Source organism: bacterium 336/3, assembly GCA_001281695.1.
GTDB lineage: Bacteria > Bacteroidota > Bacteroidia > Cytophagales > Thermonemataceae > Raineya.
This window is the reverse complement of record LJIE01000001.1, coordinates 755837-813507: the sequence shown is the minus strand read 5'-3', so window position 1 is coordinate 813507 and position 57671 is coordinate 755837. Positions and strand designations below refer to the sequence as shown.

General features: G+C 32.7%; 45 protein-coding genes and 3 pseudogenes (2 of these 48 running past the window's edge). 23 read left to right on the top strand and 25 right to left on the bottom strand.

From position 1 onward, the window contains the following. From AD998_03820 to AD998_03810, 3 genes are all read right to left on the bottom strand, one after another. Window positions 1-3489, bottom strand: partial view of a hypothetical protein gene (locus AD998_03820; protein KOY88042.1) — the 5' portion only. Its footprint begins 168 nt before the window's first position; 3489 of the gene's 3657 nt are visible here — the first part of the coding sequence; the start codon lies at window positions 3487-3489; its stop codon lies beyond the left edge, outside the window. 51 nt (window positions 3490-3540) lie between these two features. Beyond that, complete coding sequence (locus tag AD998_03815; GenBank protein KOY85393.1) at window positions 3541-4374, bottom strand: hypothetical protein; 834 nt, start codon at window positions 4372-4374, stop codon at window positions 3541-3543. A 166-nt stretch (window positions 4375-4540) separates the two neighbouring features. Then, window positions 4541-5929, bottom strand: a complete 1389-nt coding sequence (locus AD998_03810) for a decarboxylase (GenBank protein ID KOY85392.1) — start codon at window positions 5927-5929, stop codon at window positions 4541-4543. A gap of 201 nt (window positions 5930-6130) precedes the next feature. Here AD998_03810 and AD998_03805 point away from each other — a divergent pair, with 201 nt between their 5' ends. Next, complete coding sequence (locus tag AD998_03805; protein ID KOY85391.1) at window positions 6131-7105, top strand: arginase; 975 nt, start codon at window positions 6131-6133, stop codon at window positions 7103-7105. Window positions 7106-10167: 3062 nt separating this feature from the next. Here AD998_03805 and AD998_03800 read toward each other — a convergent pair. Further along, window positions 10168-10413, bottom strand: a pseudogene (locus AD998_03800) (hypothetical protein). A 1248-nt stretch (window positions 10414-11661) separates the two neighbouring features. On the opposite strand from AD998_03800, the gene AD998_03795 reads away from it, so the two are divergent. The 6 genes and pseudogenes from AD998_03795 to AD998_03770 all read left to right on the top strand — a co-directional run bounded on the left by AD998_03795 (window position 11662) and on the right by AD998_03770 (window position 18132). Beyond that, window positions 11662-12618 (top strand): polyphosphate--nucleotide phosphotransferase, encoded by a 957-nt coding sequence (locus tag AD998_03795; protein ID KOY85390.1) that lies wholly within the window; start codon window positions 11662-11664, stop codon window positions 12616-12618. Between the two features lie 51 nt (window positions 12619-12669). After that, complete coding sequence (locus AD998_03790) at window positions 12670-13764, top strand: hypothetical protein (GenBank protein KOY85389.1); 1095 nt, start codon at window positions 12670-12672, stop codon at window positions 13762-13764. 33 nt (window positions 13765-13797) lie between these two features. Next, on the top strand, window positions 13798-14607 hold the full coding sequence (locus tag AD998_03785; GenBank protein ID KOY85388.1) for a purine nucleoside phosphorylase: 810 nt from the start codon (window positions 13798-13800) through the stop codon (window positions 14605-14607). A 27-nt stretch (window positions 14608-14634) separates the two neighbouring features. Then, the gene (locus AD998_03780; protein KOY85387.1) at window positions 14635-15231 is read left to right on the top strand and encodes a hypothetical protein; all 597 of its coding nucleotides are present in this window, start codon (window positions 14635-14637) and stop codon (window positions 15229-15231) included. Window positions 15232-15277: 46 nt separating this feature from the next. Beyond that, a complete protein-coding gene (locus AD998_03775) occupies window positions 15278-16162 on the top strand; it encodes a short-chain dehydrogenase (protein ID KOY88041.1) in 885 nt (294 codons plus the stop codon). Window positions 16163-17430: 1268 nt separating this feature from the next. Then, window positions 17431-18132, top strand: a pseudogene (locus tag AD998_03770) (hypothetical protein). A gap of 57 nt (window positions 18133-18189) precedes the next feature. Here the strand turns inward: AD998_03770 and AD998_03765 are convergent. From AD998_03765 to AD998_03735, 7 genes are all read right to left on the bottom strand, one after another. Continuing rightward, the gene (locus tag AD998_03765) at window positions 18190-19752 is read right to left on the bottom strand and encodes a ribonuclease (GenBank protein ID KOY85386.1); all 1563 of its coding nucleotides are present in this window, start codon (window positions 19750-19752) and stop codon (window positions 18190-18192) included. A 67-nt stretch (window positions 19753-19819) separates the two neighbouring features. Next, window positions 19820-20107 carry a hypothetical protein gene (locus tag AD998_03760; protein ID KOY85385.1) on the bottom strand — a complete coding sequence of 96 codons (288 nt, stop codon included), beginning with the start codon at window positions 20105-20107 and terminating at the stop codon, window positions 19820-19822. Between the two features lie 5 nt (window positions 20108-20112). Then, window positions 20113-20412 (bottom strand): hypothetical protein, encoded by a 300-nt coding sequence (locus tag AD998_03755; GenBank protein ID KOY85384.1) that lies wholly within the window; start codon window positions 20410-20412, stop codon window positions 20113-20115. 56 nt (window positions 20413-20468) lie between these two features. Next, window positions 20469-21137, bottom strand: coding sequence for a transcriptional regulator (locus AD998_03750; protein KOY85383.1), 669 nt, complete (start codon window positions 21135-21137; stop codon window positions 20469-20471). A 23-nt stretch (window positions 21138-21160) separates the two neighbouring features. Continuing rightward, on the bottom strand, window positions 21161-22177 hold the full coding sequence (locus AD998_03745; protein KOY85382.1) for a hypothetical protein: 1017 nt from the start codon (window positions 22175-22177) through the stop codon (window positions 21161-21163). A 39-nt stretch (window positions 22178-22216) separates the two neighbouring features. Continuing rightward, a complete protein-coding gene (locus AD998_03740; GenBank protein KOY88040.1) occupies window positions 22217-23593 on the bottom strand; it encodes a hypothetical protein in 1377 nt (458 codons plus the stop codon). Window positions 23594-23728: 135 nt separating this feature from the next. Beyond that, the gene (locus tag AD998_03735; protein KOY85381.1) at window positions 23729-24328 is read right to left on the bottom strand and encodes a 50S ribosomal protein L25; all 600 of its coding nucleotides are present in this window, start codon (window positions 24326-24328) and stop codon (window positions 23729-23731) included. Between the two features lie 149 nt (window positions 24329-24477). On the opposite strand from AD998_03735, the gene AD998_03730 reads away from it, so the two are divergent. Further along, complete coding sequence (locus AD998_03730; GenBank protein KOY85380.1) at window positions 24478-27102, top strand: DNA mismatch repair protein MutS; 2625 nt, start codon at window positions 24478-24480, stop codon at window positions 27100-27102. Window positions 27103-27107: 5 nt separating this feature from the next. On the opposite strand, the gene AD998_03725 is transcribed toward AD998_03730, so the two are convergent. Then, on the bottom strand, window positions 27108-27347 hold the full coding sequence (locus tag AD998_03725) for a hypothetical protein (protein ID KOY85379.1): 240 nt from the start codon (window positions 27345-27347) through the stop codon (window positions 27108-27110). Between the two features lie 212 nt (window positions 27348-27559). On the opposite strand from AD998_03725, the gene AD998_03720 reads away from it, so the two are divergent. The 6 genes from AD998_03720 to AD998_03695 all read left to right on the top strand — a co-directional run bounded on the left by AD998_03720 (window position 27560) and on the right by AD998_03695 (window position 32861). Continuing rightward, entirely contained in the window at window positions 27560-28363 is an 804-nt protein-coding gene (locus tag AD998_03720) for a flagellar motor protein MotA (GenBank protein KOY85378.1), read from the top strand. A gap of 88 nt (window positions 28364-28451) precedes the next feature. Beyond that, complete coding sequence (locus AD998_03715; GenBank protein ID KOY85377.1) at window positions 28452-29219, top strand: hypothetical protein; 768 nt, start codon at window positions 28452-28454, stop codon at window positions 29217-29219. 27 nt (window positions 29220-29246) lie between these two features. Continuing rightward, entirely contained in the window at window positions 29247-29795 is a 549-nt protein-coding gene (locus AD998_03710; GenBank protein KOY85376.1) for a hypothetical protein, read from the top strand. Between the two features lie 43 nt (window positions 29796-29838). Further along, a complete protein-coding gene (locus AD998_03705; GenBank protein ID KOY85375.1) occupies window positions 29839-30375 on the top strand; it encodes a hypothetical protein in 537 nt (178 codons plus the stop codon). A 28-nt stretch (window positions 30376-30403) separates the two neighbouring features. Next, on the top strand, window positions 30404-31255 hold the full coding sequence (locus tag AD998_03700; protein KOY85374.1) for a hypothetical protein: 852 nt from the start codon (window positions 30404-30406) through the stop codon (window positions 31253-31255). A 109-nt stretch (window positions 31256-31364) separates the two neighbouring features. Further along, window positions 31365-32861: a hypothetical protein gene (locus tag AD998_03695; GenBank protein ID KOY85373.1), complete on the top strand. Its 1497-nt coding sequence runs from the start codon at window positions 31365-31367 to the stop codon at window positions 32859-32861. Window positions 32862-32864: 3 nt separating this feature from the next. Here the strand turns inward: AD998_03695 and AD998_03690 are convergent, their stop codons facing one another. Further along, entirely contained in the window at window positions 32865-33896 is a 1032-nt protein-coding gene (locus AD998_03690) for a hypothetical protein (GenBank protein KOY85372.1), read from the bottom strand. Between the two features lie 116 nt (window positions 33897-34012). Continuing rightward, window positions 34013-34696: a hypothetical protein gene (locus tag AD998_03685; GenBank protein ID KOY85371.1), complete on the bottom strand. Its 684-nt coding sequence runs from the start codon at window positions 34694-34696 to the stop codon at window positions 34013-34015. A gap of 192 nt (window positions 34697-34888) precedes the next feature. On the opposite strand from AD998_03685, the gene AD998_03680 reads away from it, so the two are divergent. After that, complete coding sequence (locus AD998_03680) at window positions 34889-36037, top strand: acyl-CoA dehydrogenase (protein ID KOY85370.1); 1149 nt, start codon at window positions 34889-34891, stop codon at window positions 36035-36037. A gap of 33 nt (window positions 36038-36070) precedes the next feature. Here the strand turns inward: AD998_03680 and AD998_03675 are convergent, their stop codons facing one another. Then, window positions 36071-36634, bottom strand: coding sequence for a hypothetical protein (locus tag AD998_03675; protein KOY85369.1), 564 nt, complete (start codon window positions 36632-36634; stop codon window positions 36071-36073). Between the two features lie 125 nt (window positions 36635-36759). Between AD998_03675 and AD998_03670 the strand changes: the two genes are divergently transcribed. The 3 genes from AD998_03670 (at window position 36760) to AD998_03660 (ending at window position 40341) form a co-directional block, all read left to right on the top strand. Next, on the top strand, window positions 36760-37578 hold the full coding sequence (locus tag AD998_03670) for a short-chain dehydrogenase (GenBank protein KOY85368.1): 819 nt from the start codon (window positions 36760-36762) through the stop codon (window positions 37576-37578). A 132-nt stretch (window positions 37579-37710) separates the two neighbouring features. Beyond that, window positions 37711-39558, top strand: coding sequence for a DNA mismatch repair protein MutL (locus AD998_03665; protein KOY85367.1), 1848 nt, complete (start codon window positions 37711-37713; stop codon window positions 39556-39558). Between the two features lie 3 nt (window positions 39559-39561). After that, the gene (locus AD998_03660; protein ID KOY85366.1) at window positions 39562-40341 is read left to right on the top strand and encodes an iron ABC transporter; all 780 of its coding nucleotides are present in this window, start codon (window positions 39562-39564) and stop codon (window positions 40339-40341) included. Here AD998_03660 and AD998_03655 read toward each other — a convergent pair. From AD998_03655 to AD998_03625, 7 genes are all read right to left on the bottom strand, one after another. Further along, the gene (locus tag AD998_03655; protein ID KOY85365.1) at window positions 40331-41170 is read right to left on the bottom strand and encodes a hypothetical protein; all 840 of its coding nucleotides are present in this window, start codon (window positions 41168-41170) and stop codon (window positions 40331-40333) included. The genes AD998_03660 and AD998_03655 overlap by 11 nt on opposite strands. Before the next feature lie 3 nt (window positions 41171-41173). Continuing rightward, on the bottom strand, window positions 41174-43519 hold the full coding sequence (locus AD998_03650) for a TonB-dependent receptor (GenBank protein ID KOY85364.1): 2346 nt from the start codon (window positions 43517-43519) through the stop codon (window positions 41174-41176). Window positions 43520-43584: 65 nt separating this feature from the next. Then, window positions 43585-44172: an SAM-dependent methyltransferase gene (locus tag AD998_03645; protein KOY88039.1), complete on the bottom strand. Its 588-nt coding sequence runs from the start codon at window positions 44170-44172 to the stop codon at window positions 43585-43587. Window positions 44173-44176: 4 nt separating this feature from the next. Then, window positions 44177-45166, bottom strand: coding sequence for an isoaspartyl peptidase (locus AD998_03640; protein ID KOY88038.1), 990 nt, complete (start codon window positions 45164-45166; stop codon window positions 44177-44179). A 45-nt stretch (window positions 45167-45211) separates the two neighbouring features. Beyond that, complete coding sequence (locus AD998_03635) at window positions 45212-46291, bottom strand: hypothetical protein (GenBank protein KOY85363.1); 1080 nt, start codon at window positions 46289-46291, stop codon at window positions 45212-45214. A 22-nt stretch (window positions 46292-46313) separates the two neighbouring features. Then, window positions 46314-46883, bottom strand: a complete 570-nt coding sequence (locus AD998_03630) for a peptide deformylase (protein ID KOY85362.1) — start codon at window positions 46881-46883, stop codon at window positions 46314-46316. A gap of 53 nt (window positions 46884-46936) precedes the next feature. Beyond that, the gene (locus tag AD998_03625; protein ID KOY85361.1) at window positions 46937-47158 is read right to left on the bottom strand and encodes a PspC family transcriptional regulator; all 222 of its coding nucleotides are present in this window, start codon (window positions 47156-47158) and stop codon (window positions 46937-46939) included. Here AD998_03625 and AD998_03620 point away from each other — a divergent pair. The 5 genes from AD998_03620 (at window position 47126) to AD998_03600 (ending at window position 55273) form a co-directional block, all read left to right on the top strand. Then, on the top strand, window positions 47126-48928 hold the full coding sequence (locus AD998_03620) for a hypothetical protein (protein ID KOY85360.1): 1803 nt from the start codon (window positions 47126-47128) through the stop codon (window positions 48926-48928). The two genes, AD998_03625 and AD998_03620, sit on opposite strands and share 33 nt — an antisense overlap. Before the next feature lie 132 nt (window positions 48929-49060). Next, window positions 49061-50785 carry a peptide ABC transporter substrate-binding protein gene (locus AD998_03615; GenBank protein KOY85359.1) on the top strand — a complete coding sequence of 575 codons (1725 nt, stop codon included), beginning with the start codon at window positions 49061-49063 and terminating at the stop codon, window positions 50783-50785. Between the two features lie 71 nt (window positions 50786-50856). Next, complete coding sequence (locus AD998_03610) at window positions 50857-54159, top strand: ATPase (GenBank protein KOY85358.1); 3303 nt, start codon at window positions 50857-50859, stop codon at window positions 54157-54159. Window positions 54160-54181: 22 nt separating this feature from the next. Then, window positions 54182-54583 (top strand): serine/threonine protein kinase, encoded by a 402-nt coding sequence (locus tag AD998_03605; protein KOY88037.1) that lies wholly within the window; start codon window positions 54182-54184, stop codon window positions 54581-54583. Between the two features lie 147 nt (window positions 54584-54730). Further along, window positions 54731-55273 (top strand): NADH-quinone oxidoreductase subunit E, encoded by a 543-nt coding sequence (locus AD998_03600; GenBank protein KOY85357.1) that lies wholly within the window; start codon window positions 54731-54733, stop codon window positions 55271-55273. Between the two features lie 25 nt (window positions 55274-55298). On the opposite strand, the gene AD998_03595 is transcribed toward AD998_03600, so the two are convergent. The 3 genes and pseudogenes from AD998_03595 to AD998_03585 form a co-directional block, all read right to left on the bottom strand. Then, the gene (locus AD998_03595; protein KOY88036.1) at window positions 55299-55700 is read right to left on the bottom strand and encodes a hypothetical protein; all 402 of its coding nucleotides are present in this window, start codon (window positions 55698-55700) and stop codon (window positions 55299-55301) included. A 73-nt stretch (window positions 55701-55773) separates the two neighbouring features. Continuing rightward, window positions 55774-56478: pseudogene (locus AD998_03590) on the bottom strand (hypothetical protein). 89 nt (window positions 56479-56567) lie between these two features. Beyond that, a protein-coding gene (locus AD998_03585; GenBank protein ID KOY85356.1) for a hypothetical protein crosses the window boundary here: on the bottom strand, window positions 56568-57671 show its 3' portion. 390 nt of this gene lie beyond the right edge of the window; the window shows 1104 of its 1494 coding nt (coding positions 391-1494); the start codon falls outside the window, past its right edge — the gene reads right to left on this strand; it ends in the stop codon at window positions 56568-56570.

Here is a 57671-nt window from a genome sequence, read left to right as displayed (position 1 = left end):
TTTTCTGTTATCAGGACCACCAAATTGATCTGGCAATCCGTCAGAAAACATCAAAAGCATGTCACCTTGTTTGTATTCACGTTTATGTGTTGCAAATGCTCCTCTATTTTTATATTGTCCACCACCTACTGGCATTTTATCGCCTTTTATCTCATCTAAAACTTCTTCTATTTCAGGTTTGTGAATATCCATGTAGTATAAAGGTCTGTGAGCTCCAGAATATTCTAAAATTTGATTCGTAATATCTATTTTACATAACGAAACATCCATACCATCTTTACTTACACTATCTTCTTCTGTTTGTCTTAGAGTTCTTACAACAGCTTCATCTAACAAATCAAGAACTTCACCTGGTGTTAAGTTTTGATTTTGTTCTGTAGTAAATATATTACTTAATAAGAAATATCCTATCAAAGAAATCAATGCACCTGGTACTCCATGTCCTGTACAGTCCACTACAGCAATATAAACATGTTTTTCGGTTCGTAACATCCAAGGAAAATCTCCACTTACAATATCTTTGGGTTTAAACATTACAAATGAATCTGGGAATACAGCTTGCATCCATGTACTGTCTGGCAAGATAGAACCCTGAATACGTTTAGCATAGTTAATGGAGTCTGTAATTTTCTTATTAGCTACAGCAATTCTCTCTTTATCGGCTTCTCTATCAGTAATATCGTGAGATACTAACAGGAAAGTTTCTGTACCACCCTCTTCATTTCTTTCAGGGATAGCATTCACACTCATAATTTTCTTACCTTCAATAGTTTCGAATTCAACCACGTCACTGGATTTTTCGCCTAATCGGAACGACTTTTCTACCAGCTTAAACCACTTATTCAATACACTTTGTGGCACAAGTTCAGCATCAATGCTCTTTTGTAAGAATTTATGAGGATTATGTCCTGTTAAACTTTCAATAGTTGGGTTAATATAATAAACTAAACCTTCACGATTCATACGAAGAATTAAGTCGGCAGAATTTTCAGATAACGCTTGCATCTGACCACGCATCCTTTCTTCTCGTTCAGCTCTACGTCTTTCTGTAATGTCTCGTGTGTTAATTACAATACCTTCAATTGCTGGGTCATCTAAAAGGTTTGTACCTGTTGCTTCTAGCCAAATACTATCTCCATCTTGAGTTTTATAAGAGAACTGAATTGGTGTAGTTTTTTCATCAGGGAATTGCAACAAGTCTTCAAACATTTTTTGGAATATTTCTTTTCCTTGCCCTTCAATATGCTCCATATCTGTTTTTCCAATAAGTTCTTCAGGTTCATAACCTAAGATTTTGGTTACTGATGGAGAGATGAATCGAATTTTACCATCAGAGTTGTAAATTGTGATTACCTCAGATGCATTTTCCAAAAGAGCTTGAATTTTACGTTGCTCATTTTGTACATTAAGGTACTGTCTTTCTAGCTCTTCATTGGTTTTTTGAATTTCTAAGTTTTTATTTTCTAATTCTTCAGCACTTTTACGTAAAATACCTTCGTTTTCTTGTAATTCTTGAGAAAGTTTCTGTTGTTCTTCCAAAAGTTTACGAGTGTTTTCGTTTACGTTAATGTTGAAAATAGTTCGGGCTGTAATTTCACTAATACGCTTGATAAAAGCCACTTCTCTATCTCCAAATTCTTCAAATGCTGCAAGTTCAATTACACCAAATACTTCTGTGTCGTTAGTGATTAGTGGAGTAATAAGCAAACATTTAGGTTTTTTATCTCCTAATAATCCAGAAGATATAGTTGCATATTCATCAGGTATTTCAGTTCTTTGAATAATATCTTGCTCAATAGCAGCTTGTCCTACTAAACCTTCTGCATATTTATTTTTATAAAATTTGAATTTTGCATTGAGGTATTTTTTCTTGTTGTAGGCATAACTGGCTATCATTTCAAGAAAGTCTGTCCCTGATTTTTCGTCTTTTTTCATTACATAAAAAGCTCCTTGAATTGCTCCAGACTCTTTTACTACGTAAGCTAATACTTGGTCTGCAAGTTCATCTAACTGGTTGGTTGAACGTAAGATATCACCTACTTCAGCCAGTCGGCTTACAACCCAGTTTTCTTTACTGTTTGCTTCAGCAGAAGCCACCAAACTGTCACGAGCGTTAATTAAAGCGTTTCCAAGAATGTCATTTTTACTAACAGGTGTGAATTCTGTATCAAAACGCTGATTACCAATATTTTGGGCAAAGTTTGCAGTTTTATTTAAGTTTTCCACCAAACTGTTAATTCGGTTAGTCATTTCGCCAATCTCATCTTGTGATTCAGAAGTTAAAACAGGAGGTAGTTCGCCTCTACCTAATGAATCAATAGTTCTTTGAAGACTACTCAAAGGTCTTGTGAGAAGTTGCGAAAATAATATACCAATGATTAAAGAGGCTATAATTACAAAAAGACCTGCTATCAAAAATCGGTTTAGTAGTGCTTCAGCAGGAGCATAAATCTCAGCTTTGTCATTCTTCACAACTACTCCCCATTCAACACCAGGAACAAATCTAGAAACAGCCAAGTAGTCATTTTCATCAATTGCTTCACTGTGTTTTTGTTCTTTTTTGAGAGATCTTAAAACAACTTTGGAAGTACTAGGGTCATCCTTATTGCCAGCATTATCTAGTGGTGATATTTTTTGTTTTTTATTGATAAAAGAATTCAAATAAACAAATCTTTTTTCTTGATCTTGTAATAACCAAATTTGTCCTGTACTACCCAATCCAGCTTTATCAGCAATAAGTTGCTCTACCCTTGCCATATCTATTTCATAGATAAGTTGCCCCAATACCTCTCTTCCTGTCCCTTCTAATTCATCCCGAATGGGTGCTGCAACCAAGAACACTATTCTTTTCTCTTTTCCCAATTGTTGTAGAGTTACCTTACTGAAGTAAATAGTATCTCTACCTCTTACCAAAACTGAAGGGTCAACAGCAGGAAGTTTAAATTCTTCACCTCTAGTTTGTTCAGGTGTCTCTCTAGAAATGTATTTTACTTTTTTATCTTTATCTACAATATAAACATTATTAATTTTATATACATATTGGATTCTTGAAACAACATCATCAAGCTCTGCATCAAAAGTTATTTGCTGACCTTGTATTTTTTCTATTGGCTTTATTTGCTTATTAGCTGTATCATCAGGTTTTGTATCTGTTTTTATATCAGGAGTATCTAATTTTATTTCCTCTTCAAAATTCAAAGTTCCAACTTCATCTTTTTTTGTATCACCTCCACTTGCATTACCTTTTAAGAAGTCTTTAATAGCTTTTAACTCTTGTCCTATTTGAACAGCTGCATTAATATCGTTCATAAAGGTTTGGAGCTTTTTTACTTCTGTATCAGCAATACGATTGAGAGATTGTAATTTATCTGCTTCAATAGTATTCTTACTTTGCTGATAAGCAAAGAAGCTTTCAGAAAGTACAGACACCAATACCACTACTAATAAAATAGCAGAAATTTTAGCACCAATTTTAAGTTTTGAAAACAAGCCAAACATAACTATTCCCAACAGGGCTTTAAAATGAATACCTAAATTAGTTTACACTGTAGCAACCAAACTATCAGCTATTTGCTCTGATAATAATGTAGAAACTTCTTGTAAATAGTTCTTTTGTAATTCTGTAAAATTCACAAAAGAAGCTATTTCAAAAATACCAATTACTTCACTTTCATTTTGAGAACGAATAGGTACAATCAACAAACTTTTTGGTGAAGCTTGTCCCAAGCCAGATATTACTTGCATATACCCTTCTGGTACAGACTTTAAAAGCATTGAGTTACCATCTTTGGCTACCTGTCCTACCAACCCTTCACCCAGCTCATATTGCATGATTTGACTTTCTGGAATATAATAAGCATAACCTATTTGAAATACATACAAACTTTTTTTAGATTCTTTTTTAAGAGCATAAATAGCACCTTGACATGCCTCAAGATTTTTACAAACCAAGCCTAAAATTTTCTCTAATCTTTCTTCTCCAGTATAAGACTTTAATATTTTATTGACTTCACCAAGAGCTGATAATCCTAAAGAACTCTTTGTATTCTTTAAATTATTAATTTCATTCACTAAATCTTTATCTGGATCAAGAGATGGATCATGTGTATTTATGTTATCTCCATATCTATAGCTCGAATTAGCTATATTTGTTAGTAAGATTGTTAGAAAACCAGAAAAAAACGCAATTCCAGCAAAAACAGCTAATCTTAATATGATACTTGATAAATTCTTTTTCTTACTAACCTCTACTATTTCTATTTCTTTCACAATAATCTCATCCAAATTATAGAAATCGTAACCAACTTTTATTGATATAAGTATAAAAAGAGCCATACTAATTATTGCAAATACTTTATAAGTTCCAGATTTCATTGAAATATTTTTTTAATGAAAATTATACAATAATAATAAACCTCTCATAATTATTCAATTTTTTTACAAGTAATTTCGCTTTATTATGTAAAAAGATTGCTTGCGAAAACACAAGCAATCAAATTATACATGATACTTTTAAAATATCATATCAAAGTAATAGACATTATTTGTACCCTAAGAGTTTCAACATAGAATCGCTATCTTGCTCAGGGGCAAATAATTGTGTACTAATATTTCCTTTTTTATCTCTATTAATAATAATATGTTTGGGAGCAGGTACTAAACAGTGTTGAACTCCTCCGTATCCGCCAACAGACTCTTGATATGCTCCAGTATGAAAAAATCCTAAATACTGTACATCATCTTCATCTGCTATAGGTAAGAATACTTCTGACATATTAGCTTCCGTACTATAATAATCTAAACTATCGCAAGTAAGCCCCCCTAAATGAATTTTTTGATAAGGTTTATCCCAATTATTAATAGGCAATAAAATAAACTTCTGATTAATTCCCCAAGCATCAGGCAATTGTGTAATAAAAGAGCCATCAATCATATACCATAGCTCTTTATCGTTCTGCAATTTTCGTCCAACAATAGAATAAATAGCAGCACCACTTTCACCAACTGTAAACGAACCAAATTCAGTAAATAAATTGGGTACAGGAACATTATTTTTTTGGCAAATCCATTGAATATTCTCAATAATCTGCTCCACCATATACTTATAGTTATATTCAAAACTCAAAGAAAGTTGAATAGGGAAACCTCCTCCAATATCAACCGTATCCAATTCTGGACACATTTTCTTGAGTTCGCAATATTTATACATGAAACGACTCAATTCACTCCAATAATAAGCAGTATCTTTGATACCTGTATTAATGAAGAAATGTAACATTTTAAGTTTAAACTTAGGATTATCTCTGATTTTTTCTTTATATAATGGAATTATATCGCTGTATCTCACACCTAAACGTGATGTATAAAATTCAAAATTAGGCTCTTCGTCAGCAGCAATACGAATCCCTACTTCTACTTCATCAGCTTTGGTAACTTGATACGCATCTATTTCTTCTAAATTATCAAGAATTGGAACTATTTTAAAGCCATCATTGAGCATTTCATTGATGTATTGTGTGTATAAAGGTCTTTTATACCCATTGCAAATCACATATTGTTTTTTAGTAAACTTCTTCTTTTTATACAAAGATTTGATAATAGGCAAATCAAAAGCAGAAGATGTTTCTATATGGATTTCATTTTTAAGAGCTTCCTCCAAAACAAAACTAAAATGTGATGATTTTGTACAATAACAATAGGTGTATGACCCGTCATATTTAAACTTTTTAATTGCATTTGCAAAAAGTTCTTTACAATACTGAATATGTTCAGTAATTTTTGGCAAATATGTCAGTTTCAAAGGTGTACCATATTCTTTAATAATATCCATCAGAGGTACTCCATTGAATAACAGTTCATTGTGTTTTACTTTGAACTCTGGTGTGGGGAATTCGTAGGTTTGTTCAACTAAATCGATGTAGCTTTTCATTGGCAATAAGGAAGGCTATAAAATTTTGAAGCGAAATTAGGGATTTTTTTTACTTTTTTTCAATAAATTGCTATAAAATTTTGCGATGAGGAAAAAAAATGACATCTTGCTAAAAAACAAATTTTTCTTGGTAAGGTACAAAAATAAAAATAAAATCTTGATTATTCCTTATCAAACTATGTTCCACCAAAATATATTTTTATGAGATGTATAAGATTTTTAGAAGTAAAATCGGAAATTGGAGCTGGCACACGAGGAGCTAGTTTAGGAGTAGATGCTCTCAAAATTGTAGGATTTAATAAAAATGATTCTTTTTTTAGTCTTTTTCCTAGCAAGGAAGTAAAAGTTTTTAATGAAAGTTTATTTGAAGAAACACCCTATTTACACGCCAAACGCATCAATCATCTATTACAAGTCCAGCAAAATGTTTGTGAAGAAGTTTCACAAACCCTCGTTCAAGAAAATTTCCCAGTTATATTAGCTGGTGACCACTCCACAGCAGCAGGTACTATTGCAGGTATCAAGAAAGCTTTTCCTTATAAAAAATTAGGTGTTATTTGGATAGATGCTCATGCAGATTTACATTCACCATATACCTCGCCATCTGGTAATATGCATGGAATGCCATTGGCTATGGCACTTGCAGAAGATAACTTAGATGCTCAAATCAATGAAATTGATGAAACAACACATAATTATTGGGAACAAATTAAAAATCTTGGTATAAAAGGAGCAAAATTTGATATTTCAGATTTAGTATTGATAGGTGTAAGAGATACTGAAATTCAAGAAGATTATTTTATAGAAAAGAAAGATATAAAGATTTATACAGTAGAAGATGTCAGAAATAGAGGTATCCAAACTGTTGTACGTGAAATTTTAGAAGAAAAACTTGCTTATTGCGACTTATTGTATATTTCTTTTGATGTAGATAGCATGGACTCCTCTATCTCTATTGGTACAGGAACACCTGTAGAAGATGGTTTTACAGTAGCAGAAACACAAGAATTAAATGCTCTTCTTATTGCTGATGAACGAGTGTGTGCCTGGGAAATGGTAGAAATAAATCCAATCTTAGACGATAAAGGTAACGTGATGGCAGAAGTAGCATTCGATATATTAAAAATTAGCGTTCAATCTCTTCAAAGTCAAGAAAATCAATTATTAAGTGTATAAAAAAAGGGCTTAAAGCCCTTTTTTTATTTAACTACAATTTTCTCCTGATATATTTTACTCTCTGTAACAATCTGAGCTATATAAATACCCTTTGATAAACCATTTTTGATTTGTTTATCAATTCTACCATATATATCAGTTTCTATAGTTTCCTGATATACATTTCTACCCAAAGCATCTGTGATGGTTAATATACCTTTTTCATTACTTTTTGTTTGCAATATAATCAATACATTTTCACCGTTACTTGGATTAGGTATTATACTCATCCCGTCTTTCAAAAGATTTAGTAAGTTAACAGCTTCTATTTGAGAATATTCAATATTATTTTTGTCATCTTGGCGTTTTAAACGATAGTAAGATACTCCTTCCAATGGTGTTTTATCAATCCACTGATAATCAGATTTATTTTCAGATTTTACAATACCTATTTTTTCAAACTGAATACCATTTCCTGAACGTTCTATTATGTAGGTTTCATTATTTACACGTTGAGCAATTAACCAATTTAAAGTTACTATATTATTTTCTGCCTGAACCGAAAAACTTAATAACTGAACAGGTAAAGGTCTAATTTCTCTTGAAACTACAAAAGGAGAAAAATCTCTAATATTTTGAGCTGTTACAGAACCTATTCCAGATGTAACCCCAGCACTCGAAGCTGTATAAGGAGCATCCCATGCTGTCCCACTCCAATGCTGTACAGCCAAGTTATCAGTTCTTGGATTTGCTAATGTATTTTCTACACCTCGATAACTAAATGTAACATTAGCTCCAGGAGCAGGTAAAGGATTCACAGTAGAGGTAATATCCCACCATCTATCTACAACATCATTAATAGCTGTAGCTCCTGAAACACCTACTACATTGGTTACTCCTGTTGTCCAAGGAGTATTATCAGAAGTTAATGTACCTCTTGTTGAAATACAGATATTTGCATTAGAATTTGTTTGCTTATTGAAAGTAACAGGAATATATTCTGAAGCAGAAACTCCAAACGGATATACATAAGCTCCTATAGTTGTTCCTATATTCCAACAGATACGACTATTATTGGTAGCAGAGTTTGTTTCACTACGAATATAAGCATTGTTATTTCGTGTAATAGCTGTCAATGCTGAATTATTGATGGTTAGTGTATTACTATTAAGATTCAACTCCCCATTATTAAGTGTAAGTTGATTATTTACTTGAATATTTGTAAGTAAGCTGACAGTATTATTTAACTTATCAACAATTAAATTATGGAAAGCACCTATACCTGTAACTTGTATCTGAGAATTAACAGGTGTAGCATTATGAACTATTTGTACTGAGCTATTGGTATTAGCCACTAAAGTACCTTCTTGTATATAGTTACCATGCACATCTAAAGAAAAACCCGTATTGATGGTTAGTGTAGCTCCAATAGCTATTTGTATATTACGAGCTTCTGCTCCTGTAGCATTAATAACTGGAAAATTTGTTACCCCACCACCTGGAATAATTACATCTGTAATATCTGAAGGAGATGTAGGACACCAATTTCCAGGGTTAAACCAATTAGTGTTGACAGCACCTGTCCAAATAGCTGTACTTGGTGATCCTAGCGAAAATCCAATACTTAAACCACCATAAGATCCTCCACCTGTATCTTGTGTAATCAATTCTACTGTGGATGTAGCGTCTAAAAGACCTGACCAAACATTAGGTACAAATCCACAGCACCCACCTGTTGCTACTTGAACCCCATTAACTAATAATCGATAACTATCATCAACAAAAACGCCAATGGTGTAAAGTCCGCAAGAAAAGTTTGTTCTTCTCCAAGAAATTGAATGATTGTCATTATTTACAGTACAACCACTGTATCCAGCTGAACCATCACCTAATGTAACTGCTAAAGTTGGATTATTCCCTTGATTCCAACGAGTTCTTGAATCAAATGTAAGGCTTTTTTCCCTATAATATCCTCTATACTCTACTGTACCAGGTGTAGAGATAAGCCTTCCATTATAACAATGAGCTATCCACTCCCCATTTCCAAATTCTGTACCAGTCAATGGAGGTGCTCCCTTAGGAACAACTGTAATTGTAACCGTTGCATTGATAGTTGCACAATTATTATTACCTTCCACTCTAAAAGTTGTAGTTGTAGTAGGGTTAACTGTAAGTGTTGCACTTGTTCCTATTAAAGTTCCCCCTACAGCTTGATCATACCATTGATATGTATTTGCTCCTGTAGCTGTTAATACAGAATTTTCTCCCACACAAATCGTTGTTAATGATGCACTTGCACCTGTAGCAGGTAAGGGGTCAACTGTAATTAAAATATCTCTATTAATACTACATCCTGTACTAGGATCTGTCGCCGTATATCTAATTGTAGCTGGATTGGGTGTTGGTGTTACATTTGCTGTAACTGTTGCATTTAACCCTACAGGAGTAATTGTAAAATCACCAGGGTTACCTGTTACTTGTGTCCATGTGATGTTGGCATTAGCTCCAAAAGTATCAAATGTAGTTCCAAATGTGCTACTATAAGCAAATATAGGCAATCCAGTAGTTGTAATATTGGTATTAGAACCTTGACAAATAGTAACCGTCGTTGGAGAAGTTACTGGACTTTGTAAAGCACTTATTTCTGTGAAACGCAATCCTCCATGTGAACCGCCACCAAACTCTCTCCATCTAAACTCTACTGTAGAAGTAGGTCCAAGGAAACCTCTCCAAACATTATCTTGAGATGTACAACAAAACAATTTTTGAGAAACTAATGTACCATTTATATATAAATAAGAATAGTCATCATGATTTGTTATATCAATCTGATAGTAACCACAAGTAAAATTAGTTCTTCTATAAATTACAGAGTGTTGGTCATCAGGGACTACACACCCACCAGTATAACCAGAGGCGTTAGAAGGGCTTGCTCCTGTACCCCATCTATTTCGAGAATCAAATGTTAAAAGAGGCTCTATATAGTTCCCAAAATATGTATTAAAATTATTTCCTCTATAACATGCCACAAACCATTGTCCATTTCCAAAAGTACCAGGGTCTGGAGCGGGTGTAGTAACATTAACTGTAATATTAGTCGTTGAGGTTGTACAACCATTGCTTCCTGTGACTGTATAGGTTGTAGTAGTGGTTGGGGAAGCTATTACAGTAGCTCCTGTAGTAGCACTTAATCCTGTAGCTGGAGACCAAGTATATGTATTTGCTCCTGAAGCAGTTAGTGTTACTTGCTCACCAGGACATATGGTAGCTGTATTAGGAGTAATTGTTACGGTTGGTACAGCATTAAAATTAACAGGTACATTGGCTGTTTGGACACAACCTGTTGGTATATGAGTTACTTGTAATGTGTATGTTCCTGCTAAACCTACTGGTGTTGTGAAAGTTGCTGCTGTACCAGTAGCACCATTGGGGGCTGTCCACAAGTAAGAATAATTGGCATTATTGATATTAGCAACAACTGAAAGATTGACAGAAGATGAAGCACAGATACTGGGTATTGGTTGTGTTACCATATCCAAATCAGGAAGTTGTGTAATTTGTAAAGCTCCATAAGAAGCCCCTCCACCTTCAGCCCAACGAAATTCAACAGTTGATGCAGGTCCTAAAATACCTCTATAAACATCAGGTCTTGGAGCACAGCAACCTCCATTACTAGCGACTACTACACCATCTACTAAAAGTTGATAAGCATCATCATGACCATTAGCATTGACAAGTCCTACAACATCAAAACGATAATAACCACAAGTAAAATTGGTTCTTTTATAACTCACAGAATGGTTATCCACAGTAACAGGACAACCTGTATAACCTGAAGCTGCTGAAGGTGTACTGCCATCTGCCCATCTGTTTCGAGAGTCAAAATTAAAAGCTGGTTCAATATAAGTTCCTTTGTAAACCAAACTTGTATTTGTAACAATATTACCTGTATAAGCATATACATTCCATTGTCCATTTCCAAATACCGCAGGACTTCCTGCTATAGTATTGACAGTAAGGGCTCCACTTGTATTGGAGCTTGTAATAGCAGGGTCAGAAGCAATTATTCGAACTCTATAATTTGTTCCATTAGGTGTTGCAATAGGAATAGAAGCTCCTATTGTACCTGATGTAACACTAATAAGTGTTCCAATAGCTGTTGGACTTGCAAAACTTCCTAACGCATCTGAAAGTTCAGCAGTAAAGAAATTTCCAGTATTAAAACTGCTAGAAACTGTATATGTAATAGATATGTTATCTCCTGCACATAAATTATTGGGCGTAACAGAGCCTACTGTAATAGTCTGCCCCTGAAGGATATTTGTTCCTAAAATAAGAGCAAATATTAATAAAAACGCTTTCTTCATGTAAATATAATGACATAGCTGAATAATTTTATAGTGAAAAATAATATTTAGTGGAGCGTTTATACTTATTCTATATACGTTTAATAATAAGAAAGTAAATGATGTTATAGGTTTTACTGACAAAAATCATACTGTAATTACTTGATAACCTTATTATTTTTTCTTAACATTGAATTAATATATTGTTATCACAACTAAAAGTTTACTTCTATGCTTACAAATGAAAAATTAATAGAAACCAAAAAATTTCTTGTTTCTCCAAATACAAAAGTTAGCCTCAAAGATTATTCTACCAAATATGAAGGCAAAGAATTAAACAAAGAACAGGCTGAAAAGTTATTGGAAGAAGGCAGAAAACAGTTAGCAATGATCCAAGACAAGTTGTATGCTCATAATCAATACAGTATTTTGATTATCTTTCAAGCGATGGATGCAGCAGGAAAAGATGGAGCTGTCAAACATATTATGTCAGGTTTTAATCCTTTGGGGGTACAAGTTTCAAGTTTTAAAGCTCCCACAGCCAATGAATTAGACCATGATTATTTTTGGAGACACATGCAAGCACTCCCACCTCGTGGCGAAATAGGCATTCACAATCGTTCTCATTATGAAAATGTTTTGGTCACTAAAGTGCATCCAGAATATATTTTAGGGGAAAATATTCCTGGAATTGATAACATAAAAAAAATCAATAAAGAATTTTGGGAAAATAGATATACACAAATCAAACGTTTTGAAAAAAACTTATCAGAAAATGGGATGATTATTCTCAAATTCTTTTTGCATGTTTCCAAAGATGAGCAGAAAAAACGTTTTTTAGAAAGAATAGATGATGAAAGCAAAAACTGGAAATTTTCTGTATCCGATTTAAAAGAACGTGGTTATTGGGATGATTATCAAAAAGCTTATGCTGAAGCAATTTCTGCTACATCCACAGATTATGCTCCTTGGTTTATTATTCCTGCTGATAACAAATGGTTTACAAGACTCACTATTGCTTCTATTATTTATAAGCAGTTTGAAAAACTTGAGTTAAAATACCCAACTGTTAGCTTGGCTCAGAAAGAGGCTCTACAAAAAGCAAAAATTACACTTTTATCTGAAGACAAAAAAGTTGATACTTTAGAAAAAAAAGCAGTCAAAAAAGTCAAAAAAACGAAGAAATAATTTTATTTTAACAGCCTCTTATAGAAAAAGAGGCTGTTAAAATTTCAGACCATGCCCCAATATCTTCAGCTTTCAGCTATCCAAATTCAGAATTTTAAAAATTATAAATACATTCAAGTAGAGTTACAAAACTATCAGCATACTATTATTTGTGGGGCAAATGGTATTGGCAAAACAAATCTTTTGGATGCCATTTATTTTTTATCACTTACCAAAAGTGCATTTCATACAGATAGACAAATCATTAAACATGAAGAGTTTTTTTGCAGAATAGAGGCTTCTTATAAAATAGAAAATGTAGAAAAAAAAGTAGTTGCGACTTATACCCCTACTGAAAAAAAGAGTTTTTCAGTCAACAATTATCATTATCCATTATTAGCTGAGTATATTGGACAGTTTCCTGTAATTTTAATAGCCCCCAACGATACCGATTTGATCCGAGAAGGAAGTGAAGACAGAAGGCGTTTTTTTGATACTTTATTATGTCAAATAGACAAAGAATACCTACAAAAGCTTTCTGAATATAATAAAATTTTAAAACAGAGAAATGCTACTCTTAGCTACTTCAAAGCACAAAAAAGTATCAACCCAACACTTATTGAAGTCTATGATGAGCAACTTTTGCCTTTGATGAATTTCATTTATATATCTCGAAAAAAGTTGCTTGAAAGTATCACACCTCTTGTACAGAAGTATTATGATGCTATTGCTCAAAGTACAGAAAAAACAACTATTCATTATACATCTGATTGTTTAGATATAGCTTTTGAGATGAATTTTAAAAATGCGTTTCAAAAAGATTGTTTTTTAGAACGAACTACAAAGGGTATACACAAAGATGATTTTGAGTTTTTATTGGGTGAAAATCCTATTAAAAAATTTGGTTCTCAAGGGCAACAAAAAACATTTGTAATTGCTTTAAAATTTGCTACTTTTGAAATCTTACGTAATAGGCTCGATATTACACCTATTTTACTTTTAGATGACATTCTTGATAAACTTGACCAAAATAGAACAGAGCATTTAATGGAGATTGTAACTCAAGAGCCTTTTGGACAAGTCATTGTTACAGAGGCAAATATCCATCGAGTAGAATACATTAATCAAAAAAAGAATTGGAGAATTATAGAAATTGATAAATTGTAAATAGATTTTTTAGAATTATTTAAAAAAGAAAGAATGGAAGCACTTTTAGAAACCACTAAATTTTTAGAAAGTAAAATTCAATCAAAGCCTCAGATAGGCATTATTTTAGGTACAGGGCTTGGAGGTTTGGTTAATCATGTAGAAATCTCCCAAAGCATTCCTTATGGAAATATTCCAAATTTTCCTGTTTCAACTGTCGAAAGCCACAAAGGCAAACTTATTTTAGGAAAAATTAAAGATAAAGAAGTAATCATCATGCAAGGACGTTTTCATTATTATGAAGGTTATAGCATGGAACAAATTACTTTTCCTATTCGTGTCATGAAAATGCTGGGTGTAGAAACACTTTTTGTATCTAATGCCTCAGGAGGTTTACAATCTCATATGGAAGTAAGTGATTTAATGATTATTACAGACCATATCAATTTATTGCCTGATAATCCTTTACGTGGAAATCCATATCCCAAATTGGGTCCTCGTTTCCCTGATATGAGTGAGGCATACGACAAAGCATTGGTTCAGAAAGCAGAAGAAATAGCCCTTAGAGAGCAATTTCATGTACATAAAGGAGTCTATGTGAGTGTGGCAGGTCCCAATTTGGAAACAAAAGCAGAATATAAATATTTACGAATTATTGGAGGAGATGCAGTAGGTATGTCCACTGTACCTGAAATTATTGTAGCTAAGCATCAAGGAATGCGTTGTTTTGCTATTTCAGTTATCACAGATGTAGGTTTTGAGGACAAGATCAAGCAAGTTTCTTTACAAGAAATTATTGATGCAGCTAATAAAGCAGAACCTGCTATGACCAAAATAATCAGTGAACTAATCGCTTGGTGTTAATTTAAACTATTTCAAATTAAAGAAACTATGCCCTCATTACAATATCCTCTTCGCTTTGATTTTAAAATTTCAACATTAGCAAGTGATTTTAGTATAAAAGATAATACAGGCAATTCAATAGCATTTGTAAGGCAAAAAATTTTCAAACTAAAAGAAGATGTTGTTGTATTTAGCAATGAATCTCGTTCACAAGAACTGTTTAGAATTAAGGCAAATAAATGGTTAGATTTCAATACAACTTATAGTATTACAACCAAAGATGGTCAGAATATTGGTAAAATTGCCCGTAAAGGTATGCGTTCTATTTGGAAAGCTAGTTACGATATTTTTGACCTTAATGATCAACATCTATTTACAGTACAAGAGGCTAACCCTTGGATAAAAGTCTTAGATGCTATTGCCAATGAAATACCAGTTATTTCAATATTTACAGGTTATCTTTTCAATCCTAAATATTTAATCAAAGACAATAGTGGTAAAATTATATTGGAACTAAAAAAACAACCCTCATTCTTTGGTCGCAGATTTTTATTGGATAAAGTTGGTTCTTTGGATGAATCACAAGAAGGGCTTGTCAATTTAGCAATTATGATGATAGTTCTTTTAGAAAGGTACAGAGGATAGTTTTCTATTTATTTCATTGTTTATCAATCTTTTAAAATTATATTTTATTATGTATAATCAACCCATGCTTAAAGAAAATAGCCTTCAAGGCAAAACGCTTATTGTAACTGGAGGAGGAACAGGTTTAGGATACTCTATGAGTAAATATTTCCTAGAATTAGGGGCAAATGTCGTAATTATGAGTCGAAAACTTGATGTTTTAGAGGAGTCTGCTCAAATTTTAACCAAAGAAACAGGAAATGCAAATGTATTGCCCATAGCTTGCGATGTACGCAAATATGAAGAAATAGAAGCTGTACTTAAAGCTGCCATTGATAAATTTGGCAAAGTCAATGGTTTAGTAAACAATGCTGCTGGTAATTTTATCAGTCCTACCGAAAGACTTTCTAATAGAGCTTTTGATACTGTTGTTGATATTGTTCTGAAAGGAACATATAATTGTACTTTGGCTTTGGGCAAATATTGGATAGAAAATCAAATCCCTGCTTCTGTATTGAGTATTGTAACCACTTATGCATGGACTGGTTCAGGTTATGTAGTGCCTTCAGCTTGTGCAAAAGCAGGTGTACTTGCTCTTACACGCTCTTTAGCAGTAGAATGGGCAAAATATAAAATTAGATTTAATGCAATTGCTCCTGGTCCATTTCCTACGCCTGGTGCTTGGGAACGCTTATTCCCACCTGCATTGGCAGAAACAGATTTAGGTAAAAAACTTTCTCCTGAACACAGAGTACCACTTGGACGAGTTGGTGAACATCAAGAACTTGCTAATTTGGCTGCTTATTTAGTTTCTGATTTTTCATCTTATGTAAATGGAGAAGTGATTACTATAGATGGTGGCGAATGGATAAAAGGTGCTGGTGAATTTAATGACCTCAATGAAATGCCAAATCAAATGTGGGATTTTTTAGAACAAATGCGTAAAAAATAACGTCTTTTTATAAAAAACTCATAAACAATTAGTTGTATAAAAAAATATTATTTTTTGTATAATCATACATAAATTTTCTTTGCCGTAAATCATAAAAAATTATATTTACGGCATACTTTATTTCTATGTTGTTTCAGTATATCAATAATACCAAACTAAGAAGGAAGTTATTCATTGCTTTTTTTACTTTTACCTGCATCATTATTTTGGTAGCGGGTATGAGTTTTTGGTTTTATAGTAAAAGGGACAATATTCAAGAAGTAACCTCTCAAATCGAAGAAATTACAACAGATGTTTTAAAACTTGTAAAATTAGAAGGTGATTTTTTTGAACAAGAACTTCAAAAGACCGATTTTTTTAAAAATGGTAGAAGCCAATACCATCAGCGTAATAAGGCTTTGATGCAAGACATCCAACGTAGAATCCAAATTTTGTTAAAAAAACCTGAAATTAAAGATTTTGAAGTAGATTCTAAACTTTCTCAATTATCTTATGAATTAAGTGAATACGAAAAAAAATTTAATAAAACGGTTCGATTTTATTTTGAAAGAGGTACTAAAGATGAAGGTTTAGAGGGTAAATTAAAAGCTATTGCTACAGAACTTGAAAAAAACGAAAAGGTGCCTTTAGTTGTTTTATTGAACTTAAGACGATATGAAAAAGACTATATTATGCGAAAAGACTCTTTGAGCATAGTTCTTTTTAATAAACAAATTCAAACTGTTAAAACAGTTATTCCCAAAGAATATTTATCTCAACTTGAAATATACGAAGGAGCTTTTTTGCAAATGGTAGAGATTGACAAAGCTTTAGGATTATCCAACGATACTAAAAGTAGTGGATTAAGAATTCAAATGCGTGAACATAGTGAAAATGCTATAAAATTAATAGAAATAACCAGTAGAGTTGTAGAAAAGCGTGTACAAGGTATGCGGGGCGAGTTTCAAAACATATTTGTAATAACTTTACTGATTGTAGTTGTTTTAAGCCTTACATTTAGTTATTTCCTATCCTTTTTCATGACTATTCCTGTAACAGAGCTTTCAAGGTCTATGCAAAAATCCGTAGAAATGAACTTTTCAGAAGATTTGAAGCCTGCAAGAAAATATACAAATGATGAAATTGGCATCTTGACAGACGAATTTAATTTGATGATTAGACGTATTCAAGAACAGTTTAAAGAAATTAAAAGCAATGCTCATTTACTAGAATCTAGCAATCAAGAATTACAAGGAGCAAATGCACAACTTGCTGATTCAGAGAAGAGATTAGAAAAATTTTTATTACTAAAAGATACTTTATTCACCATTATTACACAAGATTTAAAGAGTCCTCTTAACTCTTTGAAGGGTTTTCTGAGTTTGATGCAACATCACCCTGATACTTTTACCCCAACAGAACTTGCAGGAGTAGCCAGTGATATGTATCTATCCTTTGATAAAATTACTGTTCTGATGAATTCTCTTGTGCAATGGTCGCAAGCTCAAACAGGGGATTTGGCATACAATCCTAATCAATTCAATATCAGTAAGATGCTGGAACAAGTTTTGGCATATCATTCGCAAATGGCTCAAAGTAAAAATATTAAAATCATCAATCATGTTCGTCAGCAAGATGTTACTGTTATTGGTGATAAAGACATGATTAATTTTACCCTTCGCAATTTACTTTCCAATGCCATTAAGTTTACACATGAAGGCGGAACAGTCGAGATTTTTGCAAAACCAAGAGGCAAAAATATGATGATGTTTACTATCAAAGATACTGGTGTAGGTATGACTCAGGAGCTTTTAGAAAAAATATTCCAACCTGAAGTACATATTTCAATGCTTGGAACAAATAATGAGAAAGGTTCAGGCTTTGGATTGATGATGTGTAAAGATTTCGTTCAAAAAAATGAAGGCAAACTATACATCGAAAGTGAATCAGGTAAGGGAACAAGTGTACACTTTACTTTAAAGAAAGCTTAATATATATCATTTTTAATAAATAAAAAAGCCTACACATACATTGTGTAGGCTTTCATTTTATTTCGCATAATTTACGGCTCGCATTTCTCGAATAACAGTTACTTTTATCTGTCCTGGGTACTGCATTTCTTTTTCAATTTTTTGAGCAATTTCAAAAGATAGCATTCCTGCTTTATCATCTGTTACGTTTTCAGCATCTACAATTACTCTAAGTTCTCTACCTGCTTGTATAGCATAACATTTTTCTACACCATCAAACGAAACAGCCAATGCTTCTAAGTCTTTGAGACGTTTGATATAGGCTTCCATCATTTCTCTTCTTGCTCCTGGGCGTGATCCAGAAATAGCATCGCAAGCCTGAACAATTGGAGAAATCAGTGAAGTCATTTCAATTTCATCGTGGTGAGCACCTATGGCATTACAAACTTCTGGATGCTCTTTGTATTTTTTGGCAAGTTCCATACCCAAAATGGCGTGTGGTAATTCGGGTTCATCAGGAACAACTTTTCCAATATCATGCAACAAACCAGCTCTTTTGGCAAGCTTTACATTCAATCCAAGTTCAGCAGCCAAAATAGCACACAAGTTTGCTACTTCTTTAGAGTGTTGTAATAAGTTTTGTCCATATGAAGAACGGAAACGCATTCTACCTACTAATTTAATCAATTCAGGATGTAAACCATTGATACCTAGATCTATGGCAGTACGTTCCCCAATTTCCATGATTTCTTCATCAATTTGTTTCTGCACTTTGGCTACAACTTCTTCAATTCTTGCAGGGTGAATTCTACCATCAGCAACCAATCTATGCAACGACAAACGAGCAATTTCTCTACGAACAGGATCAAATCCTGAAATAATAATTGCTTCTGGAGTATCATCTACAATAATTTCTACGCCTGTAGCAGCTTCTAAAGCTCTGATATTTCTTCCTTCTCTACCAATAATTTTTCCTTTGATTTCATCAGATTCAATATGGAAAATAGATACACAGTTTTCAATGGTATGTTCAGTTCCATTTCTTTGGATAGCCTCAATAACTAATTTTTTAGCTTTTTTGGCTGCTGTAGATTTAGCCTCTTCCAAAATATCTTTGATATATCCTGAAGCTTGAGTTTGAGCTTCTGCTTTTAGGGCTTCAACCAGCTGATTTTTAGCCTCTTCTGCCGTCATTTCAGCGATTTTTTCTAATTGCTTTACTTGTGAAAGGCGTAATTTTTCAGCTTCTTCTTTTTTCTTTTGTATAATCTCGTTTTGCTCAACAATTTGTTTTTCAAGAACTTCTAGTTCATTTTCTCGCTTTTTTACTTGTTCATACGATTTTTTAATTTCTTGCTCTTTCTGTTTTAATTTATTCTCGTTAGTAATAAGTAAATTCTTCTTTTTGTTAGAATCTTGCTCAAAGTCAGCTTTTAATTCAAGGTATTTTTCTTTGGCTGCTAACTCTTTTTCTTTTCTAATAGTTTCTCCTTGAGTTTCAGCTTCTTTAATAATTAAATCAGCTTTGCGTTTAATTTCTTCTTCACGTCTTCCAAATATTTTTAGGAGAACATATCTGCCGATAGCAATACCAGCCACTAACGAGACTACCGCCGTAATAATTATATAAACAGAATCCATTTTTAAGTGTGATTTAGGTGAATACTCCTATATCCCACAACAGAAAATACAAAAGAAGAGAGAAATTTTAGAGAACCGTATTAAGTAAGCTTTCTAAATCATCTATTTTTTTGAGGATGATATTTTGCAATTCATCTTTTTCTTGCTCTACACCTTGTTTTTGCATCATACAATCAATAGCAAACATAGCCAAGAGATCTTGGTGATTGTCTACATGATACTCTTCCCTATAATTTTTCATAATTTGGTTGATTTCTCTGCCAGCAGTTCTTACCCTTGCTTCTTGCGAAGCTTCTACTTGCATAGGGTATTCTCTATCGGCTATTTTTAACCTTATGGGAAGTGTGTAAGTCATTATTATTATTTACTCAAAAAAGTGATACACTTATCTATATCGGTAATATAAGCATCTATTTTTTCTCTTAATTCTGCTGCATCTTCGGCATCAGGGGCAATAGAAGTAACTATTTTACTTATTTTATATTGATTTTCGAAATTATTAATTTGTACTGTTTGTTTTTTCAAAAGCTCTTTCAAAGAAAAATTCTCCTCAGTAGTAAATTCAAGTTCTTTTTTCAGAGCCTGATATTTTTCTACCAATTGTTGCATTTTATTTTCTAAATGCTCTAATCTTAAAAGAATACTTTGGTTATTATTCATTTTTAGTTTATCTACTAATCAGCAAAATTAATATTTTTCTTTAGAAATAAAAATTTTTAAATTTTTATTTCTACTTCTTCTATCCTCACAAACTTATCTTCTTCTTCTTGAGGCTGCACTTTAATCACATGAGCCAGACACAATAATATCAAAGTTCTTGAAGCTGTTTTAGGATTAATATTGGCTATTTCAGCAAACTTTTCAACCGTAATACTTTCATTTTCAGAAAGATATTGCATCAAAATTTGCTCTTTTTTTCCATAATTAAATCTAAATTCTTTATCTTTTCTCGATTCTTTCAAAATAGCCTTCATTTCTTTGCTTGCCTGAATGCTTCTATCAGCTACTCTGATATAAATCTTATCTATGTCATCCCCTTTTACGATTTTATGAGGAATATGTTTGCTTTTAGGTATGTGAAAGACAAGTATTTCTCTTTCAGAGTCCTCTGCAATGGCTATTCGTTCTATTTCGTATTCTATAACAGGAGAACAATATTCTCTAATTGCTTTTTCTAAAATGTATTCATCTTCATCAGGAAATTTAGCTCCTACAATTTGTTTGTCATCACTAATTCCAATCATTAAAGATCCTCCTTCTGTATTGGCAAAAGCGAGTACTTCTCTTACAATTTTTTCAGGATGTGAAGTTTTCAATTTAAACTCAAGTTGTAATCCTTCTCCTTGTCTGACTATTTTCTTGAGCGTTTGCAAGTCAGTTATCATAAATATTATGTCTTGATTACAAATTAGATTGCTTGATTTTCAGTTTTTTGTTTATTTTCTACAAAATAGGGATATATAACAAAATAATGTACAACCAATGCCAAAGAACCAAAGATAATCAGTAATTTAAAAATCATAGGCATATTAGCATATCGAGTTATAAAACCCTCAATAAAAGCAGCCATGATAAAAAATGGAACCAAGCCTAACATAATTTTGCCACCTTTTTCTGCTCCTTTTCTAAAAGATTCTCTTCTTGTATAAGTTTTTGGAAAGAAAATGCTATTACCTACAATAATCCCTGCCATCCCTGCTATAACAATAGACCATATTTCAATTGTTCCATGTAACCAAATAACACTTGCTGATTCCCAAAGCAAATTTTCTTTATAAAATAATGTTTGAAATGTTCCTAACATCACACCATTAACAAATAAGATGTATGCCGTTCCAATAGAAAGGAAAAAGAAAGATGGAATACCCAAAATTTTCACAACTCCACCCCAAGCAAATGTGAGAAATGAAACTCTTATATTGTTATATGCAATATATACAGCCATTAAGAGAGCTCCTTCTTTTTGATATACTCCCATCGGATTCCCCTCTTTAATATTTTCTAATGTCATATCAATATACCCATTTCCCAATATGCCTCTCGCAAATTCATATTCTCCCGTATCATAAAGCACAGAAACTACGCCTATGAGTGTAGATATTCCAAATATTAGAAAAGATATCAACATTTCTATTCTTGACTGAGCCAAAGCAAGTGGTAAATCTTTTGCCCAAAAATCTTTAATTTGCTTCCAACGAATATTTTGTTGTTTATAAATACTTTGATATACTCTTGCAGTAAGAGCATTCAGATAGTCTGTTACAGGGCTTTTTGTGTGATGTGTTCGGGCATAAGAAAGGTCATCAGAAAGTTCCACAAATATATCTCCCAATCTATCAGGGTGTACCTGACTGATTTGCCTCGTTTCTTCTTCTATTTTCTCCCATTTTTGTTTATTTTTTCTTAAAAAAAGTCCTTCTTTCATAGTTATAAAATATTGATTAACTGAAATTTACACTTATTTTTAGAACTTCAATTTTTCTTTACGAGTAAGAAATATAAACCTTAATGTAAGTAGCACCGCAGAAGTAGCCAAACCTAATGTAAGACCAATCCATATCCCTTGTACACCTAAGTCTGTTTTTTTACTCAAAAAATAACTTGCAGGAATGCCCACAGCCCAATAAGCCAATAATGTAATAATTGTTGGAATATTTACATCTGAAAGCCCCCTCAAAATACCTACTCCTACAGCTTGTATTCCATCTGCTAACAAATAAAATATAAAAATAAATAATAATGCAGTGGCTATTTGTGTTACGGCAGGGCTATTATTTTTATACATAGAAATTACATCTTGTCCAAAAATTTGTAGGAATACAGAAGCAAAAAGCATTAAAAGCCCTACCAATAGAATAGAAGCTATCCCAGCCCTGATAATTCTTGTTCTACTGCCTATTCCAAAAGCACTACCTACTGAAATAGCTCCAGCAAAAGAAACTCCTGCTGCAATCATATATGTAATGGTTGCAATATTTAAGATAATAGTGTGAGCTGCCAATGCTTCCACAGCAAGCCAACCTGTACTAATAGTACAAAATACGAATACTCCTGTTTCAAAGAAATACTGCATACCACTCGGAATACCTAACTGCAAAATTTGTTTAGCTTGTGTGCGAGTTGAGTGGTTTTCTAAAATATTGGGTAAATATGCTTGAAAAAACTTTGATTCAAGTACATAAACTATCATTAAACAAGCCATCACTACACGAGCAATGAGTGTTGCTAAGCCTGAACCATACAGACCCATAGCAGCAAATCCTAATTTCCCATAAATAAGTACCCAATTAAACACAATATTTACTAATAACCCCACCACTGTAATAACCATAGCAGGTACAGTAACTCCCAATCCATCACTAAAATGTTTGACAGCTAAGAAAAAAGTCATAGGAATAATTGAGAAGGCTATTACTCTTAAATAACTGGGAGCTAAAGAACTTACTTCTGGTTTCTGACCAAACCAATGAAAATTATAACTAATAAATACTAATATCAGCATTAATATGAAACCCAAACTTAAAGAAAGTTTAAGCCCACTATATAAGTATAATCCACACTCTTGTTCTCTACCTGAGCTTCGAGCTTTAGCAACCAAAGGTGATATAGTAGCAAAAACCCCTATTCCTATACATGCTACAAGAATAAATACAATGTTAGCTACTCCTGCTGCTGCAAGTGGAGCATCTGCATCTAATTTTCCAACCATCACGCTATCTATCACACCCATCAGTACACTACTGATTTGTGCAACAATAATTGGAAAACTGAGTCTAAGCATTTTAAGGATTTCTCCCCAATAAAGTTGTATGTAGAAACGAACAGATTTAAGGCTTGTCATGGTTCTATTGATTCTCCCTTCAATTTCTATGATTGTTGTCAAAAAAACAAATAATCATTACAAAGATTTTTTTTACAAATAAAAAAAGCATTGGATGTAAACCAATGCTTATCTAAATATATTAAAATGGAAGAATTATTTCTTCTTAGCACCTTTAGCATCTTTAGCTGCTTCTTGTTCTGCTTGACGCAACGCTCTTGTTACTTCAATAGATACAATAGGGTTTGAAGGGCTATTTAATATTTTATATTTTTTCTCTCCTAAATCTTTCACTTTGAATGATTTACCTACTTCCAATTCAGTAATATCTACTTCTATAAACTCAGGCATATCTTGAGGTAAAGCAGCAATACTTAATTTACGAAGTTTTGCAACCATTTTACCACCTTTCTGCACACCTACAGAGTTACCTACAAATTTTACAGGTATTTCCATACGAATTTCTTTGTCATTTCTTAATAACAAGAAGTCAGCATGTAATAAGATTTCGCTGGTTGGGTGAAATTCAGCATCTTGAAGAATTGCATCATATTCATCACCTTCAATATTTAATTTTACAAAGGCTGCTTCTGGTTTGTAAATCAAGTCTCTGAATAAAATCATTGGTGAATAGAAGTGAATTTGCTCTTTTCCTCCGTATAATACACAGGGAGCATTTCCTTCTAATCTAAGTTGCTTAGCCTCTGTTTTACCGAGATTTGCTCTTTTATACCCTATAATCTCTACTACTTTCATAAATATTGTTTTTAAAAGGTTTGAAAAAAATTTATTTTTTGGAGTGCAAAGGTCTAAAAAAATTTAGAATTATAAAAAAGATTTTGCATAATTTTTGATAAATTGCATTGCTGTTTTATCCTATTTCATTAATTCAATAGTAAAGTGTTATGAAGGAAAAAGAAACTCCTTTGATGAAACAATATAATTTGTTCAAAAAGAAATACCCAGGAGCATTGTTGTTGTTTAGAGTAGGCGATTTTTATGAAACTTTTGGAGAAGATGCTGTAAAAGCCAGTAAAATATTAGGAATAGTTCTTACTAAACGAAATAATGGAGGTACAAGCGAAACAGAATTAGCAGGTTTTCCACATCATTCCTTAGATACTTACTTACCCAAACTTGTAAAAGCAGGCGAAAGAGTCGCTATTTGCGACCAACTTGAAGACCCCAAATTAGCCAAAGGCTTAGTAAAAAGAGGTGTAACAGAGCTTGTTACACCTGGTGTTTCTTTCAACGATGCTGTTCTTGAAGTCAAAAGAAATAATTATCTCTGTGCTATTACACCTTACAAAGATATTTTTGGATTAGCATTTTTAGATATTTCAACGGGTGAATTTATGGTTTCGCAGGGTTCTAAAGAGTATGCTGATAAACTTTTGCAAAGCTTACATCCTTCCGAAATTTTATTTCCTAAACCTCAAAAACTACTTTTCAAAGAATTATTTGGTGAGGATTTTAACACTTTTTTTGTAGATGATTGGGTTTTTCAAACAGATTTTGCAGAAAACAAAATAAAAGAACACTTTAAAACACAAAGTACTAAAGGTTTTGGAGTAGAGCATTTGCCTATGGGAATTATCTCAGCAGGAGTTGTTTTACATTATCTTACAGAAACAGAACATCATCAGGTTAGCCATATTTCGCAGCTTACACGCCTCGAAGAAGAACGTTATGTGTGGTTAGATAAATTTACTATCAGAAATTTAGAGCTTCTTTTCCCACAACAAGAAAAAGGCGTTCCATTAGTAGATATTTTAGATCAAACTCAAACACCTATGGGTGGACGTTTGCTCAGACGCTGGATAGCATTGCCCCTCAAAGAAATCAATAAAATAGAAGAAAGATTAGATTTGGTTGAAGCTTTTGTTGCAAATATTGAACCTTTGGAGTTGATTCGAGAGATTTTAGGAACAATAGGAGATTTGGAACGTATGGTATCTAAAATTGCTTCAAAACGTATTAGTCCTAAAGAATTGGTTCTTTTTAAAAAAGCTCTTGCTCAGGTAGAGCCCATTAGAAAAGAGCTAAACAGCATGCTTTCAAATCTGCCTCAAAAAACTCAAAATATTCTACTGAAATTTATTCAGAATTTACAAGATAGTGAGCTTGTAGTAAATAAAATTCATTCTACACTCAAAGATGATGCTCCTCTTACTTCTAATCAAGGGAAAATGATTCAGAGAGGTATCAACAAAGAATTAGACGAACTTCATGAACTACTTAATTCAGGTAAAGAATATTTAGAAAAAATCACAGAAAGAGAAATTGAAAGAACAGGCATCAATAGCCTTAAAATACAATTTAACAAAGTTTTTGGTTATTACTTGGAGGTTTCTAATGCCAACAAACACAAAGTTCCGAGTGATTGGACTCGCAAACAAACACTTACCAACGCTGAAAGGTATATTACAGAAGAAGTCAAAATTTATGAGGAAAAAATCTTAACTGCAGAAGAAAAAATTTTTGGTATAGAACAGCTTTTGTTTCAAGAGCTTGTTGATTTTTGTGCTACACAAATTGCTATTGCTCAACAAAATGCAAAAGTATTAGCAGGTTTGGATGTGTTGGTATCTTTTGCAAAAATTAGTCATAAATTTAATTATGCTAGACCAGAAATTAATGATTCTGATATTTTGGACATCAAAGCTGGCAGGCATCCTGTAATAGAGCAACAGTTGCCTATTGGAGAAAGCTATATCCCTAACGATGTATTTTTAGATACTCATAATCAGCAAATTATTATCATTACAGGACCTAACATGGCTGGTAAATCTGCTTTATTACGCCAAACAGCTCTCATTGTTTTAATGACTCAAATTGGCTGTTTTGTTCCTGCCGAAAAAGCTACTATTGGTATTGTAGATAAGATTTTTACACGAGTTGGGGCATCTGATAATATTGCCAAAGGGGAATCTACTTTTATGGTAGAGATGACTGAAACAGCCAGTATCATGAACAATTTGAGTGGAAAAAGTTTGGTGCTGATGGATGAAATAGGCAGAGGTACAAGTACTTATGATGGAATTTCGATTGCATGGAGTATTTTGGAATTTTTACACAATCATCCTAAGTCAAAAGCAAAAACCTTATTTGCGACACATTATCATGAGCTTAATCAATTAGAGTATGATTTAGAAAGAGTCAAAAATTATAATGTTTCTGTTCAAGAAGAAAATAATAAAATTATTTTCTTACGTAAATTACAACCAGGAGGTAGTGAACACAGCTTTGGGATACATGTTGCACAGATGGCTGGTATGCCTTCAACCATTGTCCAGAGAGCCAATGAAGTTTTAAGTCATTTAGAAAAAGAAAAAATCCATGAAGAATTGGGTGAAAAGGTAAAAGAAATGCCTAAAAACACACAACAAGTTGGACAACTTACTCTTTTTGAATCATATAATCCAGAGCTTGAAAAACTAAAAAAGCATCTGAAACAAATAGATGTGAATACCCTTACACCTATCGAAGCCTTGATTAAACTCAATGAACTCAGAAAGATGATTTCATAGTATTCTTAAGATTCGTCCAAAGATTTATACAAATCCTGATACATTTCTTCAAAACGTTTGAGTACATTTTTCATAAAGCCTTCATTTGTGATGAGGGCTTCTACTTCTTGTTCCAAAAAATCCAATTCACTTATTTTATAAGTTTGCTCCAAATGGTGCTTCTCAAACTTTAAAATATACTTCTGATTCCACCAAAATAGCGTTATATCAAAAGATTCGTGTGGAATATTTCTAATCACCTTCATTTTTAGGTATTAATTTTTTAATAAATAAATAACATTTCAAAAATATTGTTTGTTTTTGTGGTATAACACCAAATAAAAAAATTTTTTTTATCAATTTGTGTAAATTTAGAAACATATTTTTCCATATTTGCGAAACCTTACTTGGTAAAAAGCTAAAAGTTATTAGTTTTGCACCCAATAGTTACTAAACCCAACATTAAATAAAAATTTTTATGAGTACAATGAAGAAAAAACCCAGTACTTTTCAAAACATTTTCGCAGGCTTAGCAATTTTGGTACTGTTTATAGTCGCAGTACTTATTTACAAGTATTTTCTTGGTGACCCAGGTAACTTTGAAATGAAAGATGGAGCCCCTCACCCTAAAAATATGTTCGGTACTATTTATTTAGGTGGTATGGTTGTGCCAGTGCTAATGACTTGTTTATTTATTGTAATTACATTCTCTATTGAAAGATTTATTACTATCATGATGGCATCTGGTTCAGGTTCTATCACTAATTTTGTTTATAAAGTTAAAGGTCTTTTGGCTGAAAATGATGTAAATGGAGCTTTGGAAGCTTGTGATAAGCAAAAAGGTTCTATCGGCAATGTTGTTCGTTCTGTTTTAGAGAAATACAAAGAAATGCTTACAGACAACACCAAAGATAAAGAGCAAAAAGTAGCTGCTATTACTAAAGAACAAGAGGATGCTACTGCTTTAGAGCTTCCTATGTTAGAGAAAAACTTAACAATTATAGCTACTCTTGCATCTGTTGCAACACTAATTGGTCTTTTAGGTACTGTATTGGGTATGATTAAGGCGTTCTCTTCTATGAGTGGTGGTGGTGCTGCTGCTGCTGCAAACCTTGCAGTTGGTATTTCTGAAGCCTTGATTAACACAGCTATTGGTATTGGTACTTCTGCTGTTGCTATCATTGCTTACAACTATTTCACAAGCAAAATTGATGAGCTTACTTATAATATTGATGAAGTAAGTTACAGTATTTTACAGAACTTTAATGCTCAAGTAAAATAGTTTTATGGTATAATCTTTGCTTTTTAATACATAAAGGCAAAGATTATATTAAAGTCATTCTATCCAAAACTCATCATTTTAATATAATATGGGAAAAATTAAAATACCCAGAAAAAACCCCACGTTGGATATGACTGCTATGTGTGATATGGCATTCTTGTTGCTGACTTTCTTTATTCTTACAGCACAGTTTAAGCCCGAATCGCCCATAGAAGTAGATGCCCCCTCATCTACATCCAACAAAGAGGAAACCGAAAAAGTAGTAAAAATTACTGTTGATACAAAAGGAACTGTTTTCTTTGGTATCAAAGAAGCAAAAAAAAGAAGAGAACTGCTTAATTTTGTAGCTCAACACTATCAATTGCTTGGCAAATTTGATGAAGCTGATTTCAAAGAGTTTGAAGGAAGAGAAAATTTTGGCGTTTCTATTCAAGATTTACCCAAAGTTCTTAAAAACAAAGCCCTTACCCCTGAAGCTTACAAAAAATTGAATGCAAGAATAGGTATTCCATTAGATTCTGCAAATAACCAATTAGGTACCTGGATTTTATATGCTAATAAGGTTTATGAAAAAGAGCGTATCGAAAGAAGAGGGAATATGACAGAAAAACAAAAACAAATTGTAGCTAAGACTTCATCAGCAGGAATGAGCAAAGAAGACAAAGACTTTTGGGAAAAAGAACAAAACAATAATTTGAAAGTAGTTTTGTTTGGTGATGGAAAAGCTGATTATGCTGTCGTAAAAAAAGTTTTAGATGTATTACAAGAGCGTAAAGTTTATCGTGTGCATTTGATAACAAACCTAAAAGATGGTGGTGCTGGTGGTGAAACAAAAAAAGAAGAAACTAAAAAATAGTTTTAAACTCAAAAATATTGTAAAACAATGGCAGATATAGACACCTCATCGGGTGGTGGTAAGAAAAAAGGTCCAAAGAAAGTCTCAACCAAAGTAGATATGACGCCAATGGTAGATTTGGCATTCTTATTGATTACTTTCTTTATGCTTACCACCACCTTCAATACCCCCAAAATTATGCAGGTACTGATGCCTGATAAAACAGAGAAAGACCCTAAGAAAAGAGATGAGGCTGAAGGCAGATGTTCTGTAATTTTGTTAGGTGATGAAAAAAATACACTTTATTGGTATCAGGTAATTAAGGGGCAAGACCCAGAGTTACAGCAATTACCTTATAGTAGCAGTGCGATTAGAGAGTTTTTGATGAAAAAGAAGAGAGAAGCTGTTAGTTATGGTAGTTGTAACAATCAGTTTACTGTCGTTTTAAAATTCAAGGATAAAGCTTCTTATAAAAATATGGTAGATTTACTTGATGAGATGTCTATTGTGCAGGTTTCTCGTTATGGTATCCAAGATTTGGAAGACAACGACATAAAATTGATTGATGCTTATAAAGGTGTTGCTGCAAAGAAGTAATTTTCTTTTTGATTAAGTTTCTTTCACTCTAAATTATATAACTATGGCTGAAATTAATTCATCAAATCAACAAGAAGGAAGCAAAAAGAGAGCTTCTAAGAAAGTATCTACAAAAGTAGATATGACACCAATGGTAGATTTGGCATTCTTATTGATTACATTCTTTATGCTGACCACTACTTTCAATACGCCTAAAATTATGCAGGTCATTATGCCTAATAAGGAATCCTCACAAGGAGGTGATGATGATTGTACTTTAGTTCTTTTAGGTGGTAAAAATGACAAATTGTATTGGTATCAGTCGGCGAATGTAAGTAAGGCAAGCCTCCAAACGTTGGATGCAAGCCCAGAAAAGATAAGAGAATTTTTAATTCAGAAGAAAAAAGAAACTTTAGTAAAAGAAGATTGCTATAAGCAGTTTACAGTAGTAGTTAAATTTAAAGACGATGCTTCATTCAAAAATGTAGTGGATATTTTAGATGAAATGAATATTGTGGGAGTTTCTCGATATGGCATACAAGATATAACGAAAGAGGAAATTCAGCTTATCGAAGCTCATAATTTACAAGCATCTAAATAAATTTCACACTATAACTCAAAAAAAAATTATGGACTTACAAGGTTTTTGTTACACTGCCCACGAAGGATTCGAGGGTAGAAACCAAGAATACGGAGCATACGTACTTCGTAGAAAATATACTCGTATCGTTACTTTTGTATTGATTGCTGTTATTATATCTAGTAGCTTGATTTTTTCTTATCCTATTATTAAAAGGCTTATTGAAAAAAATAATGAAGAAAAAATTGCTAAAACCAATCCAGAAGACGAAATACAAGAAGCACTTTTAGAACTTCCTCCAGAAGAACCTAAAGAAGAGCAAAAAAAGGCTGAAGTAGTCATTGAAGTTCCTCCCCCTCCCGAAGTTGACCAAACTAAATTCACAGTTATCGAAATTAAAGAAGAGAAAGTAGATAAACCTATTGTTGAAAACAAAGAAATAGAAGAAAAAGAAACTGCTGTTTCAACAGAAACCAAAGAAGGTGAAGCTTCTCCTGAGAAACCAGAGGAAGTTATCAAAGTTGAAAAACCTGGAGAAAACAAAGAAGCGGGAACAGGCGAAGATGAAAACAAAACTTTCCAAGAGTTTGAGGTTGCTCAAAATGCTGAATACGAAGGTGGTATCAATGCATTCAGAAAAGAATTGCAAAAGAAAATAAGCTATCCTTCTTTAGCAAAAAGAAAAGAAACTCAAGGTAATGTTGTAGTTCAATTCACTATTGATAGAGATGGTTCTCTTACAGACATCAAAGTTTTAAGAGATATTGGAGATGGTTGTGGTGATGAAGCCGTAAAAGCTTTGAAACAAATGAGTACCAGATGGGCTCCAGCCAAAAATGCTCAAGGAAAACCCGTAAAAGTAAGAAAGTCTATTCCAGTATCTTTCAAATTGGATAAATAGAGTCTTAAACTCAATACTTAACCTGCTAAACAAGTTTAGCAGGTTTTTTTATGTTTTTTTTGTAGCCCAAAAGATTTTCTATAACTTATAAGCCTAATTAATTGAACCTATGTCTCAAAAACGTTCTAACATCAACAAAGCTATTTATCCTGTTCGGATTATAGGTTATTTACTTGCCATACTGAGTATTATTTTTCACCAATATTACATTTGGAATTCAATTTCTACAACAGCATGGGTAATTATTGGTATTTTTCTTGTATATCCTCATATGGCTCTTATTCTTAGTAACAAAGCCAAAGACCACCGAGAAGCAGAGTTTTGGGTATTGGGCATTGATTTATTTTGGATAGGTTGGATAGGCTACTTGTTGGATTTTAATTTAATGAGTGCTTTACCTTTTTTATTGGCTAATTCAGCAACAGCTTATTCAGTTGGAGGAATTAAAGCTTTTGTAAGAGCTTGGGGTTTGTGGCTCTTGGCAAATCTGATTATTTTGGTATTTTTTCCATTGCCACAAAAAATCATGTTGATGTCAGCAGACAATGTTTGGGCATTTATTCCATCTGTTATCTATTTATTTGCTGCAACACATTATGTCGCCTTTATATCCTTTCATAGAGGAGTTTCGATACTCAAAGTAAAAAAGCAGTTAGAAGAGCAAAATATTGAACTCAAAGAGCAAAAAGAAGAATTGCTTGTGATGAATGAAGAAATTAAGCAACAAAATGAGGAAATCGTATCTCAGAGAGACCATATTGATGAGCAGAATAAAATTTTAGAAAATAAGAATTTCATTATTGAAAGAACTAATCAAGAAATCACATCAAGTATTAATTATGCGAAAAGAATACAACATGCTATTCTCCCTGAAATAGAAACTATTAAAAGCTTTTTTCCAGAAAGCTTTGTACTTTATAAGCCACGAGATATTGTTAGTGGAGATTTTTATTGGTTTACCTCTAAAAACTATAAGATTATTATCGCTGCTGTTGATTGTACAGGACATGGCATCCCTGGTGCTCTGATGAGTATGATAGGTAATGAAATTTTAAATGATATTATTAAATCAAGGAATATTACAGAACCAGATAAAATATTGTATCAGCTCCGAAAAGGCATTATTCATACTTTACGTCAAGAGGAAAGTAATAATCAGGATGGTATGGATGTAGCCATTTGTACTGTTGATAATTTTCCTGATTCTTATAAAGAGCATTTAGGAGAAGCTAAATTGGAGTATGCTGGTGCTGGTATTTCATTATTATATATGCAGAATGATATTCTTAATCAAATAAAAGGTGATAGAATTATTATTGGAGGTTTAAAGACTTATGATAGTGAACAAAGTTTTCAAAAACATTCCATTTCTTTAACAATACCTACAACTATTTATCTTTCTTCAGATGGTTATACTGACCAATTTGGAGGAAGTGAAAAAAAGAAATTTAGTAGCAAACGTTTCAAGGAATTATTACAAAAAATTCACCCTTTAAGCATGGAAAAGCAACAACATTATCTCAAGCAAACTATTGAGAATTGGATGCTTGAAGGAGATGAAAAACAGTTGGATGATATTACAGTACTGGGAATAAGATTAAGCTAAAAATTATTTTAGCTTAATTCTTTGCCCTACTTTCAAAATTGTGTTAGTAGTCAAACCATTCATTTTAGCCAAATACAATGCATTTGTACCATATCTTCGAGCTATACTGTTGAGCGTTTCTCCTGCTTTTACAGTATGGAAATAATCTTTTTTAACAACTGTGCCAATATGCCTAAAATGATGAGGTGTTAAATCAAAGAATTTTGTTCGTACAAATGGTATTTCAGATTTAGGGTTTACTTCTAAAACAAATAAGGGGTTAAAAACATTTCCTGCATACATTAATTCTAAATGCAGGTGAGGTCCTGTGCTCCACCCTGTTGAGCCTCCCAAACCCAAAAGTTCTCCTGCCCTCACCACTTGCCCTACTTGTACGCTTAGTTTACTCATGTGAGCGTAGAGCGTTTCTAAACCGTTGGAGTGTCGCACCACCACATGATATCCGTAACCACTTCCAGCTGTAGCTATCCTAACAATACCATCAAAAATGGTATAAATGGGTGTCCCCATTCTGAGATTCAAATCTATACCTGGATGCATACGTCCCCAACGAGGTCCAAAATGAGATGTAAGTAGGATATCGTCCAAAGGTTTTGCCCATAATTGACTTCTTACTTCATCATATAGCATTAAGTGTACTGTATCTTTAGATGGGTTTTTTCTGTAAGGATTGATATACTCAGAACTCCAAACAGAATAATAGTCAGCAGCTTTTACCCAAACACAATCTATTTTTAAGTATTCTGATACTTGTACAACTGAACTGATGGATGTATCTATTTCTGCAATCCGTTCAGCAGGTAAATTAGGGATTCTAAAAGGATCAAAAGGTACAGCTTCTTTTTTCAGTGTATCTTCAGGTTTTTCCTGTTTTGTTGTATCAGGTTTTACTATTTTTTTCTTAGTTGTATCCTTTTTTACAGGAGGATTATTTCTAATTTTCAGATTATTTTTTTTGTGTTTAGGCTCTTGTCCTTGGGCATAAACATTTACTAACGAAAAAAATATCAACAATATAACTATAAAACGCATCATCAAAATAAGTTATAGGCAATGAGTCCGCCAGACACATAGCACAGTGGTTTCATAAAAATACAAAAGGCAAAAATAAGGATTTCTTTTTAGATAGAGTCTTTAATTTATGAGTTTTTCTATTTTTTCAAGAGTTCTTCATATTTTTGAATGACCTTCATCAGACCTGTTAGTGTTTGTGTATCAATTTTTTCAGCCTTGATAAAAGCTTCCAAATCTGATTTTTTATCAAGAAAAATATTGAGTATATCTTTCTTTTTAGCTTTGGTGATATGTGTTATTCCATTTGGTAATACAATTACAAACGAGTTATCTTCTACCAAAACATCATTTTCTATATTGGGCATATAGCCTTCTGTACCAGAAACAGATTGTTTTTGTCTTCTGTGATGCCTGTAATAGAGTTTTACTTGATTTTCATAAATAATTTGAACATACCCATAATTTATTTTAGGTATATTATTTAACCATCTGAAGTTATATTCTACATTTTTATCTACAATAATAAATCGCTCTACTTGTCCTTCTTGTATTATAATCTCTTTCTTTTGAGCATCTTTTACATGCAATGCATCTTTATATACATTATAACGCATTGTTTTCTTTTCTTTGGTTTGTCCATACATCAGATACCCTTCTTGCCAGTCTGTTAGATATACACTTCCTACTATTTCCGACCTATTTACCCCAGAACTCATGTTTTGGTTTGCACCTGTTGGGTCTAAAATATCCATAATCAGTTTTTGAGCCATTCCTGTTTGTAAAGATAAGCTCACCCATAAAATCAAACAGATTGTTTTCATAACATTGAAATATTTATTTTTGGACTAAGAATGGTAAATTTTAAGAGAAATTTTGAAAAAAACAATTCTTTTAAACACAAAGTCTTCATTGAGGTTACTTAAATACAACTTTTGTAATTTTTTTAGAATTGATGTAATATTTCCAACATTTTCCTATCTTTGTAGTCATAAACACAAACTCAAAATACGGTCATGGTAGCTGAAACCTTAGAACGCAACGAATTATTAGATGAAATTGCTAAATCTGTAAAAGATTTTGCTAAAATCAATATCCTTCCAAAAGTAATGGACTGGGATGAAAGCCAAGAATTTCCTGTGGATGTATTCAAAAAATTAGGTGAAATGGGTTTGATGGGTATGCTTGTACCCACAGAATATCAAGGAGCTGGCTTAGGATACAAAGAATATGTAACAGCTATTGTTGAGCTATCCAAAGCAGACCCTTCTATTGGGCTTTCTATGGCAGCTCATAATTCTTTATGTACCAATCATATCTTAATGTTTGGAAATGAAGAACAAAAGCAACGCTATTTACCTAAACTTGCTACTGCCGAATGGATTGGAGCTTGGGGGCTTACTGAACCCAATACTGGTTCCGATGCAAGCAATATGCGTACAGTTGCTGTTCAAGATGGTGATTATTATATCATCAACGGTTCTAAAAATTTTATTACACATGGCAAAACAGGAAATGTTGCTGTTGTTATGACTCGTACAGGCGAACCTCGTACTTCTAACAATTCCACAGCATTCATTATTGAAAAAGGTACACCTGGTTTTTCTGCTGGTAAGAAGGAAAATAAATTGGGTATGAGAGCTTCTGAAACTACTGAACTTGTTTTTGATAATGTTCGTGTACACAAAAGCCAGATTTTAGGTAATATAGGTGATGGGTTTCATCAAGCCATGAAAATATTAGATGGTGGTCGTATTTCGATTGCTGCATTGTCTTTGGGTATTGCAGTAGGAGCTTATGAAGCAGCTTTACAATATGCAAAAGAACGTGAACAATTTGGGCAATCTATTTCTAAATTTCAGTCTATTGCTTTTAAATTAGCTGAAATGGCAACTGAAATAGAAGCTTCTAGACTTTTGATTTTTCACTCTGCGGAGTTAAAAGACAAAGGTTTACCTGTTACACAAGCCTCTGCTATGGCAAAATATTATGCTTCTGAAGCCTGTGTAAAAATAGCTAATGAAGCTGTACAGATTTTTGGTGGTTATGGTTATACTAAAGATTTCCCTGTGGAGAAATTTTACAGAGATTCTAAACTTTGTACCATTGGTGAAGGTACTACCGAAATTCAGAAATTAGTAATTTCAAGAAATATCCTAAAATAACAAAGAAGGCAGGTAAATTACCTGCCTTCTTTGTTATTTAAAATTATAACGAACGCCTACTCCTACTTGTGGGATAACCCAAGGTTGTGGAATAATTTCTAAATAAATTCTTGTATCCAAAAATACTGCTATTTCTGGAATATCGTTGGGTATCCATTCTATTCCCAATACTCCATCAGGTCCTATGCCAATGCCTGAAACATCATCATCATAAAAGCCATCTTTATCTTTATCTTTCAAATAGCTTAATGTTCGCAACTGTCCCCCTAATCCAACATACCAAGATAGCTCTTTTGTTTTAGAAAAAGGTTTCTGCCATAGATAATCCCCCATAATTACTATACCACCTTGTTTATAATAATAATCTCCATAATATCTATATCTACCATTATACCTTCCATTATTATATCTTCCATAGCCATACATATATCCATAACTCCCTACATTCAGTTCAAAAGCATTTCTACCTCCTTTCAAATATTTTTTGAAAGAAACAGCCAAAGGGTCTCCAAATCGCAAACCCAAGCTCATATCTTGAGCAAAAGCATTCCATGAAAAAAGTGTAAAAACAATTGTTATTAAGCTTTTTTTGTACATCATTTTAAATTTTAGTAAACAATAGTTCCTATACGTAACTATGATTATAATGTTGTTTTTTCAGAGAAATAATTTATTTTTTATGTATATTTGTAAATATTTACACCCTTCAACTATTAAAAATAATGAAAAATAAAGTTGTAGTTATTACTGGTGGCTCTTCGGGAATAGGCAAAGCATGTGCAGAAATATTTGGATTAGAAGGAGCTAAAATAGTTATTACAGGAAGAAAAGAAAAACCTTTACAAGAGACCATTAAATATCTGACTGAAAAAGGTATTGAGTGTTTGGGTATTATTGCAAATTCTGATATTGAAGCTGATAATGCTAATCTAATTTCAGATACTGTTCGCAATTTTGGAAGAATTGATGTTCTTATCAATAATGCAGGGATTTCTATGCGAGCTCTTTTTGAAGAATGTGAAATTTCTGTAATTAGACAACTGATGGAAACAAACTTTTTTGGAACAGTCTATGCTACTAAATTTGCTCTCCCTCATATTATTGCTACCAAAGGCTCTATTGTAGGGATTTCTTCAATTGCAGGCTATCGTGGTTTACCTGCAAGAAGTGGTTACTCTGCTTCAAAATTTGCTATGAATGGTTTTTTAGAAGCTTTACGTACAGAAATGATTCCTAAAGGTGTTCATGTACTTACAGCCGCTCCTGGTTTTACCTCTTCTAATATTAGAAATACAGCTCTTTCCAAAGATGGAACATCACAAGGTGAATCTCCAAGAGATGAACAAAAAATGATGAGTGCAGAAGAAGTCGCAAAACATATTTTACACGCTGTAAAAAAACGTAAACCCGAATTGGTGCTTACAGGACAAGGAAAGCTTACTGTATTTTTGAACAAATGGCTTCCTAAGAAAGTTATTGATAAATTGGTGTTCAATAGTTTGGCTAAAGAGAACGATTCCCCTTTGAAAAAAGTTAATTAAATAGTCATGAATAGTGTTTCATGAAGCATTGAACAAGTTTGACTCTTCATGAATTTCATAGATTATCTAAGTATATCCATACAACTCTTTTTAATTACCTAATACTCATTACTAATATCTCTATACTTCTTTATGATAGATGTAATAAGACTTTTACCTGATTCCTTGGCAAACCAGATTGCTGCTGGCGAAGTGGTGCAACGCCCTGCTTCTGTGGTAAAAGAATTGCTTGAAAATGCTATTGATGCTCAGGCTACCCACATACAACTTATTGTAAAAGATTCAGGAAAAACGCTTATCCAAGTAGTTGATGATGGGACAGGAATGTCCGAAACGGATGCAAGGATGAGTTTTGAGCGTCATGCTACTTCTAAAATTAAAGAGCAAGAAGATTTATTTAAAATTATGACCATGGGCTTTCGTGGTGAAGCTCTTGCTTCTATTGCAGCTGTTGCTCAGATTGAGCTAAAGACACGCCGAAATGTTGATAACTTAGGTATTCAGATTCGTATTGAAGCTTCAGAGTTAAAATCTAACGAAAAAATTGCCTGCCCTAAAGGAACTTCTATTGCTGTTAAAAATTTATTTTTTAATGTTCCTGCTCGCAGAAACTTCTTAAAGTCCAATCCTATTGAAATGAAACACATTTTAGATGAGTTTCAAAGGGTTGCATTGGCTTTTCCAGAGGTAAGTTTTAGCTTATTTCATAACGAAACAGAAATATACAACCTACCAAAAGGCAAATTAGCCCAAAGAATTATTAATATTTTTGGAAAAAATTATAGAGAATGGCTTATTCCTTGTCAAGAAGAGATTCCACTTGTGAAGGTAAAAGGCTATATTGGCAAACCTGAAGCAGCTAAAAAAACACGAGGCGAACAGTTTTTCTTTGTCAATAATCGTTATATCAAACATGGTTATTTGCATCATGCCATCATGACAGCCTTCCAAGAAGTTTTGCCTAAAGATGGTTTTCCATTTTATGTAATATTTTTGGAAATAGAACCTCAGCACATTGATATCAATGTGCATCCAACAAAAACAGAAATTAAATTTGATGATGAAAAAAGTGTGTATGCTATTGTAAATGCTTCTGTAAGAAAGGCTTTGGGTTCGCATCACATGGGGTTAGATTTTGAATCCAAAAGTTTTGATTTTAAAATAGAAGATATTGCTTCGGAGAAATATAATTCTTTTACTTTTACACCCAAAACAAACTTTGAGCCTTCTCAAGAAAATAATTATACAGGTTATCAGAAAACACCACGAGAACGCTCTAATTTAAACAATTGGGAAACTATATTTTCAGGTTTACAAAATAAAACGGTTTCTTCCTTTGAGAAAGAATCTAACCATTTGTTTCAAGAAGAAACACCTCAAAATATTTCTAAAAACGAACCTGAAAGTATTGAAGGTAAAACGTTCCAACTTCATCAACGCTATATCGTAACACAAGTAAAAGCTGGTTTGATGATTATAGACCAACATTTAGCTCATCAAAGAATTTTGTATGATAAATATTTAAACCTATTGCAAAATCATGGAAATGGACGAGTTTCACAACAATTATTGTTTCCTGTAAAAATAGAGTTTAGCCCAGCAGATTTTGCTCTGCTTGCTGAAGTAGAAACTGAAATTAGAAACTTGGGGTTTGTATTTGATATTTTGGATAATAGTATTTTGCTTAAAGGCTCTCCTTCAGGAATGCCTCATGAACAAGAAAAAGAAGTTTTAGAAAACTTTTTGGAGCAACTCAAAAACTCCACTTCAGAGCTTAAAAACCATAGCCACGAAAAAATTGCTCGACTGATGGCATCTCGCTCAGCGATGCGTTATGGAACAAGGCTTTCTATTCAAGAAATTCAAACACTTTTGGCTCAACTTTTTTCTTCATCTAATCCCAATTATAGCCCCAATGGAGACCCTACTATGGTAGTCATGGATATGCTTCAGATTGGTCAATGGTTTTTTAGTGAATAAGATATGGTTTTTACTGACCAAATGGGCAGAGAAGTAATTTTGCCTCATACTCCTCAACGTATTGTATCTTTAGTCCCTTCACAAACAGAATTGTTATTCGATTTAAGTTTAAAAACCAAAGTTGTTGGTATAACGAAGTTTTGTATTCACCCAAAAGATGACGTAAAACTTATTCCTAAAATTGGAGGTACAAAAAAATTTGATTTTGAAATAATTGAAACTTTAAAACCTGATTTAATTATTGGTAATAAAGAAGAAAACTATCAGGAAGGTATAGAATCTTTGGCAAAAAAGTATCCTGTTTGGATGAGTGATATTTATACATTGGAAGACTCTTTGAGCATGATTCGAATATTGGGCAAAGTGCTTGATATTCAAACAAAAGCCAATGAAATGGCTCAAAATATAGCCGTTATGTTTCAAGAACTACCTTTGGTACAAAACAGCCCAAAAGTAGCTTATTTTATTTGGCGGAAGCCTTGGATGATAGCTACTACCAATACCTTTATAGACCATATTTTACAGAAAATAGGCTTTCAGAATGTATTTAATGATTTAGAACGTTATCCTGAAATTACACTGGAACAGCTTCAAGAAAAGAACCCTCAATATATATTTTTATCCTCTGAGCCTTACCCTTTTAAAGAAAAACGCATCAAAGAATTACAAAGTATTTTCCCCAATTCCAAAATTGTGTTGGTAGATGGGGAAATGTTTTCGTGGTATGGCAGCCGTTTGCTGAAAAGTGTAGAGTATTTTAAGGAGTTAGTAGTTACTTTGTAACCACTATATATTTTTCATCAGATTGTAAAGTTGTGAAAATTCCTATCCCACCCTCTACACCTGAAAGAATAGGAGCTGGTTGAGCGAATGGGTTGCCTGCTGCATCTCGGGCATCTTCTACACTTCTGATATAGTTATAGAATTGCTTTTCGATATGGAAAAATAGAATTTGGAGAGAGTCGTTATTTTTGAAGCGATACGCTGTACCAATACTGATTTCGCCATTGGTTGCTGTAATGCCTCTATAAATAAAATCCAGTTGGTTGCTGAAATTTTCTTTTTCCTTTTTATTGATAATAAAACGATAAAAATCTCCAGAAGGTGATATAGGATGACGCATCAGTACGAGAGCCTCAGCAGAATCTTCTTTAATTTCTTTGTCTTTGTCTTCAAATTCCCATGTAATTTCATTGATAGGAAGTTTTTCCAAGAAACTTGTTTTTCCCGTAATTTTTCGCCCTTTAGAATCTCTTATTTCTAAGAAAAACTCTCCTTGTGGCTCTGTAGGAATGATTTCATCTGTTGTATAATTATAAACTTTTCCAAAAGCAGAATCAGCTTCTGGTCTATAAGGAATATTATAAACCTTATTACCATTGGTAATTTTTACAGTAGCGTTGGGAACATCTGGAGGCAATATACTTGAACTCAAAAACTCTTGAGATTCAGTAAGAAGCAATCTGATTGGTTTACCACGCTCCAAATAACACTCTACTACTAATTTTTTATCATATTTGGGCAAATTGAGGTCTATATCTCTTTCTAAACCACAACTTACCATAAGAAAAACAAGCAATATGCTTACAAATAAAAATGATATACGTTTCATAGTTTAAAATCTAAAATTGTAGGTAAGAGTTGGAATAATTGGAAACAAAGCCAATTGTCTAGCTCTGTAATTAGTCGTAAAATTGATGTCTGCACCTTCAGTGACAGGTTCATAATAAATAATAAACGCATTTCTACGACTATACACATTATAAACACTGAATGTCAAATCAGATTCACCCCAACGAGGTTTAAATTTGCGAATAATATTGAAGTCTGCTCTGTGATAAGAAGGCATCTGATAATTATTTCTCAAGCCAAAATCGTTTCCTAAAGTAAAATCCGAACCATTGACACCTTGTACTCCGAATCTGCCTTGTTGGAGTGTTACCCAGCTATTATTACCTAATACCCAATTGAATGCAAAAGTCCATTTGTCGTTGAGTTGATACATGAGTACCAAAGAAATATCGTGTCTTCTATCATAACGAGGATAAAATGCTTTTCCGAAATTGATAGGTCCGTTGCCATTGGAAGAATCTGCAAATTGACGTTTCGTCCAAGAAAGTGTATAACCAACCCAACCAGTTAGTTTGCCAGCTTTTTTTTCTATATATAACTCAACACCATAACTCCAACCTTTTCCAAATACAAATTCTGCATCCAGATTATCATTTGCAAACAACTGAGCACCATCTTTAAAATCAATTTGATTTTTCATGGTTTTGTAATAAGCCTCAGCTGTAAATAAAAACGTATTTTCTTTTAATAAATGGCTTATCCCTGCTGCCACTTGTCTTGAGCGTTGTGGACGCACTACATCATTAGAAGGATACCAAATATCCGTAGGTAGTGTAGCACCTGAGTTAGAAAGTAAATGTACATATTGATACATTTGTGAAAAACTAGTCTTCAAAGATGTTCTTTCATTGAGTTTGTATCGAACAGCTGTTCTTGGCTCTAAACCTGTATAAAATTTGTTTCTACCCAAAAATCCTGAACCTCTGAGACCTACGTTTAGACGCCATTGCTCATCAATTTTAATATCATCATTGGCATACACACCCATTTCCGTACCTTCAAAACCATTACCAGAATTGAAATTTACACGATTATCATCACTTGCAAATCGGATACGAGCTACATCAAATTTATGGTGAGTGAGTTGTGAGCCAAAACGAATATGATGTTTTTCACTATGTAAGTAATCAAAATCTGTTTTAAAACTATAATCTTTGACAGCAGAGCCAATATTAAAAATAAAAGAACTGAATCTATTTCTAATTTTATACTGATAATCAGAATAAATGAGTGTTGTATTTAAAAATAGTTTAGGATTGAACACATGATTCCAACGAGCTGTGGCCGTGGTATTTCCCCAGTCAAAATCAAAATTAAAATTACCTCCTGTACCTGCAAACTGAAATACATCTCGTCCAAAATAACCACTTACAAAAAGTCTATCTTTAGGACTTATTTCATAGTTTGCTTTAACATTCAAGTCATAGAAATAGTAATCAGGAATGGGATTGTAATCTTTTTTACCTTCGTTGGCTTTATTGATTTGCCTTGTGATAAGGTCAAAATAAGTTCTTCTACCAGATACTATGAATGAAGATTTACCTTTTTGGATAGGTCCTTCAAGGGTCAGTCTTGATGCTATAAGTCCAATTCCTCCTGCACCAGAGAATTTATTTTTATTTCCTTCTTTCATTTTGATGTCCAAAACAGAAGACAAGCGTCCTCCATATTGAGCAGGAAAATCGCCTTTGTAGAGTTCTACATTTTTGATGGCATCAGAATTGAAGATACTAAAGAAACCAAACAAATGTGAGGCATTATACACAGTTGCTTCATCTAAAAGAACTAAATTTTGGTCTGGGCCACCTCCTCGTACATACAAGCCTGCTGAAGCCTCAGAACCAGATTTTACCCCTGGTTTTAATTGTAAAACTTTAATTAAATCAGTTTCTCCAAAAATAACAGGAATAGTTTTGATTTCTCGGTATTCGAGTTTATCCACACTCATCTGCGTTTTTTCCACAGCATCTTTAAATTTATCTTCATCTATCACCTCTATTCCTTCAATTTGTTCTTGTCCTTTATCCACACTCATCATAATATTGATTTGCAGATTTTTATCTAAAACTATTTTTTTAGAATAATCCAAAAATCCACTATATGAAGCTCTTAAGATTAGTGTATCTGTTGTTGCTGGTACTTCGATGGCAAAATAACCATAGCTATTGGTTGTAGTTCCTACTTTTGTTTTGCTTTCCCAAACAGAAGCTCCAATGAGGTCTTCACCATTGGCAATGTCTTTTACATAGCCACTAATGGTATATTTTTGTTGAGCCTGAAGTTGAAAAAAGGAAATGATAAAAAGGATAGTTGAAAAAAATAGTTTCATAGTTGGTTGGAATAGTTTTTATATCTGAAAAACGCTCTGATATATTTTTTGTTTTAGTTTTGATTTTACTTTTTTATGAAGTTTATAAATAGCTCACTTTTAGCTCTTGGGGGAATAGAATTATAACATTCTTCAAAGGTTTTAAATTCAAAGTAAGGTTCAAAATACAAGATATATTCCTGTGTATTACCACCAAATGGAGGGTTGATTTCAAAGTTTTTATTGAATAATAAGCCTACTAATTTACCTTGTTTTTTCAGAATTTGAGCCATTTTTAAAGCATAGTGGGGTCTTAGGGTTGGGTTGATGGCACAAAAAAATGTTTGTTCTAAGACCAAGTCATACTCTTCTTGATGTTCAAAAAAATCCTCACAAATAATTTTAATATGGGAATTTTCTTTAAACTTTTCTTGTAAGTTTTTTACCAACACTTCCGAAATATCAAGTAGTGTAATATTGGTAAAACCTTTAGCTAATAAATACTCCGCTTCATAAGCATTTCCACAACCAGGAATTAAAATTTTGATGTTTTTATCTGTGAGTTGGTTGATATAATTGGCTAATGGAGTAGCCGAATTACCTATATCCCAACCTGTTTCGTTGCTGAGGTATCGGTTACTCCAATATTGTCCATCTAAAATAATATTTTCCATCATTTTATTTATACATCAATGTTTCCATTTTTTTATCAGCATTGATATAGCCTCTGTACATTCCTTCGCTATTGAATGGCATAGCAATATTACCTTTTGCATCTAAGACAATTACACCACCTATTCCTCCTAATTTCCCAACAAAATCAATGGTTTGTTGAGCTGCTTCTTCTACTGAAAGTCCTTTCATTTGCATGAGGGCATTGATACGAAATGCTACAACTGAACGGATAAAATATTCTCCATGACCTGTTGCTGAAACGCCACAACCATTGTTATCGGCATAAGTACCAGCTCCAATGATAGGAGCATCTCCTACTCTACCATAACGTTTGTTCATCATGCCACCCGTAGATGTACCTGCAGCAATATTTCCATATTGGTCTAATGCCACACAACCAACTGTACCGTATTTTCGGTCAGGATTGGTATCTTCCCACTCACTTTTTGTATTTTTATCTTTATTTTCTTTTTCCTTCTTCTTTACCTTATCCAATTGTTTTTTTCTTTTTTCAACAATAAAATAATCTGGCGAAACCATTTCGAGTCCTTTAGACTTTGCAAAAATTTCTGCTCCTTTACCCACAAGCATCACATGTTCAGATTGTTGCATCACAGCTTTGGCTGCACTGATAGGACTTTTTATTTTGTTTACACCTGCCACAGCACCAGCTTCCAATGTTTTTCCATTCATAATGGAGGCATCTAATTCGGGTTGCCCTTGATTGTTTAGTACACAACCCCTACCTGCATTGAAAAGAGGTGATTCTTCCATAACTTGAATAGCTTTTTCGACAGCCTCAAGGCTTGTTCCACCTTTTTCGAGTACTGCATAGCCTATTTTGAGAGCTTCTTCGAGGGCTTGAGTATAAGCTTTTTCTTGTTCGGGTGTCATTTCAGATTTACGAATTGTACCTGCTCCACCATGAATTACAATCACAGGGCGAACTTTTTGTTGAGCAAATATCTCTACGCTCCAAAAAGTGAGTAGCATTAAAACAAATACTTTTTTCATATTATTTAAGTTGTTTAGTAAGTTTTAGGGTTTTATCACTTCATAGATGGCTTTTAGTGGGAAATGGTCAGAATATGACATTTTTCTATCTGTTTCAAAGTAATGAATTTTTAATTTTTCATTAAAAAACTGATTATCAATTCTTAAAAAAAACATTTTACCATTATATGAAAAGTCAAAACCACTACCTGCTTTCTCAAAAGCATTTGATAATATATTTTTAAAACTTGTGTAAGTATAACTATAAGGTGTATCGTTGAAATCGCCACAAACAATAACAGGATAAGGACTTTTCTTGATATGTTCAATTAACAAGTCTGCTTGTTTGGCTCGTTTCTGAAACCCCTTTTTCATTCGTTCAAAAACATTGTCATAAGTTTCTTTAAACTCTTCATAGCTTTCGTTATCAAACATTTTGCTTTCATCTAAACTAATAGATTGAAAATGAACATTATAAACCCTTACAATATCATTCTTAATTTTAATATCTGCAAAATGGCTTTTGTTTTTACTCTTAGGAAATATAATTTCACCTGAATTGATGATAGGATATTTAGAAAAAATTGCTAACCCGAAATAATTATGACGTTTTTTTAGTTTTGGAGTAGTGATATAGTAATATTTTTTATCTTGATTGATTCGAGCTATTGTGTTGAAAACCTTTGAGTTATCCTCACAGAAAAACTCTTGAAGGCATTTAATATCGCTACTATCTTCAACAACCTGTCTAATTAGGTTTTTTGCATTGATGCTGTCTTTACCTTGTAAGTGATTATAAACATTAAAAACCTTTACATTATAGCTCATTACACTAAAGTAGCCCTTTTTTTTAGCTTTAGAACTTGTAAAACTAAAATTGATAGAACTTTTTAAATATGAAAAACCTATTAGAATAACAATAAGTGATATAAAAAGTTTAGGAGATTTTTTTAGAAACCAATGAAAGAAAAAGATGAAGTTGGTAATAATGAGTAAAGGAACAAGTAAAGCAAAAAAACCAGCCCACCCATAATTTGCAGGTGAGATGGTTGTACAAAAATATGCTATCAGCGTTATAAGGGCTACAATACTATTCCCTATGAGCCTTTTTCGTCCTTTTACCAAAACAATCTATAATTATTTGTTATTACCTAGCTTTTGATGCCAAAGGAAAACGCATTTTGTAGTCAGCATCTGTAATTCCTTTACTGATATTTGCAAGTTTCCCTTTCAATAATCGTTTTTTTAGTGGAGAAAGATAATCTACAAATAATTTTCCTTCAATATGGTCATATTCATGTTGGATAATTCTTGCAGCCATTCCATCATAGGTTTCTTCTTGTAATTTCCAATCTATATCATAATAACGAATAGTAAGTGTTTCTTTTCTACTTACATTTTCTCTGATACCTGGAATACTCAAACAACCCTCTTCCATTGTCCAAGGTTTACCTTTTTCCTCTAAAATCATTGGATTGATAAACGCTTTTTTGAATGTTTTTAGTATAGGTTCCTCTTCTTCTTCGAGTTGTGTACCATCTACAATGAACAAACGAATACCTTTTCCAATTTGGGGAGCAGCAAGTCCTATACCATGAGCTTCATACATGGTTTCAAACATATCGTCTATTAAACTTTTTAAGTCTGTGCCAATTTCTATATCCTTAGCTACTTGTTTAAGTACAGGGTCTCCGTAGGCTACAATAGGTAAAATCATATCAATTATTAATTATCTGGAACAAAATCACTTGTCCTCTCTTTTAAAATTTATTAAATATCCCAAACACTTGGGTTGTTGGCTCTTCTAAGATAACGTCTGATATTCATGATAAATGCCAGAGCCAAATAGATAACAATGGGCGAACCAAAGGTCAGAAAAGTTGTGTAAATAAAAAACAGACGTATATTAGAGATTGCCATACCCATTTTTTCTCCTAAACGGGTACAAACTCCAAATGCATGAAACTCCAAAAAAGATTTAAACTTTTCCATCTTAAAAAATATCTTCAACCAACTGTTTTTTTTAGTTTTGTAAAAAACAAAATATATGCCCAAATGTACAAAATTTTTATAAAAAAAAATCAAAAAACTTTATCAAACCTCTATTATTTAATATTTTCCCTAATTTTATTTGCTTGTAATGGCTCAAAGCAATTTGAAAAAATTGCTAAAAAGCAACAAATAGAAATAAATCCCTCTCCTTTGGAAGTACATGGTGGAGAGGTCCATTTCAATATTAAATTTTTGTTGCCCACTGAAATGCTACAAAAAGATGCTCAATATGAAGCAAAAATTTTCTTTACAAATGCTCAGAACACCAAAGGAACAGAAAGTTTTATAGCAGAAGTAGGTTCAATTACTTTCAATGCCAACAATTACTTATCTAAAAAGAAAACCCCTCTCAAAGAACAAGACTTTGCTTTTTTATATGAGCATAATAAAAGTAATGGTGATATTGTTGTAAAAACCACCCAAATCAAAGGGAAAAAGAAATTTGAAACACCTTATTTCTTTATCAATAAAGGGATTATACAAACATCTATGTTATTTAAGGATGTTTGGCAAGAGAGTGTATTTTTAGAAATCCCTAAAAATGAAGCTTTTAATTTCAAAGATTACACCATCAATTTCTTTTTTGAACAAAGTGATGCAGTGTTACAAAAAGAACAATTAAATAATTATGAGGAGTTTTTTTTGAAAATCATCAAAAATCAAGAGCCTTTGCTCATAGAATCAGCTTTTTCGTTAGAAGGTTCAGAAAAAAACAATCAGGTTTTGGCTAATAACAGAGCAGAAGCACTCAAAAAGCATTTGGCAGAGTTAGCAAAAAATCACAAGCTTCCTTTTCCTCAAATAAAACAGCAGATTTCCAATTTAAAAACCCATTTTCAAGAACTTGTACAAGAAAGTAATTTAGCCTCTACAGACACAGAAACTATTTTTAACATCATACAAAACACAAAATTAGATTCTTTAGACGCAAAATTAAGCAATTATCCTTTTTATCAAGAAATCAGAAAAAAGGTATATCCTAAGTTGAGATATGCAAGAATTCAGTTAAGAGATAAAAATAGTTCTATTAAACAATCTACGCTTGAAGAACAAATCCATTTTTATGAGCAAAATATCAAAATCAATAACAGTTCTGTATCTCATCATAATCTAGGTAAAATACAGTTTGAATTGGCTCAAAAAGAATTGAATTCAGAAAAACAAAACAAATTATTTCAATTAGCTCTTTATCATACTGTTATTGCAAATCAAATAGATGCAAGAGCAGAAACTTTTTATCAGGAAGTTTTACTTTATACTCTAACAAAGCAGTCTCAAAAAGCTGAAGAATCCTTAAATAAAGCTATTAAAATGCAATTGAAGCATGAAGGTCTATATGCTTTAAAAGGACTTGATTTGGCTAAAAAAGCAAAAAGTTATCGAGATAAAAAATATAAAGAGTCGATTAAGTACTTCTCTGAAGCAGGAAACCACAATAACATATTGTTTAACAAGGCTTTAGCATACTTACTTATACATGAGTATGACAAAGCTGAGGGAATTTTTAATACCCTTATTGAAAACAACTATGATAAGCAACTCGTTAATTACTGTGTGGCAATTATTGAAGCTAGAAAAGGCAATGAAGAGAAGTGTATTGAAGCTTTGGGGAAAATCATACAAATACCTGAGTGGAAAAATAAGGTGAAAAATGACTTAGAATTTCATAATTTCAAAAAATCATCTCGTTTTCAAAGTCTTTTTAATTAATTAAAAACTTATAAATCAATTTATTTAATAATCATTTTGTTTTTTTTTTTAAATAAAAATGTTTTTTTCTAAATTTTTTGTACTTTTAAAAACTCTAAGTCTTTTCAAAATTATCTCAAAATAATGATTCCAATGAAAAAGATTGCTGTTTTTTTGATAGCTATTGCAACCATCACATCTTGTGGTAGTGGAACAGATAAAACAGGCTCAGAATCGCTCAAAGAAGCCAAAGGAGGCAAAAAATATGGAGGTGTTCTCAAAGTCAATCAGAATGAGTACATCAAGAGTCTTTATCCATTAAATATCATTGATGTTTACTCTTATAGAGTATCCACTCAAATTTATGAAGGACTTTTCAAATTTAACCCTCAAGACTTAATGCCAACTGAAGGTTTGGCAGAAAGCTATACATTGGATGAAACCAAAACCATTTATACAATCAAACTCAGAAAAGGCGTTCGCTTCCATGATGCAGATTGTTTTGATGGTGGAAAAGGTAGAGAGGTTACAGCCGAAGACGTAAAGTTCTGTTTCACACAGGTTTGTACGCAAAATAAAATCAATCAAGGATTTACGATTTTTCAAGGGTTGCTTAAAGGAGCTGATGAACATTATGCTGCTTCAGCTGATGGGAAGAAACCTTCTAAAGAAATAGATGGTATCAAAGTGATTGATTCTCATACCATTCAATTGGAATTAACGAAACCTTATGCTTTATTTACCAGCAACTTAGCTCGCCCTTTTGCTTTTATTTATCCTAAAGAAGCAATAGATAAATATGGTGAAGATATGCGTATCAAAGCTGTAGGTACAGGTCCTTTTTATTTGGCAAAAGTAGATGAAGGAACAACTATTCTTTTAAAACGTAACCCCAATTATTACAAAAAAGATGATAAAGGAAATCAATTACCACTTTTAGATGCTGTAAAAATTTCATTTATCAAAGATAAAAAAACTGAACTTTTAGAATTTGAGAAAGGTGGTTTGGATATGGTTGTACGTTTGCCTTCAGAAGATATCATTGAGATTTTCAATAGAGCTAAACAAGATAGTTTGAATAAAAAATTTGAGTTGGAACGTTCTCCTGAAATGACTACTCAATACCTTAATTTTATGACACAGAGAGGTTTATTCAAAAATAAAGATTTAAGAAAAGCCTTTTCATTTGCTATCAATCGTCAAGAAATTTTGGATGCCGTTCTCAATGGAGAAGGTGAAGCTGCTGGCGACCATGGCATTACTCCTCCCGTTTTCAATAAATATGATATTGCTCGCATCAGAGGTTATGAATATAATGTTGATTCAGCTTTGTACTATTTGAAAAAAGCAGGTTTTGAAGCAGGAAAAGGTTTGCCTTCAATACAATTGCATATTTCACCTGAAGGAGAAAGACATATCAATGTGGCTCAGGCTGTTATTCGCCAACTAAAAGAAAATCTGAATATAGATGTTTCAATTAATCAACAACCTGTAGCTCAATTGATTGATAGAGGTTTGACTGGAGATTTTGAGTTTATGCGTATGGCATATTATGCTGATTATCCAAGTCCTGAAAACTTTTTGTGGTTATTTTGGGGCAAAAATGTACCCGCATCAGAAAAAGATAAGTCTTATCCTAATATGCCACGTTTCAAAAACGTTAGATATGATGAGTACTACGAGAAAGGTTTACAAGCCAATACAGTAGATGAAGCTTATGAGTATTTTAGTAAAGCTGAACAAGTTTTGATGGATGAAGCGGCTGTTCTTGTGCTTTGGTATGATGAAGTATATAGAATTATCAAACCTAACGTAAAAGATTGCCCTAATAACCCTATGCAGTATTGGGATTTTAGCAAAACTTATTTTAGTAAATAAATACACAAATAAGCCTTTATACAAATAGCTTTTGTACGAATTTTGTGGTATTTTGATAAATTAGTAAAGCTATGGAAACATTAAATGAAAATATCGCTCGTTATAAGCGAAAATATTACTTCAATTTATTTGTAAAAGGCTCTTTAATTGTATTTGCCCTTACAATTGCTATTTATTTGCTATTTAGTACAGTTGAGCATTTTGGCAGATTTAACTCTTCTATCAGAGGATTTTTATTATTTAGCTTTATCGCTAGTGCTATATTTTCCATGACTTATTGGGTAATCATTCCTTTACTCAAAATGCTCAGAGTTTCCAAGCAAATTTCAGATGAGCAGGCAGCATCACACATTGGCAATTACTTTTCAAATATTAATGATAAATTACTCAATACGCTTCAATTAAAAAAAATTGAGCAAAAAAACGATTTGTTATTGGCTGGTATTGAACAAAAAAGTAAAGAATTGAGTGTTTTTCACTTTCCTGATGCCATTGATATTTCTGAAAATAGAAAGTACATTCGTTATTTCTTATTGCTTCTGTTTCTTGCTTTTATAGGTTTTATGATTGATGGGATGAAGTTTTTCACAGAACCCACCAAAAGAATTATCCGATATGGTGATACCTTTGCCGATGAAGCACCTTTTCAGTTTGAACTTCAAAATTCTAAATTAAAAGCCTTTAAAGGTGAAGATTTAAGAATAGATTTAAAATTGAATGGCAACACTTTACCCAAAGAAGTTTATTTGATAACATCCGAAGGAAAAATAAAAATGCAACAAGATGCCAATGGCTATTTTTATAATTTCCAAAAATTACAAAAGTCTGAAAAGTTTAGTTTTGAAGCAGCAGGTTTCAATTCCAATACCTACGAAATAGAACTGTTAGAACGTCCAAGTCTTTTGAGTTTTAGTGCCAATCTGATTTATCCTGCTTATCTTGGTAAAACACCTGAAAGTCTTAAAAATATTGGTAATTTGGTTGTTCCTGAAGGAACGCAAGTTGAATGGCAATTTAATGTAGGAAAAACTGATAGCTTGTTTATTTCTTTTGAACAAGATAAAACGCTTGCCAAAGCTGAAAAAGAAAGTAATAAATCATTTTTGTATAGCAAACAACTCAGAGCTTCACAAAATTATACTGTTCGTTTAAAAAATGAGCACAGTGAAAACAAAGAAAACATTACTTATTATATCAATGTAATCCCTGACCAATACCCTAAAATTGGCATGGAAACTTACAAAGACACAGCTCTTTATAGCTATGTAAGTGTAGGTGGTAGCATTAGTGATGATTATGGACTTTCTCAGTTAAAATTCTTTTACAGAATTTTGGGAGCTGATGGTAAACCCAAAACAGAGTACAAGTCTATGCCTATTGGCATACAAGGAGGCTCTGTGGCTCAAAATTTCTACTACGAAATGGATTTGAAATCTTTGAATCTAAAGCCAAGTGAGCAAGTAGAGTACTTTTCTCAGGTTTGGGACAATGATGGTGTAAATGGTGCTAAAAGTGCTAAGACTCAAGTATATCAATTCAAATTACCCAATGAAACAGAACTGAGAGATGAAATAGATAAAAATGCCCAAAAAACAACTTCTCAATTGGATAAAACTTTGCAGAAAGCCAAAGAATTAAAAAATGAAATCAAAGACCTTGATACAAAAATAAAAACAAAGAAAAATTTAGATTACAACGACCGCAAACAGATTCAAGATATTTTGCAGAAAAAGCAAGATTTGGAGCAAGACATCAAGCAACTTCAAGAAATGAATAAAATGAATGAGGAGAAGAAAGAGTTGTTTGAAGACCCTAAAAATGAGGAATTAAAAGAAAAAATGGAGCAACTTCAAAAGCTCATGGATAAATTGATGGATGAAGAAACTAAAAAACTCTATGAAGAGCTTGAGAAATTGCTTGAACAACAACGCAATGACCCAAAACTTCAAGAAAATTTAGATAAACTCCTCAATAAAGAAGAAAATCTTGAGAAAGAGCTTGATAGAGCCTTAGAACTGTACAAACAAATGCAGTATGAGCAAAAATTTGAGGATATTAAGAATAATTTAGAGAAATTGGCTGAAGAGCAAAAGAAACTTTCTGAAGAAACTGACAAAAGCAATAAAAAAGATGATGCCAAACAACAAGAGCTTCAAAAACAACAAGAAAAGCTCAATGAAAAGTTTGAGGACATCAAAAAAGAAATGGATAAAATGGAGAAGATGAATCAGGAGTTGGAAGATAAAAATCCTGAAATGAATATGGAACAGCAAGAAAAAGAAGTAGATAAAGAGCAGGAAAACAGTTCAGAACAACTCAAAAGTAAAGAGAACAAAAAAGCTTCTCAATCTCAGAAAAAAGCAGCTCAAAAAATGCAGGAAATGCAACAACAAATGCAACAAATGCAAGAAGAGATGGAACAAGAGAGTAAAGAAGAAGATTTGGATAATCTGAGAAATATTTTAGATAATTTGGTAAAGCTTTCATTTGGACAAGAAGAGTTGATGAAAGAATTTAAAAATGTGAATGTTTCTGACCCTCGTTTTATAGACTTAGCTCAAAAGCAGTTAAAATTAAGAGATGATGCAAAAATTATAGAAGATAGTTTAACTGCTCTTGCCAAAAGAACACCTCAAATAGAATCGTATGTAACACGTGAATTAAGTGACATGCAAAAAGCTATGGAAGAGAGTTCTAAAGGTATTAAGGAACGTAAATTGGGTGTTGCTGCTGGTAAACAGCAATCTGCTATGACCTCTATGAATAATCTTGCTTTGATGCTTAATAACTCTATGCAACAAATGCAAAATCAAATGAACGCACAAGGACAGTCCAGTGGAAAGAAAAAAGGGAAGCAAAAAGGACAAAGTTTAGGCGAATTGCAAAAAGAATTGGGACAAAAGATACAAGATTTGAAAAAAAGTGGTAAATCGGGTAAACAACTTTCTGAAGAATTAGCTAAATTGGCAGCAAAGCAAGAAGCTCTTCGTCGGAAGATGGAAGAACTCAAGAAAGGGAATCAGATGGATAAGAATGGTGAAAACATGGGGCAACAGTTGAGTGATATGATTAAGCAAATGGAAAAAAATGAGGAAGATTTAATTAATAAACGTCTCACAGACCAACTTATCAAACGTCAACAAGAGATAGAAACGAGACTTTTAGAATACGAGAAAGCTCAAAGAGAAAGAGGTGAAGAAGAAAAGAGGAAAGGAGAAACAGGAAAAGTGAAAGAAAAAACTATTCCTAAGAATCTTCAACCTTATACAAAAACCAAAGAAAAATCAATAGAGATATTACGTACAGTTTCACCTGCACTCAATCCCTATTACAAAAAAGAAATAGATAAATACTTTGAGAAAATTGGAAAATAAACCAACACATATCGCAAATAAAATGGAGTCCATTAGCTTGCAGATACCTTCTCTGCCAGAAAACATTCGTATTGTTGAAAGTTTTATAGACAATGTGAAAGAGCAATACAACATAGATGATGATATTTATGGCAATATTCTAATAGCTATCACTGAAGCTGTGAACAACGCTATTCAGCATGGAAATAAATGCAATCCATCTAAAAATGTGGTGTTATCATTACAATTGATGGATGATGCTGTTCGTTTCACAGTAAAAGATGAGGGTGTAGGCTTTGACTTCCATCATATTCCAGACCCAGTATCGCCTGAGAATTTGGATAAAATTGGAGGAAGAGGCGTATTCCTAATCAAACATCTTGCTGATGAAGTCCACTTCAAAGACAGTGGTAGAGAGGTCGAAATGATATTTTATATAAATTAAACCTGTTAGACTTCTAACAGGTTTTTCTCAATAATCAGATTTTTCTAATCTAATTTTTTACTTTTTAGAAAATATTACTATAAATTTGGAACAATTCATAGGTATTTCAAATTTATCAATTTGAACATTAAATTCTAATTTTGACGTATGGGTGCTTTTCATGCCAATAAAGACAGACAATACCATCAGAACCCACAATTTTCTGATGAGAGAATGAAGGAAATTAAAGAGATTATAAGCCGTTATCCAGAAGGAAAGCAAAAATCCGCAATATTACCTATTTTACACATTGCTCAAACAGAGTTTGGATGGATGAGTGTAAATGTGATGGATTATGTAGCTCAAATACTCGATATCAAACCTATTGAAGTATATGAAGTTGCATCATTTTATACAATGTTTCATTTAGAGCCCGTTGGAAAATATGTATTGGAAGTTTGCCGTACAGGGCCTTGTATGATTTGTGGAGCAGATGAAGTATTTGAGTATCTTAAGAAAAAGCTTGGTGTAGAACTCAACGAAGTTTCTGCTGACGGCCGATTTACTATTAAAGCTGTAGAGTGTTTGGCTGCTTGTGGTGGTGCTCCTTGTTTACAAGTAAAACTCAAATCGGAAGATGGAATTTATAAATATTATGAAAACCTGACACCCGAAAAAATAGATGAATTGATTCAGAAAGAATGGATATAAAAAAAGCTCGCTTTATGCGAGCTTTTTATTTTTTATTTGTTTTATCTAATGGAATCACTGCTATTGCATCCATTTCAATCAAATATTCTGATTTTGCCAAAGAGGTTACTCCTATCAAAGTACTTGCTGGCATCTCTTCTGTTCCTAAAACCTCTCTGCGTATTCTACGAAAGGTTTCGTAATATTCTTCTTTATAATTGACAATATAAGTGTTGATTTTTACGATGTCTTTATAAGTTGCCCCACAAGTTTCCAGTTCTATTTTTAATTTAGAAAATACTGAATGCATTTGAGCTTCCAAATCCTTCCCCTCTCCTATCTGACCAGAAATATAGAGTGTTTTGGTGTTGCCAGACGTAATGCTTACCACTTGAGAGTAACCATTGGCAGGATGAATATATTCTTTTTTAAAGTTAGACTTTTGAATTGTATTACAAGAACTTATTGACAAACTTGTTAGAAGGATAATAATTCCTTTTATTTCAGCCTTTTTAATTTTGAATAATTCTACCATTCTCATCATATTCTCTGATTTGAGGAGGCTCTGTATTTTTATCATACCAGTTTTTATTATATGTAGTTTCTTTTTTTCTTTTTCCATTGGTATGGTATTCTACCCATAAGCCTACTTTTACTCCGTTCTGATAATTCCCCTTGATAGCTAAATTGCCATTGGAATGATATAAATAATATGTTCCATCTTCTTTATCATTTTTAATGGGAATTACTTCTTTAAGTTTTTTACGTTGGTCATCATAATACTGGACTTTCGAATCCTTTAGAAATCCTCTATTATATTTTACTTTCTCAGTCATTACAAAATCTCTATCTAATGCATCATTTCCAAACTTTTCCCATCGACCATGCTTGACACCTATATAAAAAAAGCCTTCTTCTATTACTTTATTATCTCTCATTTTTTTATAGGGACCATGCAAAACTTTATTATCATCCATATCTAGTTTTTGATAGTTGGATACATAAATTCTTTTTTTACTTGGGTTATAAGAGTAAATTTCTTCTATATATTTATTCGGTTGCTCATTGACAGTCAAGTAATGGAAGACCTCTGTAATTGCTCCGTTTTTAATGAATGTTTTACGGGTTTTTTTTCCATAAAACACATTTTTCTTAGCTTTAGCTTCTTTTACAGTTTTCTTTTCTTTAGGCATTTTTATTTTCAAGTCTGGAACAGTATCTGTTTCCAAAGGATTTGTTTCCAAATCTTGAGCGTACAGTCCAAAAGAGCCTAAAAAACAAAACAATACAAATAAGATTTTCATAGATATAAACATTATTTAGCTTTCATGCGTAATTTAATATCCACATATTCATAAATATAAGCCACAATTGAGCATGTTAAGAATATCATGGCAAGTGATTTTGAGAAGAACAAGCTACTGGTTATCAAAATAAAAATAAACATAATTACACCCAAATTTCTAAATAAACTCATATAAATTAAAATAGGGCGTGTTTGAGAAAGAAGGATATTAGCTCTTTCTAAATATTGATTAATTTTTGCTCCCAAACTTTGTAGTCTTTGGTGTAAGTTGATTTGTACTGCCTCATCTCCTAAACCTTGTAATACTAAATTGTGTACTTCTTCTTCTTTATCATTAAAATTTCTTGCCAAACGTACCAAATTATCAATTTCTTCTGTCATTTTGGTATATCGAAGCCGTGAAGCAATTACAGAAAGGAAAAATAAAGCACAAAAAAGTGTTTCAATGGTAATGAGCATAATCAAATTACTGGGCTGTATGAGTTTATCCCAGTTTTTAGAAGCATCCTGAAGTTTGAATAAAACAATATTATCAAACAACTCCATCGTATCTTCCCAAAAAAGACGCATTTCAGTCGTTTTTACTAAGGGTACAGATTGTTCTTTTGCAGTCGTTTTATCATCCTTTATTTTAGTTGTATTTAAAACAATTGTACTATTTTCTTTTACTAAAGACTCATTATTAATTTTAACGTTTTTGGTCAAAAAATCTTGCCTTTCACTGATTGTATAATTAAATCGCTCTGAGGCTATAATGGATAAAAATCCTGAAAAAGCCAAAGCTCCAAACATAACACTTTCAAGAATATATGCTTCTACCCTTGAATGTTCGTTGCGAAGTCTCCCTTCTACTTTAATAATTTCCAAATCATTTCTATCTATTTGGTAATCAAATGAATTAAGAAACAAGGATCTATCAATCAATGATGATGTATCTATATCTTGCTCATTTGAGTAACGTTTGGTCAATTTTTTTACCCATTTCCCTAATGGCATAGGGTCCGCAATGGGAATAGAAACAAATTCTTCCTCGTGTTCTTTAGAAACTCTGATACTAATGAAAGATAAAAACACCATAATACCTGCATATACCAAAAACACTAAAAAATAAGC

Bases quoted from the DNA above. Each gene is read 5' to 3' on its own strand.
- AD998_03615 (KOY85359.1), top strand. From the start codon at position 49,061: ATGAAAAAGATTGCTGTTTTTTTGATAGCTATTGCAACCATCACATCT.
- AD998_03780 (KOY85387.1), top strand. From the start codon at position 14,635: ATGCCCTCATTACAATATCCTCTTCGCTTTGATTTTAAAATTTCAACA.
- AD998_03745 (KOY85382.1), bottom strand. From the start codon at position 22,177: ATGAAAGAAGGACTTTTTTTAAGAAAAAATAAACAAAAATGGGAGAAA.
- AD998_03710 (KOY85376.1), top strand. From the start codon at position 29,247: ATGGCAGATATAGACACCTCATCGGGTGGTGGTAAGAAAAAAGGTCCA.
- AD998_03815 (KOY85393.1), bottom strand. From the start codon at position 4,374: ATGAAATCTGGAACTTATAAAGTATTTGCAATAATTAGTATGGCTCTT.
- AD998_03790 (KOY85389.1), top strand. From the start codon at position 12,670: ATGCCCCAATATCTTCAGCTTTCAGCTATCCAAATTCAGAATTTTAAA.
- AD998_03640 (KOY88038.1), bottom strand. From the start codon at position 45,166: ATGCTACTCACTTTTTGGAGCGTAGAGATATTTGCTCAACAAAAAGTT.
- AD998_03795 (KOY85390.1), top strand. From the start codon at position 11,662: ATGCTTACAAATGAAAAATTAATAGAAACCAAAAAATTTCTTGTTTCT.
- AD998_03675 (KOY85369.1), bottom strand. From the start codon at position 36,634: ATGTACAAAAAAAGCTTAATAACAATTGTTTTTACACTTTTTTCATGG.
- AD998_03605 (KOY88037.1), top strand. From the start codon at position 54,182: ATGGAGTCCATTAGCTTGCAGATACCTTCTCTGCCAGAAAACATTCGT.
- AD998_03650 (KOY85364.1), bottom strand. From the start codon at position 43,519: ATGAAACTATTTTTTTCAACTATCCTTTTTATCATTTCCTTTTTTCAA.
- AD998_03785 (KOY85388.1), top strand. From the start codon at position 13,798: ATGGAAGCACTTTTAGAAACCACTAAATTTTTAGAAAGTAAAATTCAA.
- AD998_03765 (KOY85386.1), bottom strand. From the start codon at position 19,752: ATGGATTCTGTTTATATAATTATTACGGCGGTAGTCTCGTTAGTGGCT.
- AD998_03670 (KOY85368.1), top strand. From the start codon at position 36,760: ATGAAAAATAAAGTTGTAGTTATTACTGGTGGCTCTTCGGGAATAGGC.
- AD998_03685 (KOY85371.1), bottom strand. From the start codon at position 34,696: ATGAAAACAATCTGTTTGATTTTATGGGTGAGCTTATCTTTACAAACA.
- AD998_03625 (KOY85361.1), bottom strand. From the start codon at position 47,158: ATGGAAAAGTTTAAATCTTTTTTGGAGTTTCATGCATTTGGAGTTTGT.
- AD998_03630 (KOY85362.1), bottom strand. From the start codon at position 46,883: ATGATTTTACCTATTGTAGCCTACGGAGACCCTGTACTTAAACAAGTA.
- AD998_03805 (KOY85391.1), top strand. From the start codon at position 6,131: ATGAGATGTATAAGATTTTTAGAAGTAAAATCGGAAATTGGAGCTGGC.
- AD998_03750 (KOY85383.1), bottom strand. From the start codon at position 21,137: ATGATAACTGACTTGCAAACGCTCAAGAAAATAGTCAGACAAGGAGAA.
- AD998_03755 (KOY85384.1), bottom strand. From the start codon at position 20,412: ATGAATAATAACCAAAGTATTCTTTTAAGATTAGAGCATTTAGAAAAT.
- AD998_03740 (KOY88040.1), bottom strand. From the start codon at position 23,593: ATGACAAGCCTTAAATCTGTTCGTTTCTACATACAACTTTATTGGGGA.
- AD998_03760 (KOY85385.1), bottom strand. From the start codon at position 20,107: ATGACTTACACACTTCCCATAAGGTTAAAAATAGCCGATAGAGAATAC.
- AD998_03705 (KOY85375.1), top strand. From the start codon at position 29,839: ATGGCTGAAATTAATTCATCAAATCAACAAGAAGGAAGCAAAAAGAGA.
- AD998_03735 (KOY85381.1), bottom strand. From the start codon at position 24,328: ATGAAAGTAGTAGAGATTATAGGGTATAAAAGAGCAAATCTCGGTAAA.
- AD998_03715 (KOY85377.1), top strand. From the start codon at position 28,452: ATGGGAAAAATTAAAATACCCAGAAAAAACCCCACGTTGGATATGACT.
- AD998_03695 (KOY85373.1), top strand. From the start codon at position 31,365: ATGTCTCAAAAACGTTCTAACATCAACAAAGCTATTTATCCTGTTCGG.
- AD998_03730 (KOY85380.1), top strand. From the start codon at position 24,478: ATGAAGGAAAAAGAAACTCCTTTGATGAAACAATATAATTTGTTCAAA.
- AD998_03725 (KOY85379.1), bottom strand. From the start codon at position 27,347: ATGAAGGTGATTAGAAATATTCCACACGAATCTTTTGATATAACGCTA.
- AD998_03620 (KOY85360.1), top strand. From the start codon at position 47,126: ATGAAACTCCAAAAAAGATTTAAACTTTTCCATCTTAAAAAATATCTT.
- AD998_03645 (KOY88039.1), bottom strand. From the start codon at position 44,172: ATGGAAAATATTATTTTAGATGGACAATATTGGAGTAACCGATACCTC.
- AD998_03660 (KOY85366.1), top strand. From the start codon at position 39,562: ATGGTTTTTACTGACCAAATGGGCAGAGAAGTAATTTTGCCTCATACT.
- AD998_03610 (KOY85358.1), top strand. From the start codon at position 50,857: ATGGAAACATTAAATGAAAATATCGCTCGTTATAAGCGAAAATATTAC.
- AD998_03700 (KOY85374.1), top strand. From the start codon at position 30,404: ATGGACTTACAAGGTTTTTGTTACACTGCCCACGAAGGATTCGAGGGT.
- AD998_03690 (KOY85372.1), bottom strand. From the start codon at position 33,896: ATGATGCGTTTTATAGTTATATTGTTGATATTTTTTTCGTTAGTAAAT.
- AD998_03600 (KOY85357.1), top strand. From the start codon at position 54,731: ATGGGTGCTTTTCATGCCAATAAAGACAGACAATACCATCAGAACCCA.
- AD998_03655 (KOY85365.1), bottom strand. From the start codon at position 41,170: ATGAAACGTATATCATTTTTATTTGTAAGCATATTGCTTGTTTTTCTT.
- AD998_03680 (KOY85370.1), top strand. From the start codon at position 34,889: ATGGTAGCTGAAACCTTAGAACGCAACGAATTATTAGATGAAATTGCT.
- AD998_03810 (KOY85392.1), bottom strand. From the start codon at position 5,929: ATGAAAAGCTACATCGATTTAGTTGAACAAACCTACGAATTCCCCACA.
- AD998_03720 (KOY85378.1), top strand. From the start codon at position 27,560: ATGAGTACAATGAAGAAAAAACCCAGTACTTTTCAAAACATTTTCGCA.
- AD998_03665 (KOY85367.1), top strand. From the start codon at position 37,711: ATGATAGATGTAATAAGACTTTTACCTGATTCCTTGGCAAACCAGATT.